The sequence below is a fragment of the Bacillus sp. SH5-2 genome (assembly GCF_008368905.1).
In the GTDB taxonomy this organism is placed as follows: Bacteria; Bacillota; Bacilli; order Bacillales; family Bacillaceae_G; genus Bacillus_A; species Bacillus_A luti.
The window spans coordinates 57672-115342 of record NZ_QOSD01000020.1; the positions used below are offsets into that span (position 1 = coordinate 57672).

Genomic DNA, 57671 nt, shown 5'->3' on the forward strand with positions numbered 1-57671 from the left:
AGGGATCAGGCTGGATTAATTCAATACAATGTACCATTACAGGAAACGGATGTATTAATCGCTAGCCCTACACTTAGAACTTTACAAACGGCGGCGATATGGAGTGAGAAAGTAGCTTGTCAAAAAATCGTCCATCCCTATGCATCCCCACGTATTTTTCCTTATCGAGAAGGAGCGAGAACATTACCATGTGATCACATAGTAGATCAGGGGGTAATAACAAATTTATTTCCGCATTTTTCGATAGAGAAAAGTACAAATAAACAGCTATGGACGGAAGGTATAAATACTATTTCAGAGAATCGTTTTCAGCAAATAGTAGATGAATTTCTTCTTTGGTGTTATAAGCTGGGGGCGGAAAAAATTTGCATTGTATCTCACGACGGGACAATTACAGCGTATCGGCAATATTTACAGAAAGCCGTTTTAACTAGATCTGATTTTTTGAAAGAAACGGGTATATATGAAATGGATGTATCCCTTAAAAGTTTGATTGAGGAGATCTAATTATAGGATGGAGGGTGTATGTTGAATGTTGCACTAGTAGTTGGCTTTAATTCTGATTTAGAGGCGCAATCAATCCGAGCATCACTTGAATATTTGGGAGCGAAAGTTATAACATACTGGATTGGTAGACCGAAAGAATTCATCGATATTCTTTCTGGAAAGGGTTTATATAATGATATTAATTATGTTGTCTTTTGCTTTCATGGTGATGAAGGAAAGTTTGTCATGGAAGAGTTAGGTGAAGATGTATATGAACAAGATGAACCGCGGGGATACTTTGGTTCAGCAGAAATTTATAAATATGCAAAATTGCATAATACAAATATTGTAAATAGTGGGTGTACGTTAGGGGAGCAAAAACTAGCAGAATCTTTTTTACGTAGTGGAGCAAAATCGTATATTGGATCAATAGATTATGTAGATGGGAATGCAGCACTTATGTTTACAATACGCTTATTTTACGGGGTTATTAACCATAAAAAAACGTTAGAAGAAGCATTTCAAGAAGCGAGTTTAATTGATGAGGAGACACGTACATTTCGATTCTATAAGTAGTATGAAACACATTTATTCTATATTCGAATAAATGTGTTTCATATTTAACTCACACTTTTTTTACATTTTTTTCAATGAAAATGATTATCACTTATGGTATGATATGTTCAAGTTTTTACAGGTAATAAAAGTTACTATATAAACGTTAGATTGTAATATCTCATACGTATGTCACAAATTATTAATAATTAACGTTTATAAAATAAGTAACTAATGTTATTATATTAACTGTAACTAACTTAATTACAACTTTAGGAGGAAGATATGGTTATTCAATTTTTAAGAGAAAACAAAGCAGTTTCTTTTGTGCTAGCAGTAATCCGAGTGTATCTTGGTTACACATGGTTAATGGCTGGAATTGGTAAACTACAAGGAAAAGGATTCGATGCAACGGGTTATTTACAAGGTGCGATTGAAAAATCTAAAGGAGCACAACCGGCTGTTCAATCCTGGTGGGCATCATTTTTACAAGATTTCGCAATTCCAAATGTCGATCTATTTAATACACTTGTAATGTGGGGAGAAATTTTAGTCGGAATTGGTTTAATTGTGGGCTGTTTAACAAAAACAGCGGTCTTTTTTGGCCTTGTAATGAACTTTTCCTATATGTTTAGTGGGTCAATTGGTGTGAACCCTGAAATGGTTATCTTATCTATGTTCGTTATTGTTTCTGGTATGAATGCTGGAAAACTTGGACTTGACGGCTTTGTTATCCCAAAAGTTTTAGGATCAAAAACTCAAAAACGCCAAAAGCAAGCTGCTTAATATATGAAAGCGGGTATCTCAAAATGAGATACCCGCTTATGTTATTTTTCAGATTGAATTGGATTGTTTTTAAAGAAATCTTTCACATACCCTACAAACTCCTGTGGTTCTTGACGAAATGGTGCATGATAACCTTTTTCGATAATATGGAAAGTACTATTTTTTAAGAATTGATGATACGTTTCTCCTTCTTTCCAAGAAACGCTACTATCATTTCTTCCCCATATAATTAAGGTTGGTTGTTTCATTTCATTTGCATTGATTTGAAGACGTCTAGGCCATAATTTCATTTTATTGTAATGCTCTTCATCATTACGTTTAAATTTCACTTTGCTCTCATCATAGTCTGCAGCAGCAGAAACAGTATTTAAATCAGTTGATAATTGTGGCTTAGGAGAACCTTGTTTATTAACGAGTGTATGAGGCCCGCCTGTAGCATCAGTTAAAATAAGGTGGGTAACTGCTTCAGGATATAAATATGTTAAATTAAGAGAAATTTCTCCGCCCATTGAATGCCCCAGTATTGCGAATGAATCATAACCTAGTTTTTTCATTAACTTATAATACAAATTTGCATGATTGGGGAAAGAATAATAAAAATCCATCGGCTTTGATGAGCGTCCGAAGCCTAAAGCATCTACAGAAATAATTGTATGATCTTTTGCTAAGTCTGAGTAAATCTTTTGAAAACCATCTGAGGATCCTCCAAATCCATGGATCATAAGTAAAGGTGGTTTTTCATTACCGATCTTTTTAAAGTAAATGGTTTGACCATCTATTTCTACCATTTTTTCCTCGGTAGCTAGTTTTGCTGTAAGTGTATTTTTAACTTGTTTTACTTGTTCTACTGGCTTTTCTGCTGCACTACATCCTACTAATAGTGTAAGAGTAAGACAACCTACCATAAAATAGCTAAATCGCTTCAATTAGGTGTCCCCTTTCTAACATAACGCTGTATCTATCATAGCAAATAGCATCTTACGATTTCCAGGAAGTTGGCTACCATTTTTTATCATAAGAGGTGAAAGGAGCGTTTCTTGGAAATTTTCTGTTTGAAGAAATTTGCGGAATGAAAATTGTGAATGTGGGACATCAATCCTTACTGTGCCATTCCAACATTCACATATGTTTTGTAGTAATTGAATAGCATCTTCTTCTCGTTTGGCGATAAGTGGATTGATACATAATATATTACCTTTTTGTATGCATAAGGAAAAAGCTTCTATACAGTTATGTCTCTCAATTTTAAAAGAGTGGCTGGTTCTTGGTAATAGTAATGAATAAAGTAAAGAACGATCGGTACCAGTTGTAATTTGATCGAGAGAAATAAGCGATATAAGGTCTTTTTCTTTTACTTGTTGTGTATGAGTGATATGTGTCTTAGTAGTTTGTTTTTCAAAACGATGAATCGTCGTTACTGTTTGAAATCCGCATGATGTATAAAGAGGCTCGCCAGCTTTTGTTGCAATAAGTGCAATTGGTTGTTTTGCGTGAGTATGTTCTAAGCAGTGATTAAGCAAAATACGCCCGATGCCTCGGCCTTGAAAATTAGGATGGACGATTAACATGCCAATAGTAGAAAAACTATTTTTAAAAGGAAATACTCCTCCAGCTGCAATCAGTTTATTTTCATGTATATAACCGATAAGTGTGCCGAGAGAAAGATACATTTCGAATTGTTTTTTCATAAATGCTTTATCTTGTAACCATCCAATAGCTTTACAAAGGTCGAGTAAATCAAAAATAAAAGATTCATCTAGCTTTATTGTTTTCATAAATTTTCACCACATTTCTATTAATTTTCATAAAAGTAGATTGAAAATGTTAAATAAGAGATTTACGTTAAATGAAATCCAACTTGTTTATATTTGGATTGTAAAGGGGAGGATGGTTGATATGAATAGACAAACTTATACAAATTATAACTGATATTTACATAAGTTAACAAAAAATTTACATATAACTAATTTTCTCTTAATAGTCTTCTATTAAATTTGATAGTGGGAAATGAATAACCTAATTAGGGGGACAATACAGTGAAAAAGTTTGTAAAAAAGGCATGGCCATTTGCAGTTGTGGCATCATTAGCAGTTACTTCGGTAGCAACATGGAATTTTACTCGTTCTAGTGAGGTAAATGCGGATGAGAATGGAAGCAATGCAAAGATTAAGAATGTTATCGTATTAATTGGGGATGGTATGGGTCCTTCGTATATGACGGCTCATCGTTATATGAAAGATAATCCAAAAACATTCGAGATGGAATCTACAGAATTTGATAAGCATCTTGTAGGAACACAAAAAACATATCCAGAAGATGAACATGAAAATATTACGGACTCTGCATCAGCAGCAACAGCTATGTCTGCAGGGATTAAAACATATAACGCGGCAATTGCGGTTGATAACGATAAAGCGGAAGTGAAAACTGTTCTTGAGCAAGCGAAAGAAAAAGGAAAATCAACAGGATTAGTTGCAACTTCTGAAATTACACATGCAACACCAGCTGCTTTCGGTGCGCATGACATTAGTCGTAAAAATATGGACGCAATTGCAAATGATTATTTTGATGAAAAAATTAAAGGGAAGCATAAAGTAGATGTTATGCTTGGCGGCGGCGTAAATAACTTTGTTAGAAAAGATCGTAATCTTACAGAAGAATTTAAGAAATCTGGTTATAGCTATGTAACAGATCGAAATCAATTGTTAAATGATAAAAATGATCAAATTCTTGGTTTATTCGCACCAGGCGGATTAGATAAAATGATTGACCGTAATGAGAAAACACCTTCATTAGAAGAAATGACAAATGCAGCAATTGAGCGTTTGAACAAAAATAAAAATGGTTTCTTCTTAATGGTTGAAGGAAGTCAAATTGACTGGGCTGGACACGATAATGATATTGTTGGTGCAATGAGTGAAATGGAAGACTTCGAAAAAGCTTTCAAAGCAGCGATTGAGTTTGCGAAAAAGGATAAAAATACATTAGTTGTTGCAACTGCAGACCACGCTACAGGTGGATTATCTCTAGGTGCCAATGGCGAGTATAACTTTAAAGTAGATCCAATTAAAGCTGCAAAACGCACACCAGACTTTATGGCAAATGAGATTGCAAAAGGTGCAAATGTAGAAGAAACATTGAAAAAATATATTGATTTACAATTAACACCAGAAGAAATTAAAGCTGTAAATGATATAGCTCCATCAAAAGATGTAACAAAGATTGATAATGCGATTGAAGATATTTTCAATAAGCGCTCGGTTACAGGCTGGACAACTGGTGGACATACAGGGGAAGATGTAAACGTGTATGCATTTGGCCCTGGTAAATACTTGTTCTCTGGCGTTCAAGAGAATACCAATATCGCTAAACGTGTCTTTGATATTGTTGGCGGCGGTGATCCAAATAAAGGAAGACGCTAATTATAAATGAAAGTGAGGCGAAATGCCTCACTTTTCTTTTTAGGAGATGGGAAGATGAGAGCTTTTTTCAAAGGGATAGGATTCCTTCTAATAGGTGTATTATTGCTAGTTGGATGTCAATCCAAAGAGAATCAGATAGAACAAAAATCTACTACTACAAAAGCTGAGGAAAAGGTACAAATAACGAAAGAAGAAGAGAAATCAATTCAAGATGTTATGGAGAAATTTGTACGGACGACAAATGAAAAAAATCTTGCTGAACATATGGAGTTATTTTCAAAGAAGATGCCTAGTACTGAAGACTTAAAAACGCAAAAAGAAGCAGCTTTTCAAAAGGGAAATAAGAAAATTGAATTGGAACATATAGACATAAAAGCTAGTAAAGCAGGGTATGTTGTTGTTGAAACAAAAGAAAAGGAAATAGATGGGGAGGTCACTCTTCAGAAGAAAGTACAGTATGCACTTGGAAAAGAAGAGGATGGATGGAAAATTGAAGAGGTTCGTACGATAGAGAAGAAATAAAGTGAAAATCCCTGTAAATAGTGCAAAAAAGGTTCTCATTGGCGAGAACCTTTTTTTATAGTGGTAACATAATTTGATTTGAGCATGCTTCGATATCATCAATATCTTGGCGAATGGTTGCCATTTTATTATCAAGATCTTCAGCTTTCATTGCGGCATCATGTAGTTCATCTTTTAAATACTCAGGTATTTTCCCTTCATATTTATAATAAAGTTTATGCTCTAAGCTTGCCCAAAAGTCCATTGCAAGCGTACGTAACTGAATTTCTGCAAAGACTTCTTTTGTACCAGAATTTAGTGATAAAGGATATTTAATAATCATGTGTAAACTTTTATATCCATTTTGTTTTGGGTTAGCGATATAATCTTTTACTTCTATGATTTCCATATCTTCACGTTTTTGAATGACATTTTTCAAATGATAGATATCTTCTACGAAGCAACATGTAATACGAATGCCGATGATGTCTTGTAAATGCGTTTGCGCATTTTCAACTGTCGGTAATAAATTTTTACGCTCAAGTTTTTTAATAATACTTTCAGGTTGTTTCAGTCTTGTTTTTATATGTTCAAACGGGTTGTAATCCTCTAGAAATTGAGCTTCCCGGTTCATAATTTCAAATTTAGTTTTTAACTCTTCTAAAGCAAATGTATACGGTAATACAAAAGCTTTCCAATAGTTAACTGTTGATTGATTATATTCCATTTATATACACACCTTTTCCTATTTACAAGTGAGGTTACTATACTAAATACCAAATCATATAAGCGCAAGCAGCAAATGATGAAATCATAAAACGATATTTAGTTTTCATACTTTCAACTCCTTTCGAATGAGATTCTATATGAATAAACGTGATTGTTAATAAGTTCACTATGTACAAGTTCTATAGTAATAGATTCGTGTGAATTTCGTATGAACTAATTGTTTCAGCTTTTTGTCTTTTGCTTGCAATTGACAAATTAAGTGAAATTGTATAATATTTAAATCGTAATCATTACGTTTTAGTTGCAATCTTTGCATGAAAGGAGAATGACATATGCGTGTAAATATTACATTAGCTTGTACGGAGTGTGGTGATCGTAATTATATTTCTAAAAAGAATAAACGAAACAATCCAGAGCGCATCGAACTAAAAAAATATTGTCCACGATTAAAGCGAGTAACGTTACATCGTGAAACGAAGTAAAAGACTAGAGATATCTCTAGTCTTTTTTGCTTATAATCATTTGGTTTTGTTTGTTATAATTACCTTAAATTGTAATGTAAGGAGAGGTATGATGAATCAAAAAGATAAAGAAAGAAAAGAGCGAGTGGCTCATATTATTGACATTCCAGATGAATATAGACTTGTTGTAGATGATCGAGAAGGTGTGAATGACCCGTATCATTTATTATGGTGGGAGCATAAAGAGGATGCGGAGAGAACGATACAAATTACGTTGAATAGACATACTGGTAATTTAATTGAATTTAGGATAGAGGATGAAAATTCTTTTTCAAGTGGTAAGGAAGTGATAGAGGAGAATGAAGCAAGAGAGATTGCAAATACATTCTTAAAAAAATATACAAAAGAAGGATATGAATTTTATACATATGTAACTGTTAAGGACGGCAGGCGCGGTTGCAAAGAAGTAAATTATATGCAAGAAGTGAATAGCTATCCATTGCCGAATACAGGGTGTGTTGTACGAGTGCATCCTTCAGGTAATGTTGTGAATTTCCATCATAATGGACAAAAAGCGATAGAGAAAAAACCGTTATGGCCAAGTGAAATTGTTGAGGAGAACGTCGTGTTAGAAAATTTGAAAGCTAGACAAGATATGAGACTTGTATTTGTAGATTTAACACACTCTTCATGTAAATATGAAAAAGGGGAAGAAGTAAAAGGATACCGTCTCGTATATGAACCAGAGCCTGGTCATGCGTTTATTGATGCAAGTACAGGTAAAGATTTATATGGGCCGGAACACTATAAATTACCTTCTACAGTACTTGTTGATAAACCGTTAAAGAATGGTCACAAAAAAGATCTGTTTGATTTATTTGATTGGGACAAGGGGAAATTTGTCGAATTAGATAAACAAGTAGATGAGGATGAAGTCCGGATAAAATTTGTATTAAAAGAAGAATTACAAAAAGAAGTAGAAGAGAAGGATTCATATTCAATGGATGAGTTCTATAAAAAACATTTTCCGATGTTAAAGCATGATGAATTCGTTGTAATTACTTTAGATAAAGAACAAAATCAATTGCTTTCTTTTTTTATGTGGAAGGACGAGAAAAAAAGGAAAACAATCTTATCAAGAGAGCAATGTTTAGAAAAAGCACTTCAATTTTTGGAGCATAGTATCCCGAATGCAACAAAGTATGTTCGGCTTTGGGATACTTATGAAGAGGAAGAGGGGATTGAGAGATTTTCCTTTTCAATATATGTAAATGACATTCATGTAGAGGGAAAATATATTATGATTAACATTAATACAGAGAATGGTGCAGTGATGCACTACTCTGGAGAGTCTAGCAAATTTATAAAAGAGTTACTTACATATGAAACAACACCAAAAGTAACAAAAGAAGAAGCGTTAGAAGTATATAGAGAGGCCATGAGAGTTAATTTAGAATGGTTTTTAGAAAATGAGGTAGAGGAAACGAATTACGAACTACTGTATAAACAAACAACGAATGAAAATCATAAAGAATTCTTTGAATGTAGTCGAGAAATTCGTTATATTGATGCGCATACTGGGGAGAAAATTTGGAGTGAATATTAGTAAAAGCCAATCGATACGTTTCGATTGGCTTTTACTATGTTCGTAGAATAATTTGTTAATTGCTATTAAGTGGTTGAAGAACACCATCTTGAGCTTTCGACCAGTTATATAGATTTCCATCAGATCCTACTGCAAAATTTAGAGCACGAGAGTTCTCAGGAGATTCGCGTACGTATAAGACGTCGTATAGTTTAATGCCATTTATTGTGCCAATTAGTTTGTCTTCCCCAGACCCATAACGAATTTCCTCTGAGCGAGCTCCCATTCTTTTCTCGAGAACTCTCACAGCGTCTTCACTTGTGAATTTAATAGTATCGGCTTGTTTATTTGGTTGTTTAGCTGGTTGTTGATCTTTCTGCGTGTTTTTAGATGCTGCTTCAGTTTTTCCGCTATTTGTAGCTGCTGTATTGTTCTCAGTCTTTGTGTTGTTATTGTTTTTAGTTGTTGTGTTGTTTTCAGTTTTTGCGTTGTTCTCGCGTTTTGTTCTCTGTTTTTGCGTTGTTCTCAGTTTTCGCGTTGTTCTCAGTTTTTGCGTTGTTCTCAGTTTTTGCGTTGTTCTCAGTTTTTGTGTTGTTCTCAGTTTTTGCGTTGTTCTCAGTTTTTGCGTTGTTCTCAGTTTTTACGTTGTTCTCAGTTTTTGCGTTGTTCTCAGCTTTTACGTTGTTCTCGTTTTTTGCATTGTCTTCAGTTTTTTGGCTATCTTCCGTTTTTGTACTGTCTTTTGATGCGGCAGTATCCTGTTTAGTAGCCTCAGTTTTTGTAGGAGACGTTTGTTGTCCACAAGCTGAAAGTAAGAAAAATGATAATGTGAGTACTACAAGGTTTCTGATTTGTGACGTAGCGTATCGCATGAAAACACCTCTTTCAAAATTTTGGAACTTAACATATTGTAATACATTGGAAAAAATATGCAAGGTATGAAAGACTTATTTCGTTCGACAAAAAGCTAAGGATTCCATATTTATATCGTACAGACACAAATAACCTCACGCCCACATACACTTAGTAAAGACCACTATTTTGGCGGAGGTGAAAGGTTTGAGTCTATTCGCCGCAATTGGATATATGGTTCGAGAAGTATTTGTATTTGTTTCTTATGTGAAGAATAATGCTTTTCCGCAGCCGTTATCATCAGATGATGAGAGAAAGTACTTAGAGTTAATGGAGCAAGGTGATGCTCAAGCGAGAAATCTTTTAATTGAACATAATTTACGGCTTGTAGCTCATATCGTTAAAAAATTTGAAAACACGGGTGAAGATGCAGAAGATTTAATTTCAATTGGTACAATTGGGCTTATTAAAGCGATTGAGAGTTATTCAGCAGGAAAAGGAACAAAGCTCGCAACGTATGCAGCACGCTGTATTGAAAATGAAATTTTGATGCATTTACGTGTGCTGAAAAAAACGAAAAAAGACGTTTCACTTCATGATCCGATCGGGCAAGATAAAGAGGGGAATGAAATATCGCTTATTGATATATTAAAATCAGAGTCTGAAGATGTAATTGATATGATTCAGCTTAGTATGGAGTTAGAAAAGATTAAAGAGTATATCGATATTTTAGATGAACGAGAGAAAGAAGTAATCGTGAAGCGTTTTGGGCTTGGACTGGATAAAGAAAAAACGCAGCGGGAAATTGCTAAGGCACTTGGTATTTCAAGAAGCTACGTATCAAGAATTGAAAAGCGCGCCTTAATGAAAATGTTCCATGAATTTGTGCGAGCTGAGAAAGAGAAGAAAGCGAAAGAATAATATATATTACAAGCAGCCATATTTTAAAATTGGCTGCTTTTCTTTGTAAATAAGGAAAGAAAACGAGTTGTCATAAGAAGAAATGCATGTTCACTGTTGAAAATGAAGGATTCTATCTGTAATATTAGAAGGTGCTAAACAATTTAAGGATAATACCATACTTAGTTTTCTATATGTATAATGAGACAGCTCTATATGATATGTGGGAATAAGAACCAATTTTACATATGATATAGAAAGAAAAGAAGGGGAAACTAAAGTTATAGACTGATTAGGAGGTTTCGCAATTTGCGACGTACATTATATCGACTTATGATCGAACTTACAAATGGTCGCTTTACTTCTTATATATTACGTAAATTTGCACAATCTCGTTTGAGCTCTATCATTATTCCGTCATATGCGAAGGTTTTTCAACTTAATCAAGATGAGATGGAAAAGGGTTTGAAGGAATATAGAACATTGCATGAATTATTTACACGTAAGCTAAAAGAAGGAAAGCGTAGTATTGATACAGATGAACTGAGTATCGTTAGCCCTGTTGATGGTGTTTTTGCTGATCACGGTCCGATTGAGGACACAAAAACATTTAATATTAAAGGTAAGCGTTATTCAATTGTGGATATGCTAGGTAATGAAGAACGTGCAAAGCGATATGCAGGCGGTACATATATGGTTATTTATTTGAGCCCAAGTCATTATCATCGCATTCATAGCCCGCTTTCTGGTTCTGTGACTGAAAGATTTGTACTCGGTAGAAAATCGTATCCGGTAAATGCTGCGGGTATGGAATACGGGAAAGAACCACTGTCAAAAAATTATCGTTCTGTTACAGAAGTGAATAGCGATGGCGAGCATATGGCGCTTGTGAAAGTAGGTGCTATGTTTGTGAATAGTATTGAGCTTTTGCATGAAAGAAGTACTGTTCAAAAAGGTGAAGAAATGGCATACTTTACATTTGGTTCAACAGTTGTGTTATTGTTTGAAAAAGATATGATAGAAGTAGTGCAGGAATTGAAAAGTGGACAAGAACTTCGTCTTGGTGAAAAAATTGCTACTCGATTAGCTCATAAGTAAACATGTTATTACCATAAGTAAGCGTTATGGATGAAGGTGCTTAATGATGAAAACCCCCTAGATGGGAGTACTTGTTTATTCGAGAGCCATCGCAGGATGGCTCTTTTTACAGGTGCGGACTGATAATCAGTGAGGAATGGACAAAATCCCCACTGATTAAAGTTATCACTTTATATGTAATCAAGACGTTTTGACAAGCTTGTCCTCTAATGAGCGTCTAATAATTTCTTGTTTTATAAGTAAAATGAAGTCGGGATTTAATTTTAGTTCTTTTGCTTTATAATAAGACTCAGTGAGTAACTCAGTAGATAACTGTTCCATATGTTTTGTTTTCAAGGTGAGTCACCTCCTAATAATATAAGGATTGATTCGTTGTTGCATTTAATGTACCAAAAAAATATGACAGTCACAAATAAGGGGTTATCCACATACCTAGGTGGATAAAGTGTGTATAGATTGTTAGTAAATTCCAAATTGACTGAAAAATTAACGTGGAAAATGTGTACAATTTTATCCACAGGTTCTATATCGAAAAATGTTGTCGAAAAATTTTATGAAAACTCCTCAAAGAGGTGAAAGAAATTGAAGTTATTTTTACCAAATGAATATGTGAAAAATGTATATCATGTTCAACCAGAAGATTTGAAAAAACGTGGAATTAAAGGCGTTATTACAGATTTAGATAACACTTTAATTGAGTGGGATCGTCCAAATGCAACGCCACAACTTGAAGAGTGGTTTTTGAAAATGAAAGAGCAAGGCATTCAAGTAACGGTCGTTTCAAATAATAATGAACAACGTGTGAAAGACTTTGCTGATCCATTAGGTATTCCATTTATTCATAGCGCTCGTAAACCATTTGTTCGCGCATTTAAGCGTGCGATGCAAGAGATGAGTTTACAACCAGATGAAGTTGTAGTGATTGGGGATCAATTACTAACGGATGTGCTTGGTGGAAATCGAGTGGGACTTCATACAATTTTAGTTGTACCGGTAGCACAAACGGACGGGTTAGTGACGCGCTTTAATCGAAAAATTGAACGACGAATTATGAGAAATATGAAGAAAAAAGGTTTAATCAACTGGGAGGAATAAAGTTTGACTGAAACAATTAAATGTATTGGTTGCGGAGTAGAAATTCAAACAGAAAATAAAAATGAAGTGGGATATGCTCCTACTTCATCTTTAGAGAAAGAACAAGTGATTTGTCAACGTTGTTTTCGCTTGAAGCATTACAATGAAATTCAAGACGTATCATTAACGGACGATGACTTCCTACGTATTCTAAATGGAATTGGAAAATCGGATGCACTAGTAGTTAAGATTGTAGACATTTTTGATTTTAATGGTAGCTGGTTACCTGGTTTACATCGTTTCGTAGGAAATAATAAAGTATTACTTGTTGGAAATAAAGCGGATTTAATTCCTAAATCAGTAAAACATGATAAAGTAAAGCATTGGATGCGATATAGTGCAAAGCAGCTAGGATTAAAGCCAGAAGATGTCTTTTTAATTAGTGCAGCGAAGGGACAAGGGATTGCTGAGCTTGCGGATGCTATTGAGTATTATCGCGGTGGCAAAGATGTTTATGTTGTTGGATGTACAAATGTAGGGAAATCAACATTTATTAATCGTATGATTAAAGAATTCAGTGATGAGACTGAAAATGTAATTACAACATCTCATTTCCCAGGAACAACACTTGATTTAATTGATATTCCATTAGACGAAGAATCTTCTTTATATGATACACCAGGTATTATTAATCACCATCAAATGGCTCATTATGTGGGAAAACAAAGTTTAAAGCTTATTACACCAACAAAAGAAATTAAACCAATGGTGTTCCAATTAAATGAAGAACAAACGTTATTCTTTAGTGGGTTGGCACGTTTTGATTATGTAAGTGGTGGTCGTCGTGCGTTTACTTGTCACTTCTCAAATCGTTTAACAATTCATCGTACAAAGCTTGAGAAAGCAGACGAATTGTATAAAAATCATGCTGGGGATTTACTAAGCCCGCCAACACCAGAAGAATTAGCAAATATGCCAGAGCTAGTGAAATACGAGTTTAATATTCGTGAACCAAAAACGGATGTTGTATTTTCTGGATTAGGATGGGTTACTGTGAACGAACCAGGAGCAAAAATTGTTGCACACGTACCAAAAGGAGTAAGTGTTTCATTGCGTAAATCTTTAATTTAATATGGAGAGGGATTTATGAAACAATTATATGGTGTAATCGGAAATCCAATTGGACATTCATTATCACCCGTTATGCATAACGATGCATTTGAACACTTGAATATGGATGCCCATTATCATGCATTTCTTGTTGAAGAAGAAGTGCTAGGGGAAGCAGTAAGAGGTTTAAAAGCATTAGGTATTTCAGGATTTAATGTAACAACTCCGCACAAAGTTGCTATTATGGAATATTTGGATGAGATTGATCCATTAGCAATGCAAATCGGTGCAGTAAATACAGTGGTTCATAAAGACGGGAAATTAATTGGCTACAATACAGATGGAATTGGTTTTGTTCGAGCACTGCAATCCATTAGTAGTGAACCACTTCAAGGGAAACGTATTTTATTACTTGGCGCAGGTGGTGCTAGCCGAGCTATTTATTTTTCTCTTGCTGATATAGGTGTGAAAGAGATTGATGTAGCCAATCGTACAGTAGATAAGGCGGAAGAGCTTATTGCCGCATGTACGGCTCATGTTACCTCTGTTGCTTTATCGCTAGAAAAAGCAACAGAGGAATATGGGGATTATGATATTATCATTCAGACGACAACAATAGGTATGCATCCATACGTCGAACATACGCCATTACAAATTTGTTCGTTAAAAAAAGGAACGATTGTATCAGATATAATTTATAATCCATTTGAAACGAAAATTTTATGTGAGGCAAAAGCGCAAGGTGCAATTATTCAAAATGGCATTGATATGTTTGTTTATCAAGGGGCACTTGCATTTGAAATGTGGACAGGACGTGTACCAAATATTGAGAGAATGAAACAATTAGTTATAAAAAAGCTTGGAGGCTAACATATATGTTAACAGGAAAACAAAAAAGATTTTTACGTGCACAAGCACATCATTTAACACCAATTTTTCAAGTAGGAAAAGGCGGAGTAAATGAAAATATGATTAAACAAATCGCAGATACTTTAGAAGCTCGTGAGTTATTTAAAGTAAGTGTGCTACAAAACTGTGAATTCGATCGCCGTGAAGTTGCAGAAGAACTTGCAAAAGGTGCACGTGCTGAAATCGTTCAAGTAATTGGAAGCACAATTGTGTTATACAAAGAATCAAGAGAAAATAAACAAATTAAGCTTCCTCGATAAAAAAGGTTAGCATGCGCTATTTTATCGCTGGTGCGTAATGATGTAGAGAGCGAAACCAATTGAACTTTTATTAACAGTGAACTCTCTTCGGATAGGAATGAAGAGAGTTACTGTATGTAAAAGGAAGGGGCGTTTCTTTTGAGAAAAATTGGCATCATTGGCGGTACATTTGATCCGCCTCATTATGGGCATTTACTAATTGCGAATGAAGTGTATCACGCTTTGAATCTGGAGGAGGTATGGTTCTTACCAAACCAAATTCCACCGCATAAACAAGGGCGAAATATTACAAGTGTAGAAAGTCGCTTACATATGTTAGAGCTTGCGACTGAGGAAGAAACACACTTTTCTATTTGTTTAGAAGAGCTAAATAGGAAGGGCCCATCTTATACATATGACACTATGTTACAATTGACGAAGAAGTATCCGGATGTGCAGTTTCACTTTATTATTGGTGGAGATATGGTTGAGTATTTACCGAAATGGTATAACATTGAAGCGTTACTCGATCTAGTTACGTTTGTTGGTGTTGCAAGACCTGGTTATACATTGCATACGCCTTATAATATCACTACGGTGGAAATTCCGGAGTTTGCAGTTTCTTCATCTTTATTACGTGAGAGATATAAAGAGAAGAAAACATGTAAATATTTACTTCCTGAAAAAGTACAGGTATATATCGAGAGGAATGGGTTGTATGAATCGTGAGAATGCACTTCATATTGTCAAACAACAAATGCATGAAAAACGTTATATACACACAATTGGTGTAATGGAGACAGCGATTGAGCTCGCTAAATTATACGGTGTGGATGAGAAGAAAGCAGAAGTGGCAGCTATATTCCATGATTATGCGAAATGTAGAGCAATTTCAGAGATGGAAGAGATTATTAAACGTGAAGATTTGCCGAAAGATCTACTTTGTTATAACAAAGAGTTATGGCATGCACCTGTTGGGGCATACTTAGTAGAAAAAGAAGTAGGCATTACGGATCCTGAAATCCTGCAAGCTATTACATATCATACAAGTGGTCATGAGAAAATGACGATGTTAGATAAAGTGATTTATGTAGCTGATTACATTGAGCCTGGGCGAAAGTTTCCAGGGGTGGAAGAAGCTCGTAAACTCGCATATACAGATATAAATCAAGCTTTATTATTTGCGTTAAAGCGAACAATTCAATTTTTAATGGAAAAAGATCAAACGATTTATCCATTAACATTCCAAACATATAATGCAGTTATCAAGGAGGAAATTATTAAATGAAAGATAAAGATTTATTAGTATTAGCAGCGAAAGCAGCTGATGATAAGAGAGCAGAAGATATGGTTGTCCTAAATATGCAAGGTATTTCACCAATTGCAGATTATTTCATTATTTGTCACGGTAACTCAGATAAACAAGTGCAAGCAATTGCGCGTGAAATTAAATCAAAAGCACACGAGTTCCAAATCGACGTACAACGTATGGAAGGTTTTGACGAAGCGCGCTGGGTATTAGTTGATCTTGGAGATGTAGTTGCTCATGTATTCCATAAGGATGAGCGTAATCACTATAATTTAGAACGTCTATGGGGCGATGTGCCACGTGAAGATATTACAGACGAGCTAGACCAATGAAATACGAACAATTTGCATTGTTGTACGACGAACTAATGAATGATGTCCCTTATGAAAAGTGGGTAGAATTCACAGAGGAAAGCCTGCAGCAAGCGGATATGAAAGAGGCAAAGATTCTTGACGTAGCATGCGGTACTGGTAATGTAACCCTTCCGCTCGTACAAAAGGGTTACGATTTAATCGGTGTCGATCTTTCGGAAGAAATGTTAACAGTCGCTCAGCAAAAGTTAGGAGGAGAGGGATACTTTATTCCTTTTTACCAACAAGACATGCGAGAGCTTGATGTTCCAGGTGAATTCGATTGCGTAACCATCTTTTGTGATTCATTAAATTATGTATTGCAAGAAGAGGGAGTACAAGAAACGTTTAGAAGAGTGTTCCACCATTTACGTCAAGATGGTTTGTTTTTATTTGATGTACATTCTTTATATAAAATACATCATGTATTTCAAAATGAAACATACACAGTGAATGGAGAAGAAATATCTCTTATTTGGAATTGCTTCCCCGGTGAAGAATCAAATAGTGTAGAGCATGATTTAACATTCTTTGTTCAAGATCCAGAAGAAGATGTGTACCATCGTTTTGACGAATGTCACGTGCAACGTGCATATCAGGTTGAAGAGTTGACGAAATGGCTTGAAGAGGCTGGTTTCACAGTGCTTCGCGTGACGGGTGACTTTGAGAGACTTGAAGTTACAGAACAAACAGAGCGTATTTTCTTCATGGCGAAGAAAAACGGGTAAAACAAAAGCAACCGAGAAGGTTGCTTTTGTTTTATAAAGAAGATGTAATTTTTGATTTAGAATTATACGGAAATGATCTGTATAAAGTGTGAAAATACTTGTGTAAGTGGACGTGTAGTATAAAAAAGCAAGTATTTATAAAAAGGATTTGGAATGATAGTGACGTATTTATTATGTGTGTTTATTGAATTGCTGATCAACGCATTTTAAATCCTCATCAAATTTCTCGTGTGTCCGTTCGATTAATTTATGAAACATATCCCCAACATGTTCTTCTAAAACACGAATACCTTCTCCTGTAACGCCGCCTTTCACACATACCTTTTCTTGTAAAGTAGGTAGTGTGAAAATCTCTTTTTCAAGTAATTTCCCCATTCCAACGACCATTTCACTTACTAAAGTAGTGGCTTCTTCATGTGTAATATTTGTTTTATCTACAGCAGCGTTAATAAAACATTGTAATAAATAACTAAAAAATGCAGGGCCGCAGCTTGCTATATCAGATGAAACGCGCGTTATATCTTCTTCTATTACAAGGGGAGTGGAAATATTTTTGAATAGACGTAGTAGTTTTTGTTGCCACTCTTCAGAGCATTTACTTCCGAATGTAAATAGTGATGCACCAGATAAGGCGCGATTTGTAATGCTCGGAATAATACGTGCGACGTGGCATGGTACAAGTGTCTCTAATTGTGATGGAGATATCGGACTTGTGATAGAAACTAAGCACTTTTCATCAGAAAAATGTTCAGCATATTTTTGTAGGATAGGGTAAATATCTATCGGTTTTACACAAATAAAAATAAGATGTGACCGTTCAATTACTTCATCAATAGTTTTGGCTATATGAACAGAAGGGTATTTTTCTTTTATATGATATGCTTTGGCGGGCGTTCGATTAATGATTGTAAGGCACGAAGGTTTGACAGCACGGGTTTCTAAAAATGCATCGATTAGTATATTCCCCATGTTTCCTGTCCCTATAATTCCTATGTTCAATGTTTCATCCCTCCTTCGTAACAGCTTTCTCCTAAACAATATGAATGATGTTATAAATTTATGATTAGAGGTGTAAAATGATGTGGGATTTTCCGAAAAAGTGGTTGGGATTAGTAGCTATTATTGGTATTGTACCTTTTCTATTTTTCTGGAAAACGAACCAGCATACAGAGCAATCAGTCATTGCAACGGATGTTCAAACGAAAGATATAGAGAAAAAAAGTAAACCGAAAATATCGGATGCAAAGGAACAGAAAAAAATAATTGTAATTGATTTGAAAGGAGCGGTTAGTAAAGAAGGGGTATATGAAATGAAGGAAGGGGACCGGGTAAAGGATGTAGTTCAAAAGGCTGGTGGTTTTTTGCCAGAGGTAGATATGAAAAAAGTAAATTTGGCACAAATTGTACAAGATCAAATGATCCTTTATATACCGAGTAAAGATGAAACGGGGCAGGGAACTGCTATTCCTTCTAGGGAAGAAGGTAAGATTCAAATAAATTCAGCATCGAAAGAGCAACTTGAAAAAATCACGGGTATTGGCTCTCGAAAAGCAGAAAGTATTTTGAAATATCGAGAGGAACATGGTCCGTTTCAAAAGATAGAAGATTTATTAGAGATTGATGGGATTGGGGCGAAGTCTCTGGAGAAAATAAAAGATCAAATTATTATTCCGTAAAAGATTGACGAAGTTTTTCTTCATTCGCTACACTACAAGTAGACAAAAAAGTAGGTGAAGAATATGGAACGAATTTCATGGGATCAATATTTTATGACACAAAGCCATCTGTTATCTTTACGTAGTACATGTACAAGGTTGGCAGTAGGGGCGACAATCGTTCGTGATAAACGAATTATCGCTGGTGGATATAATGGTTCAATTAAAGGTGGCGTACATTGTATAGATGATGGATGCTACGTGATTGATAATCATTGTGTTCGCACAATTCATGCTGAAATGAATGCTTTGTTACAATGTGCAAAGTTTGGTGTGAAAACAGAGGAAGCGGAAATTTATGTTACGCATTTCCCTTGTTTACAATGCTGTAAGGCGATTATTCAAAGTGGTATTACAGCGGTTTATTATGCGCAGGATTATAAAAACCATCCGTATGCCGTAGAGTTATTTGAAAAAGCGAATGTCACAGTGAAGCACGTTCCGCTAGAATATGATATTGCAGCATTAGAAGAACAAAAACGTCATATGGAGTTAAAAGAACTATTTGCATCTTTAGAAAAAGAGAACTTATCAATGGAAGAATTACAACATGTATTCACACAAGCGAAAATGATGCTATAAGGAGTGAGTATGAGTTGCATGGACAATGGGGCTATGTTGCAATCTCATTTGTGATGGGGATTGCAACTACCTTTTCCACGTCGGCTTTGTTGATTATTTGTTGTCTAGCTTCCTACGTTTTATTCTGTTTATATCGAACTTCCCGTAAAACCTTCCTTTTATGCGTTATAGCGTGTTTTAGCGGCGCTATGCACACTTCCTATGTTCAAGAAGAAAACAGGCCTCTAGGAGAGTCCTACGATGTTACAAGAGGAGTGATACAAAACACACCTCTTATTAATGGTGATCGTCTATCATTTCAAGTTGAAGATCAAAATAAAAATATAGTGCAGTTAAGTTACAAAATTAAATCATCCTTGGAAAAGAAACAATTGCAACAATTATATGCAGGGGTATCATGTGTATTCAAAGGTGAGAGGAAAGAACCACAAACAGCCAGAAATTTTCACGGTTTTAATTACCGTGATTATTTATATGAGCAAAATATTCATTTCATATTTGATGCTACAAATATTTCTGAATGTCATAAAACATCATTATCACTGATGCAATGGATCCTGCTTTTGAGGCAGCAAGCAATTTCCAAAGTTACTGAAATGTTCCCAGAACAATCAGGTGCTTTTATGAATGCATTGTTATTTGGTGATAGACAACAAATGACGTTTGAAGTTGAAGAGCAATATCAACAATTTGGACTTGTACATTTATTGGCAATTTCAGGTTCGCATATTGTATTGTTAATGGTGATCGTGTACTTTATTTTGCTGAGGAGTGGTGTGACGAGAGAGGTAGCAACCGTATGTCTTATCGTATGCCTTCCTTTGTATATGATTTTAGCAGGGGCGTCACCTTCTGTTATAAGGGCTTCTATAACAGGGGTTTTATTGCTGATCGCTTTCATGTGCTCTATTCGTATATCTAGCTTAGATGCTTTAAGTGTAACGGCTATATGTATGCTTATATATGATCCGTATCTTGTTTTTAATATTGGATTTCAGTTTTCTTTTGTAGGCAGTTTTGCTTTACTTTTATCTGCTCCGTTATTACTAGGGAGTAGCAACGGAGTAATCCGAAACTCGATTTACATTTCTATTATTTCACAGCTCGTTAGTACGCCAATTTTGTTATATCATTTCGGTTATTTTTCTCCATATAGTATTCTCCTCAATCTCCTATACGTTCCGTTTTTATCTATAATTGTATTACCGTGTAGTATTATTATTCTGATTTGTATGCCGATTATCCCGTTTCTCGCAAAAGGACTTGCGAATGTACTTTCAGTAGGTTTAAGTATTTCTAATGATTTTCTAAGTTACTGTGAAAGTTTACCATTTACCCGGCTTGTTTTTGGACAAACATCTATACTTCTTGTAGCTGTATATTTTGTAATTATTGTTAGTATATTGATAGTTTTGGAAAGGGGAATGCCAAAAAGGATTGTGCCCATAGGTGTGGGTGTATTTCTTTGCGTTTGTACGTGTCATTATGCCTATCCATATTTTCGTGAAAGTGGCAGCGTTACATTTATTGATGTTGGACAAGGTGATGCAATCTTAATTCGCCTTCCGTATGATAAGGGTGTTTATCTTATTGACACAGGTGGAACACTTCAACTCAATAAAGAAGAATGGCAACGGAAAAAACATGAATTTTCGATTGGAAAAGATATTTTAATCCCTTTTTTACAAAAAGAAGGCATCAAAACAATTGATAAATTAATCGTAACGCATGGAGATGCGGATCATATAGGTGCTGCGCAAGATTTATTGTCATATGTAACTGTAAAGGAAGTTGTATTTGGCTGGAAAGAACAAGATGCAATATTAGAAAAAGTATTAAAGAAAAAGGCGTTAGAAAAGAATGTGAAAATAAGTGAAGTGGCGGAAGGGGAAAGCTGGAGTGTAAATGGAGCGGAGTTTTTTGTGCTAGCTCCAAATGGAAAGAAATCTAATGAAAATGATTCCTCAATTGTAATATGGGCGAAATTTGGAGGGGTAACGTGGTTGTTTACAGGAGATTTAGAAGAGGGTGGAGAGAATCGTTTAGTATCAAACTATCCTGCATTGCGAGCGGATGTATTAAAAGTTGCTCATCATGGGAGTAATACGTCATCTATATCCTCTTTTTTAAGCCTTATACAGCCTAGTGTAGCGATTATTTCTGTAGGAGAACGTAATAAATATGGGCACCCGCATAAGGAAGTTATAGAGCGTTTTGAGAAGATGGGTATTGAAATATGGCGCACAGATCAACAAGGTGCTATTTCTTATGTTTTTAAAGGGGGAAATGGAACCTTTAAAAGTAAAATCACATATGATGAAACACATACTAGATGAAAAAGAGAAGACTGCCATGAAGTGGCAGTCTTTAGGAACCAATAAATTTAATAACTGTGGCAATAATGAAAAGTGTTGCGAAAAAACCAAATGAGACGATAAATCCTACCCCTGAATCAATAGCGTCATTACGTTTGCTTTGAACATTTTGTTCAAAATTATTCATTTAGAATCCCTCCCCAACATTCCACTTTAGTATAAAATATTGTCAGAAAAAAATCTACAATTTCCATGTGAAGAGAAATAGAGTATTTTTACTACTTTTAGTTCGCTAAGTAACGTGAGTTTTTTATTTCCAAGCATGTTAACAGTTGGCACTTATACTCGGATTTTTATTGTGAACAATAAAGGGAAGGTGATTACCGCACACCAATAAGAAACCCGGGGCTTATTGCGTGGCGTTTAATATAAATAAAGGGACGGGTTATAAAGCCTGTTCCTTTGTACTTGTAAAACAAAAGCTAGGGCATTAGTATAAATATATATTGCCAAGTTAGGGAGTAGGAAAAAGTATGAGTGATATACATAAAAAAATTAAAAAGAAACAGTTTGCTCCGTTGTATTTACTGTATGGAACGGAAGCATTTTTTATAAATGAAACGATTAAGCTTATTACAACAGAAGCGCTTGAAGAGGAAGACCGGGAGTTTAATGTTGTGACATATGATTTGGAAGAGGCTTATTTAGAAGATGTGATTGAAGATGCGCGTACACTTCCCTTTTTCGGAGAACGTAAAGTGTTATTAATAAAATCACCATTATTTTTAACTTCGCAAAAGGAAAAGTTAGAACAAAATATAAAAATTTTAGAAGAATATATTGGGGAGCCTTCTCCATTTTCTATTCTTGTTTTTGTTGCGCCTTACGAAAAACTTGATGAACGAAAAAAAATTACAAAACTATTAAAGAAAACAGCAGATATAGTAGAAGCGAATGCGATGCAAGTGCAGGATGTTCAGAAATGGATTGTCGCTCGTGCAGATGAAGTGCATGTGCATATTGATAATGCAGCTGTTAGTTTGTTGTTAGAGCTTGTGGGAAGTAATGTAACGATGTTGGCGAAGGAAATGGACAAGTTAACGTTATACGTTGGTATGGGCGGAGAGATTACACCGAAGCTTGTTGCGGAACTTGTGCCAAAATCAGTAGAACAAAATGTGTTTGCTTTAACGGAAAAAGTGGTAAAAAAAGATATCGCGGGTGCGATGGAAATATTAGATGGGTTATTTACGCAACAGGAAGAACCGATTAAACTGCTTGCGTTGTTAGTGAGTCAATTCCGCTTGCTACATCAAGTGAAAGAGTTACAACAGCGCGGTTATGGACAAAATCAAATCGCGTCTCATATCGGTGTACATCCGTATCGTGTAAAGTTAGCGATGAATCAAACGAAGTTTTTCTCTTTTGAAGAATTAAAAAAAGTGATTATAGAATTAGCGGAAGCTGATTATAGTATGAAAACGGGGAAAATGGATAAGAAACTTGTGCTTGAGTTTTTCTTAATGCGGTTAAATCATATGTGATGAAACGAAAAGTTCACGTGCTTAGCACGTGAACTTTTTGTATATAAAAAAACGATCCAAATGGATCGTTTTTTAAACGCCTTACGCGTTTACTTGTTTCGCTAAGCGAGATTTTTGACGAGCTGCAGCGTTTTGGTGGATAAGACCTTTACGAGCTGCTTTGTCAAGTTTTTTAGAAGCAGTTTTGAAAGCTTCTTTAGCATTTTCAAGATCGTTATTAGTAACTAAAGCTTCTACAGTTTTAACAGCAGAACGCATGTCAGACTTGATAGAAGCGTTATGTGAACGACGCTCTTCGCTAAGTTTAGCGCGTTTGATAGCAGATTTGATGTTTGCCATACTTTTCACCTCCCTGGTGCAATCGAATGACTCGATTCTTAACATAGAACAAGTGATATTCTATCAAACGGTGAAGAGAATTGCAATAGTATATCAATGAAATTTCACGTAAAGGAAAGAATGACCTTATATAACTTTGGGAAATCTAACGATATTTACTATGAATTACGGAGGAGATACGATGAAAGAACCATTAGATTTAAGTAAATATAGCGTTAGAACTGACCTTGCTGTAGAGGCGCATCAAATGTTGCAAGAGCGCCAAGAAGAACAAAATGGAATACAAGGAGTTATTGTAAAAGAGAGGGAAGAAGAAGGTGTTACCATTACGAAGGTAACGATTGATGAAGTTGCCTCTGAATCGATGGGGAAAAAACCTGGAAATTATTTAACGCTTGAAGTGCAAGGTATACGTCAACAAGATACGGAACTGCAACAAAAAGTAGAGCGTATTTTTGCAAAAGAATTTTCTTATTTTTTAGAAGAAGTTGGCGTTACGAAAGAAGCGAGTTGTTTAATCGTCGGTCTTGGGAATTGGAATGTAACGCCAGATGCACTTGGGCCGATAGTTGTAGAAAATGTATTGGTAACGAGACATTTGTTTCAATTGCAGCCTGAAAGTGTGGAAGAAGGATTTAGGCCTGTTAGTGCAATCAGGCCGGGTGTAATGGGGATTACGGGGATTGAAACAAGCGATGTTATTTATGGAATCATTGAGAAGACAAAGCCGGACTTTGTCATTGCAATCGATGCATTAGCTGCTCGTTCTATTGAAAGGGTCAATAGTACGATACAAATTTCTGATACAGGAATTCATCCAGGGTCTGGTGTTGGGAATAAACGTAAGGAACTTAGTAAAGAAACGTTAGGTATTCCTGTTATTGCAATTGGTGTTCCAACTGTAGTTGATGCCGTTTCAATTACAAGCGATACAATTGATTTTATTTTGAAGCATTTTGGAAGAGAAATGAAAGAGGGGCATAAGCCGTCACGATCTTTATTACCTGCGGGATTTTCATTTGGAGAAAAGAAAAAACTAGCAGAAGAGGATATGCCGGATGAAAAGAGCCGGAATATGTTTTTAGGTGCTGTTGGTACGTTGGAAGATGAAGAGAAGAGGAAATTAATTTATGAGGTGCTATCTCCTCTTGGTCATAATTTAATGGTGACTCCAAAAGAGGTAGATGCCTTTATAGAGGATATGGCAAATGTAATAGCGAGTGGTTTAAATGCAGCGTTGCATCATCAAATTGACCAAGATAATACAGGGGCATATACACATTGATGGGAAGAGACGATAACAGTTTAAGTCGTTTTACACTTTTGTGTATATGTAGTACATCCTTATGCTTACTTATGATGATAGCGGGGGTGGCGCTTGCTAATCATGGTTTGAAAAGTATGAAAGGCTATCAGCAGCTGTCGTACGAACAAATAGCTCATATGACAGGGACGGAAGGTGAGGCTGCTGAATCAGAAATTTTGGGAAGTTCGTTTTCAACTGTTGAAAAACAAAAACAATTAGAAAGTTTAAGAAGTTTTAATGTCGTAGAAGGAATGGGTATGGCAATAGCGAGTGTTACTTATGAAATGACAAAGTTTGGGACAGATATAGTTGTCGGGAAAGTAAAAGAAATTTTTAGTTAAGAGTCAAACGGAGGACGGTTGTTTTACATATTTGTAAGACAGCCGTTTTTTAATTTGAAAAAGGTTTGTCTCTTATGGTTTGTTCGCATAAGATATAGATAGAATGATTTGTATTGTAAGCAGCACGAGTTTTCATTGAATCTTTGCTGCTCTATTGATATAATCAGTGCTAGTGTATATTGGCGAGACTATTAGGAGTTGAGAACATAGATGAACAAAGAAGAAAGAGCAAAAAGACAGTCCAAAATCCGTAATTTCTCTATCATTGCTCATATTGACCACGGAAAGTCAACGTTAGCAGACCGTATTTTAGAGAAAACAAACGCGTTAACACAACGTGAAATGAAAGCTCAATTGCTTGACTCTATGGATTTAGAGCGTGAGCGTGGTATTACAATTAAATTAAACGCAGTACAATTAAACTATACAGCAAAAGACGGTGAAGAGTATATTCTTCACTTAATTGATACACCAGGACACGTCGACTTTACGTACGAAGTATCTCGTAGTTTAGCGGCTTGTGAAGGCGCGATTCTTGTAGTAGATGCAGCGCAAGGTATTGAAGCACAAACGTTAGCAAACGTATACTTAGCGCTTGATAATAATTTAGAAATTTTACCAGTTATTAACAAAATAGACTTACCAAGTGCAGACCCAGAACGTGTGCGCCAAGAGGTAGAAGATGTAATTGGTTTAGATGCATCAGAAGCAGTACTTGCTTCAGCAAAAGCTGGAATCGGTATTGAAGAAATTTTAGAACAAATCGTTGAAAAAGTACCAGCTCCGGCGGGTAATTCGGAAGATCCGTTACAATGTATGATTTTCGACTCTTTATATGACCCATACCGCGGTGTAATTGCTTACATCCGTGTTGTAAATGGAACGGTAAAAGTTGGCGATAAAGTACGTATGATGGCAACGGGTAAAGAATTTGAAGTAACAGAAGTAGGTGTATTTACACCGAAAACAACGCAGCGTGAAGAATTAACGGTAGGAGATGTAGGTTTCTTAGCAGCGTCGATTAAAAACGTTGGAGACACACGCGTTGGTGATACGATTACACATGCGAAACGTCCAGCTGCAGAGCCGTTAGCAGGATATCGTAAATTAAACCCAATGGTATTCTGTGGTTTATATCCGATTGATTCTGCGCGTTATAACGACTTACGTGATGCGTTAGAAAAATTAGAGTTAAACGATTCTGCCCTTGAGTTTGAACCAGAAACATCTCAAGCGTTAGGATTTGGTTTCCGTTGTGGTTTCTTAGGACTTCTTCACATGGAAATCATTCAAGAACGTATTGAACGTGAATTTAAGATTGATTTAATTACAACAGCACCAAGTGTTATTTATAAAGTTTATTTAACAAACGGTGAAGATGTTATTGTTGATAACCCATCTAATATGCCAGATCCACAGTCTATCGATCGTGTAGAGGAGCCATTTGTTAAGGCTTCAATTATGGTTCCGAATGACTATGTTGGAGCTGTAATGGAAATTTGCCAAGGGAAACGTGGAACGTTCATTGATATGCAATATTTAGATGAAACACGTGTTACGTTAACGTATGAAATCCCATTATCGGAAATCGTATATGATTTCTTCGATCAGTTGAAATCAAATACGAAAGGGTATGCATCATTTGACTATGAGTTAATTGGTTATAAACCATCTAAACTTGTGAAAATGGATATTCTTTTAAATAATGAACAAGTTGATGCTTTATCATTTATCGTACACCGTGATTCAGCGTATGACCGTGGTAAAGTAATTGTAGAGAAATTAAAAGAATTAATTCCGAGACAACAGTTCGAAGTGCCAATTCAGGCGACTATCGGAAACAAAGTTGTAGCGCGTTCTACAATTAAGGCGATGCGTAAAAACGTACTTGCGAAATGTTACGGCGGTGACATTTCTCGTAAGCGTAAACTTCTTGATAAGCAAAAAGAAGGTAAAAAACGTATGAAGTCTGTTGGTTCTGTAGAAGTACCGCAAGAGGCATTCATGGCTGTACTGAAAATGGATGACAACTAATATTTGAAGTGAAAAAAGAAGTCGTTTATGCGGCTTCTTTTTTCTGTATAATTACTTTTTAGACATCTTAGCATCTCTCATTTACAATAGTGAGAGAGCTTTTAGTTCATACAGAGTTAGGAGATTGTTAATGTCCGAAAATATTCGAAAAGATATTCAAGAGAAAATACAAAATGGTAATTTTAATTGTGAAAAGGAATTGACGCTTTCTATTATTAGTGGAAAGTGGAAAGTTGTGATACTGTGGCATCTTGGTGTAGAAGGGCCTCATCGTTTCAGTGAATTGCAACGATTATTCCCAAGCATTTCTCATAAAGTTTTGTCGAATCAATTAAAAGAGTTAATGGAGGATGGGATTGTTGATCGAACAGTGTATCCTGAAATTCCTCCTCGCGTTGAGTATTATATGACGGAACTAGGCATGTCACTGTTACCAATCGTTGAAATGATGTATGATTGGGGAAAAATGCGAATGGAACAAATTCGTAATACGTTAGAGAAGTAAAGAATCCTCCGGAGTGCGGAGGTTTTCTTTTTAGAAAGGTAGGAGTTATATTTGGTGCAAGCTGCATATATTCATATTCCGTTTTGTCAGCACATTTGTCACTATTGTGATTTTAATAAAGTGTTTATTGAACGCCAACCGGTTGATCAATATTTAGAGTATTTAGAGAAGGAAATAATAAACACGGTTCAAAAAGTACCGTTTGATAGTATGAAAACGATTTTTGTTGGCGGGGGAACTCCGACAGCGTTAAATATGGAACAGACAAAAAAATTACTCGATATTATTAACCGTTGTTTACGTCCGTTTGCTCCGAATTGTGAACTAACATTTGAAGCGAATCCAGGTGATTTACCGAAAGAGAAGTTAAACGTATTGTTAGAAGGTGGAGTGAACAGAATTAGTTTTGGTGTACAAACGTTCCGTGATGAGCTGCTTGAGAAAATTGGGCGCAAGCATACGAGGGAAGATGCGTTTGTAGCAATTCGAGAAGCGCAGGAAGTGGGCTTCAAAAATATAAATGTAGATATTATCTATGCTTTGCCAGGACAGACGATAGAAGATGTAAAAGAAACATTAGACATTGCTTTTACGCTTGGTGTACAACATTTCTCGGCATATTCATTAATTGTGGAACCGAAAACTGTATTTTATAATTTAATGAATAAAGGGAAATTAAGACTTCCAGGTGAAGACCATGAAGCGAAAATGTACGAAATGGTAATGGATGAAATGGAGAAACATGGCTATATCCAGTATGAAATTAGTAATTTCTCAAAAGGTGATAATGAAAGTAGACATAACCTCACATACTGGAATAATGAAGAATATTATGGATTTGGAGCTGGAGCGCATAGTTATGTAAATGGAGAACGTATCCAAAATGTAGGGCCGCTCAAGCAATATTTCAATAAGATCGATGAAACCGGATTTCCATATTTAGATGTTCACGTGGTGACGGAGAAAGAAAAAATGGAAGAAGAGTTGTTCTTAGGGCTTCGAAAAACAAAAGGTGTATCTAAAATAGCATTTCAAAAGAAATTTAATATGGAGATGAATCAAGTTTTCGCGAAACAGTTGCAAAACAACCAAGAACAAGGATTGCTTGAAGAGAGCGATGGATATGTTCGTTTAACGCGAAAAGGAAAGTTATTAGGGAATGAAGTATTCCAATCATTTTTGATTGACTAATTAAATGCTCCATTAACGTGAAAAAGTTTCATTATTTCGTGACGTTTCCGTTGACAATTGAATGTCAATTTTGGTAAGTTATTAATAGATTTAGCACTCGAAGACAAAGAGTGCTAACAGAGGTGATGATGAGATGCTTACGGAACGTCAGCTCTTAATTTTACAAACAATTATTGATGACTTTATTGGATCAGCGCAACCTGTTGGGTCGAGGACGTTGGCTAAGAAAGATGAAATTACGTTTAGTTCAGCTACTATTCGAAATGAAATGGCTGATTTAGAGGAGCTAGGATTTATTGAGAAAACACACAGTTCTTCTGGACGTGTTCCTTCTGAGAAAGGATACCGATTTTATGTAGACCATCTTTTAGCGCCGCAAAACTTACCAAACGATGAAATTGTACAAATTAAAGATTTATTTGCTGAAAGAATTTTTGAAGCGGAAAAGATTGCACAGCAATCGGCTCAAATTTTATCAGAGCTTACAAATTATACGGCCATTGTTCTTGGACCGAAGTTAAGCACAAATAAACTTAAAAACGTACAAATTGTTCCGCTTGATCATCAAACTGCAGTCGCTATCATTGTAACGGATACAGGGCATGTACAAAGCAAAACGATTACCGTTCCGGAATCTGTTGATTTATCAGATTTAGAAAAAATGGTTAATATTTTAAATGAAAAGCTATCAGGCGTACCAATGTCAGAACTCCATAATAAAATCTTTAAGGAGATTGTTACGGTATTGCGTGGGTATGTTCATAATTACGATAGTGCAATAAAAATGTTAGATGGTACATTTCAAGTTCCTTTATCGGAAAAGATATACTTTGGAGGAAAAGCAAATATGCTTTCACAACCAGAGTTCCATGACATTCACAAAGTAAGATCCTTGCTGACGATGATTGATAACGAAGCTGAGTTTTATGATATTTTGCGTCATAAACAAGTAGGTATTCAAGTGAAAATTGGTAGGGAAAACTCTGCGACAGCCATGGAAGATTGTAGTTTAATTTCTGCAACATATTCGATTGGTGAAGAACAGCTTGGAACAATTGCTATTTTAGGTCCGACAAGAATGCAATACTCTCGGGTAATTAGTTTGTTACAGTTATTTACGAGACAATTTACAGATGGACTTAAAAAGTAAATGAGAGTAATACATTCGCTCAAGTGATGAACTTTTCATTGCTGTGTGTAATATATAATGCTTAGGTAATCATGCTATGCATGGTACCTAATACCTTTTAAGGAGGTGAATATTGTGGAAGAGCGTAACGAACAAGTGGTAGAAGAAGTAAAAGAAGCGCAAGTTGAAGAAGCTGTCACGCCAGAAAACAGTGAAGAAACTGTAGAAGCAAAAAGTGAGGCTGCTCTTTTACAAGAAAAAGTAGATGAGTTACAAGCGAAACTAACGGAAACGGAAGGTCGCACATTACGTCTACAAGCTGATTTTGAAAATTATAAGCGCCGTGTTCAAATGGATAAACAGGCTGCTGAAAAATATAGAGCACAAAGTCTAGTGTCAGATATTTTGCCAGCTCTTGATAATTTTGAAAGAGCAATGCAAGTGGAAGCAACTGATGAGCAAACGAAGTCCTTATTACAAGGTATGGAAATGGTGCATCGTCAATTGCTAGAAGCGCTGACTAAAGAAGGTGTTGAAGTGATTGAGGCTGTTGGAAAACAGTTTGATCCTAATGAGCACCAAGCTATTATGCAAGTGGAAGACAGTGAATTTGAATCAAACGCGGTTGTGGAGGAATTCCAAAAAGGTTATAAACTAAAAGATCGTGTGATTCGCCCATCAATGGTAAAAGTAAATCAATAATTTACATAAAAGTAGGAGGATTCGCCATGAGTAAAATTATCGGTATTGACTTAGGTACAACAAACTCTTGTGTAGCTGTTATGGAAGGTGGAGAACCAAAGGTTATCCCAAATCCAGAAGGAAACCGTACAACACCTTCTGTTGTAGCTTTCAAAAATGAAGAGCGTCAAGTTGGGGAAGTTGCAAAGCGTCAAGCAATTACAAACCCAAATACAATCATGTCTGTTAAACGTCATATGGGTACAGACTACAAAGTAGAAGTTGAAGGTAAAGATTATACACCTCAAGAAATTTCTGCAATCATTTTACAAAACCTAAAAGCTTCTGCTGAAGCATACTTAGGTGAAACAGTAACGAAAGCTGTTATTACAGTACCTGCATACTTCAACGATGCAGAACGTCAAGCAACAAAAGATGCTGGTCGTATCGCTGGTTTAGAAGTTGAGCGTATCATTAACGAACCAACAGCAGCAGCGCTTGCTTACGGTTTAGAAAAACAAGATGAAGAGCAAAAAATCTTAGTATATGACTTAGGTGGCGGTACATTTGACGTATCTATCCTTGAGTTAGCAGATGGAACATTCGAAGTTATTTCAACTGCTGGTGACAACCGTCTTGGTGGAGATGACTTTGACCAAGTTATTATTGACCACTTAGTGGCTGAGTTCAAAAAAGAAAATAACATTGATTTAAGCCAAGATAAAATGGCACTTCAACGTTTGAAAGATGCAGCTGAAAAAGCGAAAAAAGATCTTTCTGGCGTAACACAAACACAAATTTCATTACCATTCATTAGTGCTGGAGCTGCTGGTCCATTACACTTAGAATTAACATTAACAAGAGCGAAATTCGAAGAGCTTTCAGCAGGTCTTGTTGAAAGAACATTAGAGCCAACTCGTCGTGCATTAAAAGACGCTGGTTTTGCTCCAAGCGAATTAGATAAAGTTATCCTTGTTGGTGGATCTACTCGTATCCCAGCTGTACAAGAAGCTATTAAACGTGAAACTGGTAAAGAACCATATAAAGGTGTAAACCCTGATGAAGTTGTAGCATTAGGTGCTGCAGTTCAAGGTGGCGTACTTACTGGTGATGTAGAAGGCGTACTATTATTAGACGTAACTCCACTTTCTTTAGGTATTGAAACTATGGGTGGTGTGTTCACGAAATTAATCGAGCGTAACACTACAATTCCAACAAGTAAGTCACAAGTATTCTCTACAGCTGCTGACAACCAACCAGCTGTAGACATTCACGTATTACAAGGTGAGCGTCCAATGTCAGCTGACAACAAAACGCTAGGTCGTTTCCAATTAACAGACCTTCCACCAGCACCACGTGGTATTCCGCAAATCGAAGTAACATTCGATATTGATGCGAACGGTATCGTTAACGTACGTGCAAAAGATTTAGGAACAAGCAAAGAGCAAGCTATTACAATCCAATCTTCTTCAGGTCTTTCTGATGAAGAAGTAGATCGTATGGTACAAGAAGCAGAAGCAAATGCTGACGCTGACCAAAAACGTAAGGAAGAAGTTGAACTTCGTAACGAAGCTGATCAACTTGTATTCCAAACAGATAAAGTTGTAAAAGATTTAGAAGGTAAAGTAGATGCGGCTGAAGTAGCAAAAGCAACAGAAGCAAAAGAAGCATTACAAGCGGCAATCGAGAAAAACGAACTTGAAGAAATCCGTGCGAAAAAAGACGCTTTACAAGAAATCGTACAACAATTAAGTGTTAAATTATACGAGCAAGCTCAAGCAGCTGCAGGGCAAGCAGAAGGTGCACAAGACGCTGGTGCGAAGAAAGACAATGTAGTTGATGCTGAGTTTGAAGAAGTAAAAGAAGACAAGTAATTCAACTGTAAACATAATAAGTAAGATGACAAAAAGTCAAAGTCAAGCGTGCCTTGGCTTTGGCTTTTTTCATGAATGAGGAGAAATGTGTGAGGAGCTTAAGTTTTTTATTTTGCATACTGTAAGTGAGGAAACTTTGTTGCAAAGCACTTTCTTTCGGTGTTAAAATTACGTTTATGTGAAAGATTCGGGGGTTGCAAATTTATGAGTAAACGAGATTATTATGAGGTCCTTGGACTTAGCAAGGGCGCTTCAAAAGATGAAATTAAAAAAGCGTATCGTCGTTTGGCTAAAAAATACCATCCAGACGTAAGTAAAGAAGAGAATGCTATTGAAAAGTTTAAAGAAGTACAAGAAGCATATGAAGTATTAAGTGATGATCAAAAGCGTGCGCAGTACGATCAATTTGGTCATGCTGGTGCGAATCAAGGTTTCGGCGGCGGAGACTTCGGTGGTGGCTTCGGTTTTGAAGATATCTTTAGTTCGTTCTTTGGCGGAGGGGGCGGCAGACGTCGTGATCCAAATGCTCCGCGCCAAGGTGATGACTTACAATATCAAGTTACTTTAGAGTTTGAAGAAGCTATTTTTGGTAAAGAGCTAAATGTCGAGATTCCAGTAGAAGATCCATGTGATACTTGTAAAGGTAGTGGAGCAAAACCAGGAACTTCAAAAGAAACATGTAAACATTGTTCAGGATCAGGGCAAGTAAGTGTAGAACAAAATACACCGTTTGGTCGTATTGTGAACCGTCAGGCTTGTGGTCATTGTTCAGGAACTGGTCAAATGATTAAAGAAAAATGTACGACATGTCACGGTTCTGGTAAAGTGCGTAAACGTAAAAAAATTAACGTTAAAATTCCAGCGGGTATCGATAACGGTCAACAAATTCGTGTGACTGGAAAAGGTGAAGCGGGCGTAAATGGCGGACCAGCAGGAGATTTATATGTTGTTGTTCATGTAAGAAATCATGAATTCTTCGAGCGTGAAGGAGATCACATTATTTGCGAAATGCCATTAACATTTGCGCAAATGGCACTTGGTGCAGAAGTGGAAGTTCCTACTGTTCATGGTAAAGTGAAGCTGAAAATTCCAGCGGGAACACAAACAGGAACAGAATTCCGCTTAAAAGGAAAAGGAGCTCCGAACGTACGTGGTTACGGTCAAGGGGATCAATATGTAGTCGTTCGTGTTGTTGTACCAACGAAATTAACTTCACATCAAAAAGATTTATTACGTGAATTCGCAGGACAAGAAGAGCAGGATGATAGTTTATTCGGAAAGCTTAAACGTGCTTTCAAAGGGGAATAATGGAAATAAAAAATGGAGTTGGTAAATTGTGAAATGGTCAGAAATTAGTATTCATACAACAGAAGAAGCAGTAGAAGCTGTCTCTCATATTTTACATGAAGCTGGTGCTAGCGGAGTTGCGATTGAGGACCCAGCGGAATTGACGAAAGAACGCGAGCAACAATACGGTGAAATTTATGCATTGAATCCAGATGAGTATCCGGCAGAAGGTGTATTAATAAAAGCATACTTCCCGCAAACGGATTCTTTACATGAAACGATTGCAGGTGTAAAATCATCTATTGATGTGCTTCCATCTTACGACATCGAAATTGGTACTGGAAATATTACCGTAAACGAAGTCAATGAAGAAGATTGGGCTACTGCTTGGAAAAAATATTACCATCCAGTACAAATTTCTGATACATTCACAATTGTGCCAACGTGGGAAGAATATACACCGTCTTCTCCGGATGAAAAAATTATTGAATTAGATCCAGGTATGGCGTTTGGAACAGGAACGCATCCAACAACAACGATGTGTATTCGTGCTTTAGAAAAAACAGTTCAGCCAGGTGACACTATCATTGATGTAGGAACAGGTTCTGGTGTACTTAGTATTGCAGCAGCAAAATTAGGTGCGTCTGCTGTTCAAGCATATGATTTAGATCCAGTTGCAGTGGAAAGTGCAGAAATGAATGTGCGTTTAAACAAAACAGATGACATCGTGTCTGTTGGGCAAAATAGTCTTTTAGAGGGCATTGAAGGTCCTGTTGATTTAATCGTAGCTAATTTACTAGCAGAAATTATTCTTTTATTCCCTGAAGATGCAGCGCGAGTTGTGAAGTCAGGCGGATTATTTATTACATCGGGCATTATTGCTGCGAAAGAAAAAGTGATTTCTGAAGCATTAGAAAAAGCTGGATTTACAATTGAAGAAGTGTTACGAATGGAAGATTGGGTAGCAATTATTGCACGAAATGCGTAATATAGATTTTAGTTTATAATGAAAAGGGGAGTCTCTCACTATAAGGTGAGGGACTTGCCGTTTGTTATATGAAAAATGATAACGTTTCGTTCTTTTCGTAAGTGTTGGCTTACGAAAGGAACGAAACTCTACTAAGGTGATTATATGCAACGTTATTTTGTAGAAGAGAAATATGTAAATGAGACAAGTATTCGTATTGTAGGTGATGACGTCCATCATATCGCAAGAGTGATGCGTATGTCAGCTGGTGATCATATTTATTGCTGTGTAAACGGAAAAACAGCAGTATGTTCAATTGATGAAATTACCAGTGAATTTATTAATACAGCTATTGTAGAATGGGTAGAGGCGTCAAGTGAACTTCCTGTTTTCGTGACGATTGCAAGTGGACTGCCAAAAGGAGACAAGTTAGAGTTAATTTTTCAAAAAGGAACTGAGCTTGGGGCAGCTGCATTCTTACCATTTCAAGCATCTCGTTCTATCGTAAAATGGGATGCAAAAAAAGCTGATAAAAAAGTTGAGCGTTTGAAAAAAATTGTGAAAGAAGCTGCGGAACAGTCGCATAGAAGTGAAGTTCCAGAAGTACATGCTCCGGCATCGTTTAAGCAATTGCTTTCAATGAGTAATGAGTATGATGTTTGTCTTGTTGCCTATGAAGAGGAAGCAAAGCAAGGTGAGAAATCCAATTTTGCGAAAGCTTTAACGACGATGAAACCAGGCCAAAAACTATTAATTGTATTTGGACCAGAAGGTGGCTTAGCGGATGAAGAAATTGCTATGCTTCGTGAACATAAATTTGTACCATGTAGTTTAGGACCGAGAATTTTAAGAACAGAGACAGCGCCGCTATATGCGCTAAGTGCTGCTTCGTATCATTTTGAATTGATGGGGTGATGATCAATGTCAACTGTTGCGTTCCATACGTTAGGTTGTAAAGTAAACCACTATGAAACAGAAGCCATTTGGCAATTGTTTAAACAAGGTGGTTATGAAAGAACTGAATATGAAAAGAAAGCTGATGTATATGTTATTAACACATGTACAGTAACGAATACTGGAGACAAGAAAAGCCGTCAAGTAATTAGACGTGCTGTGCGTCAAAATCCGGATGCGGTTATTTGTGTAACAGGATGTTACGCACAAACATCTCCAGCGGAAATTATGGCGATTCCAGGTGTAGATATTGTAGTTGGTACACAAGATCGTGAAAAAATGTTAGGTTACATCGAAGAGTTCCGCCAAGAGCGTCAACCAATTAATGCTGTCCGCAACATTATGAAAACACGTGTATACGAAGAACTTGATGTACCTTATTTCACGGATCGTACACGTGCGTCTTTAAAAATACAAGAGGGTTGCAATAACTTCTGTACATTCTGTATCATTCCTTGGGCGCGTGGTTTAATGCGTTCTCGTGATGGAAAAGAAGTTATTAAACAAGCGCAGCAATTAGTAGATGCAGGCTATAAAGAAATCGTATTAACAGGTATTCATACAGGTGGATACGGTGAAGATATTAAAGATTATAATTTAGCTGGATTACTTCGTGATATGGAAGCGGAAGTAGGCGGATTAAAACGTCTTCGTATTTCTTCTATTGAAGCGAGTCAAATATCAGATGAAGTAATTGAAGTGTTAGATAAGTCTGAAGTAGTTGTACGCCATTTACACATTCCATTGCAATCAGGATCTAATACTGTATTAAAACGTATGCGTCGTAAGTATACGATGGAATTTTTCCAAGAGCGTTTAGATCGTTTGAAAGAAGCATTACCAGGTCTTGCGATTACATCAGACGTAATCGTTGGTTTCCCAGGTGAAACAGAAGAAGAGTTTATGGAAACATATAATTTCATTAAAGAGAATCGCTTCTCAGAGTTACACGTGTTCCCTTATTCAAAACGTACAGGAACACCTGCAGCACGTATGGAAGATCAAGTACCTGAAGATGTGAAGAACGATCGTGTCCATCGTTTAATTGAATTATCTAATCAATTAGCGAAAGAGTATGCGTCAGAATTTGAAGGTGAAGTGCTTGAAATTATTCCGGAAGAGCAATTTAAAGAGGGCGACCGTGAAGGTTTATATGTAGGCTATACAGATAACTACTTGAAAATTGTATTTGAAGGATCAGAAGACTTAATTGGTAAGCTAGTGAAAGTGAAAATTACGAAAGCTGGTTATCCATATAACGAAGCGCAATTTGTTCGTGTTCTTGAAGATGATGTCAAAAAAGAATCAGCAAGCGCATAAAGTGAAACTTTAATCAGTGGGCGGCGTACTGCCCGGAAAATAGTGGGATAAAAAGCATGCAAATGGAGACAGTTTGCATGCTTCTTTTTTTTTGAAAAAGTTAAATGTTTACAAGATGAGTTTGTTAAGTGAATAGTTTTTTAGTGAATTCTTGTATTAAAAACGATGTAATGATAAAAATATGGTTGTCTTCAAGGGAAAAGAATAACGGCTATTTTAAAAAGGAAGGGCATCTATTCTTCTTTTATTCTGTCAAATAGTTGACCTGAAGTGATAAAATGTATTATAATCGTAAAAGACATGCTGAAGAAGTGTTTCTTTTTGCATGCTGAAGTTAGTATGTAAGTGTGATGTTTCGGAGGGAGGGAAAGAGAATGTCAAAAACAGTCGTTCGTAAAAACGAGTCTTTGGAGGATGCACTTCGCCGTTTTAAAAGATCGGTTTCTAAAACTGGTACACTTGCTGAAGCAAGAAAGCGCGAGTTTTATGAAAAACCAAGTGTAAAACGTAAGAAGAAATCTGAAGCGGCAAGAAAGCGTAAATTCTAAGAGAGGGTGTAAGTTATGAGTCTTCTCGGTCGTTTAAACGATGATATGAAACAAGCGATGAAGAATAAACAAAAAGAAAAATTAACCGTTATTCGTATGGTTAAGGCTGCTTTACAAAATGAAAGCATTAAACTGCAACATACTCTTACTGATGAAGAGGAATTAACAGTTTTAGCTCGTGAAGTAAAACAGTATAAGGACTCCCTCCTTGAATTTAAAAAAGCTGGTCGTGAAGACCTTGTTGATAAACTGCAAAGTGAAATTCAGATTTTAAGCACATATTTGCCGGAGCAATTAACGGAAGAAGAATTAGCGAATGTAATTAAGCAAGTTATTTCTGAAGTTGGTGCTACATCTAAAGCAGATATGGGTAAAGTGATGACTGCTGTTATGCCGAAAGTAAAAGGTAAAACAGACGGATCACTAGTGAATAAGCTGGTTATCCAGCTATTAGCATAAAAAAACGTCTCATTTCGTATGAGACGTTTTTTTATGCTTTTTTTCAGTTTGGACGTGATATTGCAAGCTCTTTTTTCATACATATGGGATGAGAGGAGGTCTTTTGAGATGAAAAAATTAGAACAAATGAAGAATTGGTTAACGAAGCAAATAGACCTGCCAGTGGATGTGCTAATGGATCTACCTCGGATTACGCTTGTTGGGCAAGTGCATATCTATATAGAAAATCATCGAGGTTTATTAGTATTTTCAGATAAAGAAGTGAGATTGTTGTTAAAGCATGGTCAGTTATTAATTAAGGGAAAATCCTTTGTTATTAAAACAATCCTTCCAGAAGAACTTTTGCTTGAAGGGATAATTGAACAAGTGACTTTTTTAGAAAACGAAAAGAAAGAAGAGTGAGGGAAACTTCCGTATGTGAAGTTTTTCTTCTTATTCTTGTGAGTCGACTTTCCTATTCAGTTTATTGTTTTATGTAGGGGCGGTAAAATTCTTTATTTCATTTTCGTACGAGCTATTTTTTTAATTAACGTGAAAAGTAGTGTGTCTACTTTTGGAAAGGTAGTGAAGGTAGTAGATGAAAAACAAATGGTTTATAAAGTGGCTTGGATATGTGAAAGTACGAATTGAAGGTAGAGGAGCGGAACGGTTCGTTAACGAATGTGTGCGTAGAAAATTATTAGTTTGGGATGTTAGGAAGATTGCTGATGAAACGTTAGTCTTTTGTATGTTATTACGAGATGTGAAAAAAATAAAACCAATTTATAGAAAAAATGAATGTAAATTATACTTTATTGGACGTTACGGTTTTCCTTTTTGGAATAAGCGTTTAATTAAAAATAGTGGATTTTTAATTGGGTTTCTAATTTTCTTTTTTGGTATGATTGCATTATCAAATATGGTTTGGAAAATTGAAATTACAGGGGCGAAACCTGAAACAGAATATATATTGATGAAAGAATTGGACAAAATGGGTATTAAAAAAGGGAAATTACAGTTTCAAATGCCTAGTGTAGAAGATGTGCAACGTCATTTGACAGATAATATTAATGCAATTACATGGGCAGGGTTAGAAATAAGAGGAACGACATACCATTTTAAAATTGTTGAAAAAAATGAGCCGAAAAAAGAAAAAGAACAACAAGCACAAAATTTAGTGGCAAAAAAAGAAGCGATTGTTACAAAAACGTTTGTTGAAGTTGGAAAACCAGTCGTCCTGAAAAATGATCATGTAGAAAAGGGACAGCTTCTTGTATCGGGAATATATGGTAATGAAGAGAATCCGAAGATTGTTTCAGCGAAAGGTATTGTATATGGAGAAACGTGGTACACATCTCAGGTGAATGTCCCGTTAAAGACGCAATTTCAAGTATATACAGGTAATGCATATAATGAATATTTTCTTAAATTTGGGAGTGCGAAAATAAAAATATGGGGATTTCAACATGATAAGTATAAACGTTCTCGTACGGAAAATGTAAAACATGATGTGAAATTATTTGGTTTTACATTACCGATTGCATACGAAAAAGATGTAGTGCGAGAAGAGGAAGAGGCGAATCGAGAATATACAGAAAAACAAGCGATGAAAGTAGCGAAAGAGATGGCAGAAAAAGAACTAAAGAAAAAATTGGATGAACATGCTATGATTGTAAGTGATAAGATTTTGAGTAAAGAGGTTGAGGCGGATCAACTAAAAGTTACATTGCATTATACGGTAATCGAAAATATTGCAGAGCCACAACCAATATCTGAATCCGATATTCAAGGAGACTGAGTAATGGCAGAACAATTAGTAGAAATGAACCAACAACTGGAAAATTCTAACGAAGCAATCGCTCTTTTTGGAGTAAATGATGCTCATTTAAAAGTAATTGAAAGAGAACTTAATGTATCGATTGTAACTAGAGGAGAAACTGTTCATGTATCTGGAGCAGATGAAACTGTGACGCTCGTAGAAAAAATCTTACAGCAATTACTTGTTGTGATCCGTAAAGGAGTATCAATTACGGAAAGAGATGTCGCATATGCGATCCAGCTCGCGCAACAAGGGAAAATTGCTCAATTTGAAGAGTTATATGAAGAAGAAATCTTTAAAACTGCAAAAGGGAAATCGATTCGTGTAAAAACGATGGGGCAAAGACGATATATTCATGCAATGAAGAAGAATGATATTGTATTTGGGATAGGACCTGCTGGAACTGGTAAAACATACTTAGCTGTAGTAATGGCTGTTAGAGCTTTAAAGCAAGGGTATGTAAAGAAAATTATTTTAACGAGACCTGCTGTAGAAGCTGGGGAGAGCTTAGGTTTTTTACCAGGGGATTTAAAAGAGAAGGTAGATCCGTATTTACGTCCATTGTATGATGCACTACACGACATTCTTGGACAAGAATATACGCAACGTATGATGGAGCGTGGAGTAATTGAAATCGCACCTCTTGCTTATATGAGAGGGCGTACGCTCGATGATTCATTTGTTATTTTAGATGAAGCACAAAATACAACGGGTGCCCAAATAAAAATGTTTTTAACAAGATTAGGTTTTAGTTCTAAAATGGTTATTACGGGAGACCCTTCACAAGTAGACTTGCCAAAAGGGGTAAAATCAGGACTTTCTCTTGCTTCTAACATTTTATCTGGTGTATCAGGGCTTTCATTCATTACATTAGAACAAACGGACGTTGTAAGGCATCCACTGGTGCAACGTATTATTGAGGCATATGATAAAATGGAATGATCCTATTTGTCAGGATCATTTCTTTTTGTATGATAAGGTTGGCGAATGGCCAATTTTTTACTATCATGAAAGAAGAAGAAAATAAGCGATAGATGACGTGTTAGTTCGAAAGCGTCGTTGGCTACAAGAAATGAAAGCTATAAATAGTTTCACTTTATTTCTGGAGAGGAGAAGGTATTGAAATCATGTCAAGATCTCAAGAAATTTCTAAGTGGTTTCGTAATTTACAACATTCGAAAAAACTAAGTTGGATTTCTTACGTTGTATTAGGAGCGGTGCTGTTTTTTGCACTTATGAATAATGTAAAACCGGAGCAATTAGATGTTGAAATATATTCTATTGCGAAAAAGACAATCCATTCTCCTATAAAAATTGAAGATAAAGTTACAACAGACAAAAAGAAAAAAGAAGCGGCTACAAAAGTTGAAGATCAATATACATATAAAAGTGAGTACAAACAAAATAAAGTGGATATTGTGAATGACGTCTTTGCAAAAGTAGATGAAGTGGTGCAAGAGATAAAAGCTATTGGACCAGATGAACAAAAGAAGATAACTGATCCTGAGAAAGTGGACAAGCTGAAAAAGAAATTACCTGTTGAATTAACGAAGGAGTTATCTGATTCAAATTTACTGAACTTGATTAATGCGGATCCGAGCCAGTTAGTATTAGCGAAAGATGCAGCGGTTACAGCTATTAATAGTATTATGAGCGGGCATATTAAAATGGACGAATTGAAGGATGCGAAAGATCGATATGTAAGTGAGATGAATAGTGTTAATGTCGATAATGGTTTAAAGGAATCTATTAAGGCATTAGGGAAGTATGCGATCTCAGCGAACTATTTTTATGATCCGACTTTAACAAAAGAGAAGAGAAAAGCGGAGGAAGACTTAGTTCCGCCCGTTTATATTCTTCAAGGACAAGTTCTTGTTAGAGAAGGTGAAACGATTTCAAGTGATATGTATAATCAGTTGAAATTAGTTGGCTTGTTAGAGAAAGGTAATAGCTTTCAACCTTATGTTGGTTTAGTGGTACTAATCGGTGTGCTACTATACTTTATGCATAAGCAATTTGAAGTGTTTTTACAGAGGAAACGAGAAGATAGACCGTACATTTTAGCGTATATTACGATTTTGTCTATCACGATTGTTTTAATGAAGATCATTAGTTTATTTCAAAAGCTTGAATATGCAGGAATCGCATATGTTGTTCCAGTTGCGATGGGGACAATACTTGTAAAACTAATGATTGGTGATCGGTTTGTATTTTTAACAAGTATGATTTTTTCTGTGTGCGGAAGCATTATGTTTAATGAAGGAGTAACAAGTACACTGAATTATAGTGTAGGTATTTATGTGTTATTAAGTTCTTTATCAGTGAGTATTTTCTTGAGAGAGAAAAATCGTCGTACGATGATTTTGCAAGCTGGTATACTCGTTTCTGTATTAAATGTGGTCGTATTGGCGGCGCTATTATTATTACGTAATGGGAATTTTTCACCTCTTGAAATTGGTACGCAATTATTAATGGCATCCCTTTCAGGAATTATCTCTTCAGTTCTTGCGATGGGAATTTTACCATATTTAGAGAGTGGGCTTGGAATTGTATCAAGTATGAAGCTGATGGAGCTATCCAGTCCGAATCATCCACTTTTGCGTAAAATTTTGTTAGAAGCGCCAGGGACATATCACCATAGTGTAATGGTAGCGAACTTGTCTGAATCGGCTTGTGAAGCAGTTGGAGCAAATGGTGTATTAGCCCGCGTAGGGGCATATTATCATGATGTAGGGAAAACAGTGCAACCACGGTTCTTTATTGAAAATCAGATGGGAATTGAAAACCCGCATGATAAATTAGATCCTGTAACGAGTAAAGATATTATCATTGCTCATGTAACGGATGGGGTGAAGATGCTCGAAGAATACCATATTCCGCAAGAAATTATTGATATTGCGGGACAGCATCATGGTACAACGTTACTTAAATATTTTTATTATAAAGCGATTAAAGAAGATAAAGAAAAATATACAGAAGAGATGTTCCGTTATCCAGGATCAAAAGCAACTTCTAAAGAGTCGGCAATTGTTGGTATAGCTGATAGCGTAGAGGCTGCGGTACGTTCCATGAATCACCCTACGCCAGATCAAATTAATAATTTAGTGCAAAGTATTATTAAAGATCGTCTGCAAGATGGCCAATTTAGTGAATGTGATTTGACATTTAAGGAACTACAAATCGTTGGAAAAACGTTATGTGAAACGTTAAATGGTATTTTCCATTCGCGTATTACATATCCGGAACCACCGGAAGAAAAGGAGAAAGAATGAGTTTATTAATCGATTTTATTGATGAAACAGAAGAAGTGAAAGAGGAATATGTGAATTTAATTCGTCAGATATTAGAAAAAGCGGCTCAAATGGAAGAAATAGAGGATGGCACGGAGTTATCAGTGACATTTGTAGATAACGAACGCATTCGTGAGATTAATCGTGATTATCGAGATAAAGATCAGCCTACTGATGTCATTTCCTTTGCAATGGAAGAATTGGGAGAAGGAGAAATGGAAATTGTAGGTGCAGAAATGCCACGCATGCTAGGTGATCTTATTATTTCTATTCCGAGAGCGAAAGAACAAGCGGAAGAGTATGGACATTCTTTTGATCGTGAACTTGGCTTTTTAGCATTACATGGCTTTTTACATTTGCTTGGTTATGACCACATGACAGAAGAGGATGAAAAAGAAATGTTTGGAAGACAAAAAGAAATTTTAGAAGCATTTGGATTGGGACGATGAAAAAAGGAAAACTTATAGATAGTTTTGGATATGCTATAGCTGGTATATTCTTTTGTCTTCGTCAGGAACGAAATATGAAAATTCATTATTTAGCCGCAGTCATTGTTATATGCTGCGGCTTTTATTTCCATATTACGAAAATAGAATGGATAGTATTACTTATTGTAATAGGAATTGTAATGAGTTTAGAAATGGTAAATACGGCTGTGGAAAAAACAGTAGATTTAGCGACTACCGATATTCATCCGTTTGCAAAAATTGCAAAGGATGTTGCAGCGGGAGCGGTTTTATTGTTTGCAATAATAGCTGTTATAATTGGTGCTATTATCTTTTTACCGTATATGGTATAGTTGCATTCCAAAGCTTTTCTTAAGCCTTGGGAGCGCCATAAAGGCCTGTAATGAAAGAATGTATCTATTCACAGCTGTGAACAGGAAGGATGCGGGAATATGAATAGTAAACAATTAATTCAAGAAGCAATCGAAGCGCGTAAACAAGCGTACGTACCATATTCAAAATTTCAAGTAGGTGCAGCATTATTAACACACGATGGAAAAGTATATCGTGGATGTAATGTTGAGAATGCGTCATATGGCTTATGTAACTGTGCAGAAAGAACAGCTTTATTTAAGGCAGTTTCTGAAGGAGATAAAGAGTTTGTAGCTATTGCGATTGTAGCAGATACAAAGCGTCCAGTACCTCCTTGTGGAGCATGTCGACAAGTTATGGTAGAATTATGTAAACAGGATACGAAAGTATACCTATCAAATTTACATGGTGACGTTCAAGAGACGACAGTTGGAGAATTGTTACCAGGAGCATTTTTAGCGGAGGATTTACATGAATAGAAAAGGTTATAAATCAGGTTTTGTCTCTATTATTGGCAGACCGAATGTTGGAAAATCTACATTTTTAAACCGTATTATCGGCCAAAAAATTGCTATTATGAGTGACAAGCCACAAACGACTCGTAATAAAATTCAAGGCGTATATACAGAAAATGATTCACAAGTAATTTTCATTGATACACCAGGAATACATAAACCTAAACATAAACTAGGTGACTTCATGGTGAAGATGGCTCAAACGACATTAAAAGAAGTTGATATTGTTCTGTTTATGGTTAATGCAGTTGAAGGATTTGGTCGTGGTGAGGAATTCATCATTGAGAAATTAAAAGAAACGAAACAACCAGTATTTTTAGTAATTAATAAAATTGACCAACTTCATCCAGAGCAATTATTAGAGTTAATTGATCAATACCGTAAACTACATGAGTTTGCAGAGATTGTACCAATTTCTGCATTAGACGGTAATAATGTGGACGCTTTAATTGGAACAATTAAAAAGTATTTACCAGAAGGGCCACAATACTATCCAGATAATCAAGTAACGGATCATCCAGAGAGATTTATTATTGCAGAGCTTATTCGTGAGAAAGTACTACATTTAACACGTGAAGAAGTGCCGCATTCTGTGGCTGTTGTAATCGATGCGATTCAAAAGCGTGAGGGCGGTGCAGTTTATATAAATGCAACGATTGTTGTTGAACGTCCATCGCAAAAAGGAATCATCATCGGAAAACAAGGGAAGATGTTAAAAGAAGTCGGTAAGCGCGCTCGTTTCGATATTGAAGCGCTACTTGGTTCTAAAGTATTTTTAGAAGTATGGGTAAAAGTGCAAAAAGATTGGCGTAACAAGATGTCACAGCTTCGTGACCTTGGTTTCCGTGAAGACGAGTACTAAAATAGAGTGAGGCTATAATCAGTGGATGGTTTGTTCGTCCGCTGATTATTGGTTTTTATGAACTTTAATAAATTAGGAAAAATTTTTCTCACATGAAAATGGACAAAATGGGTCAATTTAATAACAACAAAGGAAATTGGTTTATAGGCTACGCTTATTGAGAAAGGTGGATTCTTATGCTAGATTTTACCTGGAAGTTTTTCTCCAAAACAGGAAGCATTGAAACGTACTTGCTTTTGAAAGAGATGGAAAAAGACGTAAACGATGAGATGGATCAACATGAAGAGGAGCTAGCGCATCTAGACTCTCCAATTTCTTGACCCGTTTTGTTCAAACCTTGGATGGTGACGAACATGTTTCAAAAAGTTGAGGGCATCGTTATCCGTACGACAGATTACGGAGAAACGAACAAGATTGTTACAATATTCTCAAGAGAATTGGGTAAGGTAAGTGCAATGGCAAGAGGGGCGAAAAAACCGAAAAGCCGGTTAGCATCTGTTTCGCAACTTATGACACATGGTCATTTTCTTATTCAAATGGGATCTGGACTTGGAACTTTGCAACAAGGCGAGATTATTTCAACTATGAAAGAAATTCGCGAGGATATATTTTTAACTGCTTATGCATCATTTATTGTTGAGTTAACTGATAAAGCAACAGAAGATAAAAAACATAATCCATATTTATTTGAAATGTTATATCAAACGTTGCATTATATGTGTGAGGGTGTTGATCCAGAAGTATTATCATTAATTTATCAAACGAAAATGCTTCCGGTATTAGGGATGCGCCCGTACTTTGATACATGTGCGATTTGTCATCAAGAAACAGATTTTGTCGCCTTCTCTGTTAGGGAGGGCGGTTTTCTGTGCTCACGTCATGCTGAGCAAGATCAGTATCGTATACCAGTGGGAGAAGCCGTTCATAAATTATTGCGCCTTTTCTACCACTTCGATTTACATAGACTTGGTAATGTATCAGTGAAGGATAGCACAAAAAAACAAATGCGTTTAGTATTGAATACATATTATGATGAATATTGCGGGATTTATTTGAAATCAAGACGTTTTTTAGAGCAACTTGATAAGTTTCAAATATAATTTTGGGCCGTATACGGTCCTTTTTACATACTTTCTTTTTCGAATAGCATATTTAGTATATAATATTTAAGAGATAGTATAACTTTTTTCGTTGTGCATTAAAGGTGGTGATTATCATAGAGCTGAATAAACGGCAAGAACATATCATTCAGATTGTAAAAGATCACGGTCCTATTACAGGGGAATCAATTGCAGCGCAATTGGGTTTAACACGTGCAACGCTAAGACCAGACTTAGCAATTTTAACGATGGCTGGTTATTTAGAAGCGCGTCCGCGCGTAGGCTATTTTTATACGGGTAAAACTGGGGGGCAGCTATTATCTGAAGCTGTTAAGAAAATTAAAGTACAAGATTACCAATCTAGACCGGTTGTAATTGATAAAAATGTTTCTGTATACGATGCAATTTGTACAATGTTTTTAGAGGATGTTGGTACATTATTCGTTGTAGATCAATCGACTCTATTAGTTGGTGTTGTATCTCGTAAAGATTTATTAAGAGCTAGCTTAGGGAAGCAGGATTTAACCTCTCTTCCGGTTAATATTATCATGACAAGGATGCCAAACATTGCGATGTGTCGCAGGGAGGATTCTTTATATGATATTGCGATGGAATTAATAGAAAGACAGATTGATGCGATGCCAGTTGTAAAAGATACGAAGCAAGGACTAGAAGTAATTGGACGAATTACAAAAACAAATATTACACGTGCGTTTGTAAACTTAGTAAATAACGAGTAAGTGTAATTTGTTTAAAGTGAGGTAATGTAATGGATAATAAAATCGTATATGTCGTATCTGACTCTGTGGGAGAAACGGCGGATTTAGTTGTTCGAGCAGCAATGGGGCAGTTCCCATTTGCTCCTGATATTAGACGTGTACCGTATGTAGAAGATACAGGGACATTAAAAGAAGTGATTTCAATTGCTAAGAGCAATCAAGCGATTATTTGTTTTACGTTAGTGAAGCCTGAAATGCGTCAGTATTTAGTAGCAGAGGCTGCAAAAGAAGGTGTAGAGGCGTACGATATTATCGGACCTCTAATCGATCAAATTGAAAAAATTACAGGGCAAGTGCCGAGATATGAGCCAGGTGTTGTTCGTAGATTAGATGAAGAATACTTTAAAAAGATTGAAGCAATTGAATTTGCCGTGAAGTACGATGATGGTAGAGATGCACGTGGTATTTTAAAAGCTGATATCGTATTAATTGGAATTTCACGTACGTCGAAAACGCCACTTTCACAATATTTAGCGCATAACAAACGTTTAAAAGTTGCCAATGTACCACTTGTACCGGAAGTGGATCCGCCTGAGGAATTATATCAAGTGGCAAAAGAAAAATGTTTCGGTTTGAAAATTACGCCAGATAAGTTGAATCATATTCGAAAAGAGCGATTAAAGTCACTTGGATTAAGTGACGGAGCGACATATGCAAACATTAATCGTATTAAAGAAGAAATTGATCACTTTGAGAATGTAGTTAGCAAAATAAATTGTCAAGTAATTGATGTATCGAATAAAGCGATTGAAGAAACAGCAAATATTATTGTGAATGCAGTGCAGAACCAAAAAATGTTTTAGCACATTTACCAAAGGTGAATGTGCTTTTTTCGCTCGCGAGAAATGTGATACTTGTTATCTTCGTAATAGATTATGGCAGAGTGGTTATACTTATATTCTTCTGCTTTTTTATTATGTTAAAGATAGGGTTTCGTTATCCTGAAATGTCAGATGAAAAAATAAAGGGATATGTAGCGTAGTTGAAGAAAATATATTATAATAAAAAATTGTGATAAAAACCTATATTTTACGTTTAGACTTTAATTTTTCAGAATAAACTAGGGATAGGATTTACGAAAAGACATGTAATTACGTTAAATCGACAAAATCTATACAAGAAAACGCACATTATGGAAGGATTCACAGAAGGGATGTAGAATACAGAAATATGCAAAACATCAATTAAGATATTAGTTGATGCAGATGCATGTCCCGTGAAGGCTGAAATTGTGTGAGTTGGAACGAAGTTTTATGTCGAGATTTTGTTTGTCACATCGTATGCTCATCACTCTGGAAAACAGCAAGGCGATTGGATCTATGTAGATTCTGAACAATATAAAGTTGATTTTTATATTGATCAACATGTAAAAGTAACAGATCTCGTGATCACACAGGATATGTGGCTTGCTAGTCTTCTTGTAAAAAAGGTGTATATTATTGTCTCCAAGAGGCACATTTGTAACAGATGAGCAAATGAATACAATTTTATATAGTAAGTATGTATCTGCGCAGTTACGCAGATAAGGGACTGATGTGAAAGGTCCAAAATCGTTTATGAAACATAATCGACAACACTTTCTAACAAATTTAGAAAAAATATTGTCGAATTATAAAGGAATTTTTTAATTTATATCGAATACAAAATACGACACGGAGATGGAGTTATGGGGAACAGAATTCCCGAAGAAGTTGTTGAACAGATTCGGACATCATCCGATATTGTTGAAGTAATTGGTGAATACGTTCAACTTAGAAAGCAGGGGCGTAACTATTTCGGCCTTTGTCCATTTCATGGTGAGAATTCTCCTTCGTTCTCTGTTTCATCTGATAAGCAGATTTTTCATTGCTTCGGGTGTGGAGAAGGTGGAAATGTATTTTCCTTTCTAATGAAAATGGAAGGACTGGCTTTTACTGAAGCTGTTCAAAAGCTTGGTGAAAGAAATGGAATTGCGGTTGCAGAATATACATCAGGGCAAGGACAACAAGAAGACATATCTGATGACACTGTCATCATGCAACAGGCTCATGAACTTTTGAAAAAGTATTATCATCATTTATTAGTAAATACAGAAGAGGGAAATGAAGCACTTTCGTATTTGTTAAGACGTGGTATTACGAAAGAGATGATTGAGAAGTTTGAAATTGGTTATGCGTCACCAGCTTGGGATGCGGCAACGAAAATTTTACAAAAAAGAGGTTTATCGCTATCTAGTATGGAACAAGCGGGTCTTCTCATAAGAAGTGAGAAGGATGGGAGTCATTACGATCGCTTCCGTGGAAGAGTTATGTTTCCAATCTATACGTTACAAGGCAAGGTGATAGCGTTTAGTGGAAGGGCGTTAGGAGATGATACTCCGAAATATTTAAATAGCCCTGAGACACCGATTTTTCACAAAAGTAAATTGTTGTATAACTTCCACCAAGCAAGGCCGTTTATTAGAAAACGTGGGCAAGTAGTTCTTTTTGAAGGGTATGCTGACGTACTAGCTGCGGTAAAAAGTGGTGTGGAAGAAGCTGTTGCGACAATGGGAACAGCTTTAACTGAAGAACAAGCAAAACTTCTGCGACGTAACGTTGAAACTGTTGTTCTTTGCTATGATGGTGATAAAGCAGGACGAGAAGCAACGATGAAAGCAGGGCAATTATTATTGCAAGTTGGTTGCCAAGTGAAAGTTACATCTTTGCCAGATAAGCTCGATCCTGATGAATATGTGCAACAATATGGGACTACAGCTTTTGAAAATCTTGTGAAATCAAGTATAAGTTTTGTTGGTTTTAAAATAAATTATTTGCGTTTAGGGAAAAATTTGCAAGATGAGTCTGGCAAAGAAGAATATGTAAAAAGTGTTTTAAAAGAGTTATCGTTGTTACAGGATGCGATGCAGGCGGAATCTTATTTGAAGTCATTATCGCAAGAATTTTCGTATTCAATGGAAACACTTTTGAATCAATTGCACCAATATCGCAAAGAACAAAAGGTACAGCAAAAACAAGTAAAGCAGGTTTCTAAGCCGTCTCAAATTGTTCAAACAAAACCGAAGTTAACAGGTTTTGAAAGGGCAGAAAGAGAAATTATTTATCATATGTTGCAAAGTGCAGAAGTAGCCGTTCGTATGGAACCTCATATAGAAGATTTTCATACAGAAGAACATAAAGGGATTTTATATGAACTATACGCATATTATGAAAAGGGTAATGAACCTTCAGTCGGAACATTTTTAAGTTGGCTCTCTGATGAAAAGTTGAAAAATATTATTACTGATATTTCGACGGATGAATTTATTAATCCAGAATACACAGAAGAAGTGTTACAAGGCCATTTGGAGACGCTCAGCCGTCATCAGGAAAAACTGGAGAAGATGGAAATCATCTTTAAAGTAAAGCAAATGGAAAAAACAGATCCTGTAGAGGCTGCTAAATATTATGTGGCATATTTACAAAATCAAAAAGCGAGAAAATAGCTTTTTTGATAAAGTTTTAGTATAATGAATGTTTGTATCTCGCGTAAGGAGGGGAACAGATGGCTGACAAACCAGCTCGTTCTAAACAAATTGAAACTGAAATGACCCTTGAGCAAGTGAAAGAACAACTCACTGAGCTCGGAAAAAAACGTGGCGTTCTTACATATGAAGAGATTGCAGAACGCATGAATGGATTTGAAATTGAATCCGATCAAATGGATGAATACTATGAATATTTAGGTGAACAAGGGATTGACTTAGTTGGCGACAATGACAACGACGAAGGTCCTAATAATCGCCAAATAGCAAAATCGGAAGAAGAATTCGACCTAAATGATTTAAGTGTACCACCTGGGGTTAAAATCAACGATCCTGTTCGTATGTACTTAAAAGAAATTGGTCGCGTAGACTTACTATCTGCAGAAGAAGAAATTCGACTTGCAACGCGTATTGAAGAAGGCGATGAAGAAGCGAAACGTCGTCTTGCAGAAGCAAACTTACGTCTTGTAGTAAGTATTGCAAAGCGCTACGTGGGTCGTGGTATGCTTTTCTTAGACTTAATCCAAGAAGGGAATATGGGTCTAATTAAAGCGGTTGAAAAGTTCGACTATCGTAAAGGTTTCAAATTTAGTACGTATGCAACTTGGTGGATTCGCCAAGCGATTACACGTGCGATTGCAGACCAAGCGCGAACAATTCGTATCCCAGTTCATATGGTTGAAACGATTAATAAGTTAATTCGTGTACAACGTCAATTATTACAAGATTTAGGACGCGAACCATCTCCAGAAGAGATTGGTGAAGAAATGGATCTTGCACCAGAAAAAGTACGTGAAATCTTAAAAATTGCACAGGAGCCAGTTTCTCTTGAAACACCAATCGGTGAAGAAGACGACTCCCATTTAGGTGACTTTATTGAAGACCAAGAAGCAACATCGCCTGCGGACCATGCAGCGTATGAATTGCTAAAAGAACAATTAGAAGATGTGTTAGATACACTAACAGATCGTGAAGAAAATGTTCTACGTCTTCGCTTTGGTTTAGATGATGGACGAACTCGTACGCTTGAAGAAGTTGGGAAAGTATTCGGCGTAACGAGAGAACGTATTCGTCAAATCGAAGCAAAAGCGCTTCGTAAATTAAGACATCCGAGCCGTAGTAAACGTCTTAAAGATTTCTTAGAATAGGTTCTTTTTAAGTTTACTTCACTTTTGTGAAGTAAACTTTTTTATTTTGTTAATTTTTGTTAAAATTTAGCTATCGGCAACGATTACAATTTCTTGTAATTTATTTTACAGAATTGTCTTTTGATTTGCAAATGCTCATTTTTCGATTTTTCGATTAATTTTGTTTATTCTATACAAAAATATATGTAGAAAAGTGAAAAATATGATGAGAAACGTTAATAATTATCGAAATAATAAGCGATATGACAATAAAAAACAATAAACTGAATTTATGGAATATTTTTAACAAGTGGTAGTTTACTCTTTTCTGATAGAGCGTTTTCAAGTACAATGGAAATGACTGAATCATCTAACTATTTAGGGGTATAGAGGGGGGAGAAGAGATATGAAACGTAATCCGCTGATTCCGTTCGCTCTTATTGCAGCATTGGGTATTATCGTTATGTTTGTATTTTCATTTCAGGGGCTAAATAAATCTAAAGAGTTAGCTGATGCAAAAAATGGCGGGAAGCCAGCACAAACAGCATCAAAACCAGAGGATATTGTGAAGCAAAGCTGTACGAGCTGTCATGGTGATCAGTTACAAGGGGCAGTAGGACCTAATTTACAAAAAGTTGGTGGAAAGCTTTCGAAAGAAGAGATTCAAGAAGTTATTTCGAAAGGAAAAGGAAATATGCCGCCAAATATAGTTCCAGCTGATCAAGCTGCTAAAGTAGCTGATTGGTTATCGAAGAAAAAATAAAGTTCCGTATGACAAGCCTTTTGCTTATGCAAAGGGCTTGTTTTTCTATATTTTCTAAAATACGATGAATGATAGAGAAGTGAATTGTTGTTATGGGCTTGCAACAACTACTATAAATTCATTATCATGGAGACAGACTGACAAGAGAAGGAGTAATGGAAATACATGAATGAAGTAAAGCTTTCAAAACGATTAGAAGAAGTTGTACGTGAAATACCAGTAGGATCTACAGTTGCTGATATTGGATCGGATCATGCGTATTTACCGTGTTATACAATTATAAATAATATTGCTACAAAAGCAGTTGCTGGAGAGGTTGTAGATGGACCATTTCGCTCTGCGCAAGCAACTGTAGCTGAAAGTGGCTTACAAGATAAAGTAGATGTACGTAAAGGGAATGGATTGGCAGTAATCACGCCAGGAGAAGTAGATGTAATTACGGTTGCCGGAATGGGCGGAGCGTTAATTCGTGACATTTTAGAAAGTGGTAAAGAAAAATTAGAAGGTGTAACGCGTTTAATTTTACAGCCGAATATTGCCGCACATCACATTCGTGAATGGTTTATTGAGAATGGTTGGGAGCTTATCCATGAAAAAATCGTAAAAGAAGATGGGAAAATTTACGAGATTTTAGTAGGGGAGCGAGGAAATGTTTCAGCGCCTTACTCTGAAAATAAACAAGCTGAATTGTTTATGGGACCATTTTTAATAACAGAAAAAAGTGAAGCTTTCGTTGAAAAATGGGAAGGAGAATTAAAAAACTTCCAAAATATTTTAAAACAGTTAGAACGTGCGGCTGATTCTGAAGAAACAAAAGCGAAGCGTGCGGAAGTAGAAGCGAAAATGAAAATGATAGGAGAGGTTTTATCATGAGTAAAATTCCAAATGGCCATGAAATTATTTCCTTATTTGAAAGCATGTATCCGAAGCATTTGGCGATGGAAGGAGATAAGATTGGCCTGCAGATTGGAGCGCTTAATAAACCTGTACAGCACGTATTAATTGCGTTAGATGTAACGGAAGAAGTTGTGGATGAAGCAATTCAATTAGGAGCGAATGTCATTATTGCTCATCACCCTTTAATTTTTAACCCGTTAAAAGCGATTCATACAGATAAGGCGTATGGGAAAATTATTGAAAAGTGTATTAAAAATGATATTGCAATCTATGCAGCGCACACAAATGTGGATGTTGCTAAAGGCGGGGTAAATGATTTACTTGCTGAGGCGTTAGGATTGCAAAATACAGAAGTTTTGGCACCGACATACGCAGAAGAAATGAAAAAAATTGTAGTGTTTGTACCTGAAACCCATGTAGAAGAAGTACGAAAAGCATTAGGAGACGCAGGTGCTGGTCATATCGGCAATTACAGCCACTGTACGTTTAGTAGCGAGGGTACAGGCACGTTTGTACCTCAAGAGGGGACAAATCCTTATATCGGGGAAACTGGGCAGTTAGAACGCGTAGAAGAAATGCGAATCGAAACGATCATTCCAGCTTCACTACAGCGAAAAGTGATTAAAGCAATATTAATGGCACATCCATATGAAGAAGTAGCATATGATGTGTATCCACTTGATAATAAAGGCGAAACATTAGGACTTGGAAAAATAGGATATTTACAAGAAGAAATGACACTTGGACAGTTTGCAGAGCATGTAAAGCAATCATTAGATGTAAAGGGTGCGCGCGTTGTTGGGAAATTAGATGATAAAGTGCGCAAAGTAGCTGTACTTGGTGGCGATGGTAACAAATACATCAATCAAGCTAAATTTAAAGGAGCGGATGTATATGTAACAGGGGACATGTATTATCATGTTGCTCATGATGCGATGATGCTCGGTTTAAATATAGTTGATCCAGGACATAACGTTGAAAAAGTAATGAAGCAAGGTGTACAAAAGCAATTACAAGAAAAAGTAGATGTAAAGAAACTTAATGTACACATTCATGCTTCGCAGTTACATACAGATCCATTTACATTTGTATAAAAAAATAAAAACCGTTGCTCATATAGGCAACGGTTTTTATTATTGTTCTTTTTTCACTTTCACGCGAGGTAATATTTTTTGTAACGGTACTTTTCGAACTCTCTCCCATGTTGCGGGATTCATTGGGTCATATTGCTCTAAGAAAGCGATAACCTCTTTTGTAATTGGTGTTGGAGTAGAAGCACCTGCTGTAACAGCTACGTTTTCTACACCTTGTAGCCACTCTAATTGAATCTCACTTACATCTGCCACACGATAAGCCTTTGTACCAGCGATTTCTTGTGATACTTGTGCTAAGCGATTTGAATTGTTACTTTTTGGGTCACCAACAACAATTGTTAAGTCTGCAACATCTGCTTGTTTAGCGACAGCTTCTTGGCGAACTTGAGTTGCTAAGCAAATTTCTTTATGGAATTCTGCTGTTGGGAATTTTTTCTGAATGTCCTCCATTAAATGTTGAACATCCCACTGGCTCATCGTTGTTTGATTCGTAACTAAAATTTTATCAGTTGGAATTTCTAACGTTTTTAAATCATCAGCTCTTTCGATAAGATGAACGATATCAGGTGCAATACCAACCGCGCCTTCTGGTTCGGGATGGTTCTTTTTGCCGATATAAATGACATGGTATCCTTCAGCTTTCTTTGCTTCAATAAGATCATGTGTTTTTGTAACGTCTGGACAAGTTGCATCGATTGTTGTTAAACCTTTTTCTTTTGCACGTTGCTTCACTTCTGGAGAAACACCATGTGCAGTGAAAATAACAGTACCAGAATCAATTTTATCTAAAATTTCTAATCGACTTGGACCATCTAATGTAATAATGCCATCTTCTTCGAACGCATCTGTTACATGTTTGTTGTGAACAATCATACCTAAAATATAAATAGGTCTCGGTAATGATGTATCTAATGCGGCGTTACGTGCAATAACCATCGCGTCAACAACACCGTAGCAATAACCACGAGGGGAAATTTTAACAATTTTCATGTGAGTAATCCTCTCCTTCTAAACAAGGGATACTTTTGTGCATAGTCTTTTACATTATAAAGGAGGAGTGGATAGAAAACAAAGGATTGTTACACATATAGTTTTGGTTTTGTTGCTATTTTTTGAACAGGCTCCTCTCGTACTTCTTTTTCTATGACTGGCTCAATCACCATTTTTTTTCTTTTTCTTTTTTTTTGTGGAGGAGGTGGAGTTGCTACCTCAACCTTTTCTGTTAGGTCTTCAGTTTGATCTTCGGTTGGATCTTCTTCCGTACTTTTTCCAGAGGTGAGGATTTTAACAATGCTTGGTAGGTTACGCATAATGGGACCGTACTGTTCGACGACAGGGCTTACAGATTGAACGACTTGTGATACTTTTTCGATATTATTTATCATATTAGTTGGATTCGAAATTAAATTCGAAAAAAAACTACCGATGCCGCTACTTGACGCAGCTGTAGTTGCTGCACCGCCGCGCGTTTCATTTGATTCATACATTTGAGGGGGAATCATTTGCTCGGGATGATGCTGCATGTATGGTTGATATTGCTGTGAGTATTGCTGCGGGTATTGCTGCGGGTATTGTTGTTGGTATTGCTGTTGATATTGCTGTCGATATTGAGGTGGTGGTTGTTGGTGCATCATTGGCGGCGGTCCTTCCATTTGTCGATAAGGCGGAACCATTTGCATGAAAGGTTCGGTTGGATCGTGTTTTTTAAAGAGTTTAGCAAGAAACCCTTTCTTTTTTTGTGCCATCGGTGGTAGTTGTGGAATTGGATATGGTGTATAAGGTTGCTGCCCTGGATTCGGATACATTTGCCTCATGGGGGATTTTGGAAACATGTGAGAAATCCTCCTTTCTTCAGTTAGGTATACACATACAATATGCAATAAGAGGAAAGAAGGTTAGTTTTTGAAGGAAAAACCTAAACTAAAGATGGATTTTACTTGTAGATTTCGATATAATGTAGACTTGACTGATTTGTGCGCGCAGTAGAAATTTAGAAAGAAGGTGTAACTTATGACACAACAAACTTTTACACAGTATGATTTTAAACCATTTTTAATAGATGCAGTTCGTGAACTACGCTTTACAGAGCCGACAGGAATTCAACAGAAAATTTTCCCGGTCGTGAAAAAAGGTGTAAGTGTAATTGGACAATCCCAAACAGGTTCTGGGAAAACACATGCATACTTACTTCCTACATTGAATAGAATTAACCCGAATCGTGAAGAAGTACAACTTGTTATTACAGCGCCTACTCGTGAGTTAGCACAACAAATTTACGAAGAAATCGTGAAATTAACAAAGTTCTGTGCGGAAGATCAAATGATTACAGCACGTTGTTTAATTGGTGGAACTGATAAACAACGATCAATTGAAAAGTTGAAAAAACAACCTCATATTGTAGTTGGAACACCAGGACGTATTAAAGATTTAGTAGAAGAACAAGCACTATTTGTTCATAAAGCAAATACGATTATTGTCGATGAAGCAGACTTAATGCTTGATATGGGATTCATCCACGATGTAGACAAAATTGCAGCACGCATGCCTAAAAACTTGCAAATGCTAGTTTTCTCTGCAACAATTCCTCAAAAACTAAAACCGTTTCTGAAGAAATACATGGAGAATCCAGAGCATATTCATATCAATCCAAAACAAGTCGCGGCTGGAAATATTGAACATTATTTAGTACCTTCTAAACATCGTAACAAAATCGATTTAGTGAACAGAATGTTGCTACAATTTAAGCCGTATTTAGCAGTTGTTTTTACGAATACGAAGAAGATGGCAGATCAGGTTGCTGACGGATTAATGGAACGTGGCTTAAAAGTTGGACGAATTCACGGAGATTTATCACCGCGTGATCGTAAAAAAATGATGAAACAAATTCGTGACCTTGAATTCCAATATATTGTTGCAACTGATTTAGCAGCACGTGGTATTG

The 57671-nt window shown here is 36.2% G+C and carries 65 protein-coding genes (2 of these 65 cut by a window edge); 54 read left to right on the forward strand and 11 right to left on the reverse strand.

Features of this window, described 5'->3' with window-relative positions; translation table 11 throughout:
* The 3 genes from DN410_RS15320 to DN410_RS15330 all read left to right on the forward strand — a co-directional run.
* On the forward strand, window positions 1–507 hold the 3' portion of the coding sequence (locus DN410_RS15320; protein ID WP_149177144.1) for a histidine phosphatase family protein. The gene continues 96 nt to the left of window position 1, outside the view; the window shows 507 of its 603 coding nt (coding positions 97–603); its start codon lies off the left edge, out of view; the stop codon is at window positions 505–507.
* Window positions 508–525: 18 nt separating this feature from the next.
* Window positions 526–1062, forward strand: a complete 537-nt coding sequence (locus DN410_RS15325) for a delta-aminolevulinic acid dehydratase (protein WP_149177145.1) — start codon at window positions 526–528, stop codon at window positions 1060–1062.
* A gap of 264 nt (window positions 1063–1326) precedes the next feature.
* Window positions 1327–1827, forward strand: a complete 501-nt coding sequence (locus tag DN410_RS15330; protein WP_149177146.1) for a DoxX family protein — start codon at window positions 1327–1329, stop codon at window positions 1825–1827.
* Window positions 1828–1868: 41 nt separating this feature from the next.
* On the opposite strand, the gene DN410_RS15335 is transcribed toward DN410_RS15330, so the two are convergent.
* Together DN410_RS15335 and DN410_RS15340 are read right to left on the reverse strand one after the other, a co-directional pair.
* The gene (locus DN410_RS15335) at window positions 1869–2753 is read right to left on the reverse strand and encodes an alpha/beta fold hydrolase (RefSeq protein WP_149177147.1); all 885 of its coding nucleotides are present in this window, start codon (window positions 2751–2753) and stop codon (window positions 1869–1871) included.
* Window positions 2754–2768: 15 nt separating this feature from the next.
* Complete coding sequence (locus tag DN410_RS15340) at window positions 2769–3602, reverse strand: GNAT family N-acetyltransferase (RefSeq protein ID WP_149177148.1); 834 nt, start codon at window positions 3600–3602, stop codon at window positions 2769–2771.
* Between the two features lie 261 nt (window positions 3603–3863).
* On the opposite strand from DN410_RS15340, the gene DN410_RS15345 reads away from it, so the two are divergent.
* Together DN410_RS15345 and DN410_RS15350 are read left to right on the forward strand one after the other, a co-directional pair.
* On the forward strand, window positions 3864–5249 hold the full coding sequence (locus DN410_RS15345; RefSeq protein WP_149177149.1) for an alkaline phosphatase: 1386 nt from the start codon (window positions 3864–3866) through the stop codon (window positions 5247–5249).
* A gap of 54 nt (window positions 5250–5303) precedes the next feature.
* The gene (locus DN410_RS15350; protein ID WP_149177150.1) at window positions 5304–5771 is read left to right on the forward strand and encodes a hypothetical protein; all 468 of its coding nucleotides are present in this window, start codon (window positions 5304–5306) and stop codon (window positions 5769–5771) included.
* Between the two features lie 55 nt (window positions 5772–5826).
* Here the strand turns inward: DN410_RS15350 and DN410_RS15355 are convergent, their stop codons facing one another.
* Window positions 5827–6477: a GTP pyrophosphokinase gene (locus DN410_RS15355; protein ID WP_000456225.1), complete on the reverse strand. Its 651-nt coding sequence runs from the start codon at window positions 6475–6477 to the stop codon at window positions 5827–5829.
* A 334-nt stretch (window positions 6478–6811) separates the two neighbouring features.
* Here DN410_RS15355 and rpmG point away from each other — a divergent pair, with 334 nt between their 5' ends.
* Window positions 6812–6961, forward strand: coding sequence for a 50S ribosomal protein L33 (gene rpmG / locus DN410_RS15360; protein ID WP_001265617.1), 150 nt, complete (start codon window positions 6812–6814; stop codon window positions 6959–6961).
* An 88-nt stretch (window positions 6962–7049) separates the two neighbouring features.
* On the forward strand, window positions 7050–8546 hold the full coding sequence (locus DN410_RS15365; RefSeq protein WP_149177151.1) for a YcdB/YcdC domain-containing protein: 1497 nt from the start codon (window positions 7050–7052) through the stop codon (window positions 8544–8546).
* 55 nt (window positions 8547–8601) lie between these two features.
* Here the strand turns inward: DN410_RS15365 and DN410_RS28780 are convergent, their stop codons facing one another.
* Both DN410_RS28780 and DN410_RS28785 read right to left on the reverse strand, forming a co-directional pair.
* Window positions 8602–8811, reverse strand: coding sequence for a hypothetical protein (locus DN410_RS28780; RefSeq protein WP_370456817.1), 210 nt, complete (start codon window positions 8809–8811; stop codon window positions 8602–8604).
* Between the two features lie 190 nt (window positions 8812–9001).
* Window positions 9002–9397, reverse strand: coding sequence for a hypothetical protein (locus tag DN410_RS28785; protein WP_370456818.1), 396 nt, complete (start codon window positions 9395–9397; stop codon window positions 9002–9004).
* A 187-nt stretch (window positions 9398–9584) separates the two neighbouring features.
* Between DN410_RS28785 and sigK the strand changes: the two genes are divergently transcribed.
* Window positions 9585–10298, forward strand: coding sequence for an RNA polymerase sporulation sigma factor SigK (sigK, locus tag DN410_RS15375; RefSeq protein ID WP_000051382.1), 714 nt, complete (start codon window positions 9585–9587; stop codon window positions 10296–10298).
* 288 nt (window positions 10299–10586) lie between these two features.
* On the forward strand, window positions 10587–11375 hold the full coding sequence (locus tag DN410_RS15380; RefSeq protein ID WP_149177152.1) for a phosphatidylserine decarboxylase: 789 nt from the start codon (window positions 10587–10589) through the stop codon (window positions 11373–11375).
* Window positions 11376–11555: 180 nt separating this feature from the next.
* On the opposite strand, the gene sda is transcribed toward DN410_RS15380, so the two are convergent.
* Window positions 11556–11711 carry a sporulation histidine kinase inhibitor Sda gene (sda, locus tag DN410_RS15385; protein ID WP_140417369.1) on the reverse strand — a complete coding sequence of 52 codons (156 nt, stop codon included), beginning with the start codon at window positions 11709–11711 and terminating at the stop codon, window positions 11556–11558.
* A 246-nt stretch (window positions 11712–11957) separates the two neighbouring features.
* On the opposite strand from sda, the gene DN410_RS15390 reads away from it, so the two are divergent.
* The 8 genes from DN410_RS15390 (at window position 11958) to DN410_RS15425 (ending at window position 17094) form a co-directional block, all read left to right on the forward strand.
* Window positions 11958–12470 carry a YqeG family HAD IIIA-type phosphatase gene (locus DN410_RS15390; RefSeq protein WP_149177153.1) on the forward strand — a complete coding sequence of 171 codons (513 nt, stop codon included), beginning with the start codon at window positions 11958–11960 and terminating at the stop codon, window positions 12468–12470.
* Between the two features lie 3 nt (window positions 12471–12473).
* Entirely contained in the window at window positions 12474–13580 is a 1107-nt protein-coding gene (gene yqeH, locus DN410_RS15395; protein WP_000140807.1) for a ribosome biogenesis GTPase YqeH, read from the forward strand.
* 15 nt (window positions 13581–13595) lie between these two features.
* Window positions 13596–14429: a shikimate dehydrogenase gene (gene aroE, locus DN410_RS15400; protein WP_149177154.1), complete on the forward strand. Its 834-nt coding sequence runs from the start codon at window positions 13596–13598 to the stop codon at window positions 14427–14429.
* Window positions 14430–14434: 5 nt separating this feature from the next.
* Complete coding sequence (gene yhbY / locus DN410_RS15405; protein WP_000955224.1) at window positions 14435–14728, forward strand: ribosome assembly RNA-binding protein YhbY; 294 nt, start codon at window positions 14435–14437, stop codon at window positions 14726–14728.
* Window positions 14729–14866: 138 nt separating this feature from the next.
* Window positions 14867–15436 (forward strand): nicotinate-nucleotide adenylyltransferase, encoded by a 570-nt coding sequence (gene nadD, locus DN410_RS15410; protein WP_001226051.1) that lies wholly within the window; start codon window positions 14867–14869, stop codon window positions 15434–15436.
* Entirely contained in the window at window positions 15426–15995 is a 570-nt protein-coding gene (gene yqeK / locus DN410_RS15415; RefSeq protein ID WP_149177155.1) for a bis(5'-nucleosyl)-tetraphosphatase (symmetrical) YqeK, read from the forward strand. The genes nadD and yqeK overlap by 11 nt, the downstream gene beginning before the upstream one ends.
* Window positions 15992–16348 carry a ribosome silencing factor gene (gene rsfS / locus DN410_RS15420; protein WP_000653203.1) on the forward strand — a complete coding sequence of 119 codons (357 nt, stop codon included), beginning with the start codon at window positions 15992–15994 and terminating at the stop codon, window positions 16346–16348. Before yqeK ends, rsfS begins: the two co-directional genes overlap by 4 nt.
* Window positions 16345–17094 carry a class I SAM-dependent methyltransferase gene (locus DN410_RS15425; protein ID WP_071712962.1) on the forward strand — a complete coding sequence of 250 codons (750 nt, stop codon included), beginning with the start codon at window positions 16345–16347 and terminating at the stop codon, window positions 17092–17094. Before rsfS ends, DN410_RS15425 begins: the two co-directional genes overlap by 4 nt.
* A gap of 171 nt (window positions 17095–17265) precedes the next feature.
* Here DN410_RS15425 and comER read toward each other — a convergent pair whose 3' ends face one another.
* Window positions 17266–18093 (reverse strand): late competence protein ComER, encoded by an 828-nt coding sequence (gene comER, locus DN410_RS15430; protein WP_149177156.1) that lies wholly within the window; start codon window positions 18091–18093, stop codon window positions 17266–17268.
* Between the two features lie 77 nt (window positions 18094–18170).
* On the opposite strand from comER, the gene DN410_RS15435 reads away from it, so the two are divergent.
* The 3 genes from DN410_RS15435 (at window position 18171) to DN410_RS15445 (ending at window position 21727) form a co-directional block, all read left to right on the forward strand.
* A complete protein-coding gene (locus DN410_RS15435; RefSeq protein WP_149177157.1) occupies window positions 18171–18770 on the forward strand; it encodes a helix-hairpin-helix domain-containing protein in 600 nt (199 codons plus the stop codon).
* Window positions 18771–18833: 63 nt separating this feature from the next.
* Window positions 18834–19391 carry a ComE operon protein 2 gene (locus DN410_RS15440; protein ID WP_149177158.1) on the forward strand — a complete coding sequence of 186 codons (558 nt, stop codon included), beginning with the start codon at window positions 18834–18836 and terminating at the stop codon, window positions 19389–19391.
* A 14-nt stretch (window positions 19392–19405) separates the two neighbouring features.
* Complete coding sequence (locus tag DN410_RS15445) at window positions 19406–21727, forward strand: DNA internalization-related competence protein ComEC/Rec2 (RefSeq protein ID WP_149177159.1); 2322 nt, start codon at window positions 19406–19408, stop codon at window positions 21725–21727.
* A gap of 31 nt (window positions 21728–21758) precedes the next feature.
* On the opposite strand, the gene DN410_RS15450 is transcribed toward DN410_RS15445, so the two are convergent.
* Complete coding sequence (locus DN410_RS15450; RefSeq protein WP_001058627.1) at window positions 21759–21893, reverse strand: YqzM family protein; 135 nt, start codon at window positions 21891–21893, stop codon at window positions 21759–21761.
* Window positions 21894–22239: 346 nt separating this feature from the next.
* On the opposite strand from DN410_RS15450, the gene holA reads away from it, so the two are divergent.
* Entirely contained in the window at window positions 22240–23250 is a 1011-nt protein-coding gene (holA, locus tag DN410_RS15455) for a DNA polymerase III subunit delta (RefSeq protein WP_149177160.1), read from the forward strand.
* 81 nt (window positions 23251–23331) lie between these two features.
* On the opposite strand, the gene rpsT is transcribed toward holA, so the two are convergent.
* Window positions 23332–23589 (reverse strand): 30S ribosomal protein S20, encoded by a 258-nt coding sequence (gene rpsT, locus DN410_RS15460; RefSeq protein WP_001274014.1) that lies wholly within the window; start codon window positions 23587–23589, stop codon window positions 23332–23334.
* Between the two features lie 181 nt (window positions 23590–23770).
* On the opposite strand from rpsT, the gene gpr reads away from it, so the two are divergent.
* From gpr to DN410_RS15620, 32 genes are all read left to right on the forward strand, one after another.
* Window positions 23771–24874, forward strand: a complete 1104-nt coding sequence (gene gpr, locus DN410_RS15465) for a GPR endopeptidase (RefSeq protein ID WP_149177161.1) — start codon at window positions 23771–23773, stop codon at window positions 24872–24874.
* The gene (locus DN410_RS15470; RefSeq protein WP_149177162.1) at window positions 24871–25236 is read left to right on the forward strand and encodes a YqxA family protein; all 366 of its coding nucleotides are present in this window, start codon (window positions 24871–24873) and stop codon (window positions 25234–25236) included. Before gpr ends, DN410_RS15470 begins: the two co-directional genes overlap by 4 nt.
* Before the next feature lie 210 nt (window positions 25237–25446).
* Window positions 25447–27270 carry an elongation factor 4 gene (gene lepA, locus DN410_RS15475; RefSeq protein WP_149177163.1) on the forward strand — a complete coding sequence of 608 codons (1824 nt, stop codon included), beginning with the start codon at window positions 25447–25449 and terminating at the stop codon, window positions 27268–27270.
* A 130-nt stretch (window positions 27271–27400) separates the two neighbouring features.
* Window positions 27401–27775 carry a winged helix-turn-helix transcriptional regulator gene (locus DN410_RS15480; RefSeq protein ID WP_001293546.1) on the forward strand — a complete coding sequence of 125 codons (375 nt, stop codon included), beginning with the start codon at window positions 27401–27403 and terminating at the stop codon, window positions 27773–27775.
* A 51-nt stretch (window positions 27776–27826) separates the two neighbouring features.
* Window positions 27827–28966 (forward strand): radical SAM family heme chaperone HemW, encoded by a 1140-nt coding sequence (hemW, locus tag DN410_RS15485; RefSeq protein WP_149177164.1) that lies wholly within the window; start codon window positions 27827–27829, stop codon window positions 28964–28966.
* A 133-nt stretch (window positions 28967–29099) separates the two neighbouring features.
* The gene (gene hrcA / locus DN410_RS15490) at window positions 29100–30116 is read left to right on the forward strand and encodes a heat-inducible transcriptional repressor HrcA (RefSeq protein ID WP_149177165.1); all 1017 of its coding nucleotides are present in this window, start codon (window positions 29100–29102) and stop codon (window positions 30114–30116) included.
* Between the two features lie 114 nt (window positions 30117–30230).
* Window positions 30231–30797 carry a nucleotide exchange factor GrpE gene (grpE, locus tag DN410_RS15495; protein WP_149177166.1) on the forward strand — a complete coding sequence of 189 codons (567 nt, stop codon included), beginning with the start codon at window positions 30231–30233 and terminating at the stop codon, window positions 30795–30797.
* Between the two features lie 26 nt (window positions 30798–30823).
* The gene (gene dnaK / locus DN410_RS15500) at window positions 30824–32650 is read left to right on the forward strand and encodes a chaperone protein DnaK (protein WP_149177167.1); all 1827 of its coding nucleotides are present in this window, start codon (window positions 30824–30826) and stop codon (window positions 32648–32650) included.
* A gap of 204 nt (window positions 32651–32854) precedes the next feature.
* A complete protein-coding gene (gene dnaJ, locus DN410_RS15505) occupies window positions 32855–33958 on the forward strand; it encodes a chaperone protein DnaJ (protein WP_149177168.1) in 1104 nt (367 codons plus the stop codon).
* A 28-nt stretch (window positions 33959–33986) separates the two neighbouring features.
* On the forward strand, window positions 33987–34925 hold the full coding sequence (prmA, locus tag DN410_RS15510; protein WP_088230881.1) for a 50S ribosomal protein L11 methyltransferase: 939 nt from the start codon (window positions 33987–33989) through the stop codon (window positions 34923–34925).
* A 144-nt stretch (window positions 34926–35069) separates the two neighbouring features.
* On the forward strand, window positions 35070–35819 hold the full coding sequence (locus DN410_RS15515) for a 16S rRNA (uracil(1498)-N(3))-methyltransferase (RefSeq protein WP_149177169.1): 750 nt from the start codon (window positions 35070–35072) through the stop codon (window positions 35817–35819).
* Window positions 35820–35825: 6 nt separating this feature from the next.
* Window positions 35826–37178 (forward strand): tRNA (N(6)-L-threonylcarbamoyladenosine(37)-C(2))-methylthiotransferase MtaB, encoded by a 1353-nt coding sequence (gene mtaB / locus DN410_RS15520; RefSeq protein WP_149177170.1) that lies wholly within the window; start codon window positions 35826–35828, stop codon window positions 37176–37178.
* A 374-nt stretch (window positions 37179–37552) separates the two neighbouring features.
* Window positions 37553–37726 carry a 30S ribosomal protein S21 gene (gene rpsU, locus DN410_RS15525; protein WP_000048061.1) on the forward strand — a complete coding sequence of 58 codons (174 nt, stop codon included), beginning with the start codon at window positions 37553–37555 and terminating at the stop codon, window positions 37724–37726.
* Between the two features lie 15 nt (window positions 37727–37741).
* Window positions 37742–38185 (forward strand): GatB/YqeY domain-containing protein, encoded by a 444-nt coding sequence (locus DN410_RS15530; RefSeq protein ID WP_149177171.1) that lies wholly within the window; start codon window positions 37742–37744, stop codon window positions 38183–38185.
* 108 nt (window positions 38186–38293) lie between these two features.
* Window positions 38294–38587 (forward strand): sporulation protein YqfC, encoded by a 294-nt coding sequence (yqfC, locus tag DN410_RS15535; RefSeq protein WP_000732263.1) that lies wholly within the window; start codon window positions 38294–38296, stop codon window positions 38585–38587.
* 175 nt (window positions 38588–38762) lie between these two features.
* Window positions 38763–39962: a sporulation protein YqfD gene (gene yqfD / locus DN410_RS15540; RefSeq protein WP_149177172.1), complete on the forward strand. Its 1200-nt coding sequence runs from the start codon at window positions 38763–38765 to the stop codon at window positions 39960–39962.
* A gap of 3 nt (window positions 39963–39965) precedes the next feature.
* Complete coding sequence (locus DN410_RS15545; protein WP_149177173.1) at window positions 39966–40925, forward strand: PhoH family protein; 960 nt, start codon at window positions 39966–39968, stop codon at window positions 40923–40925.
* Window positions 40926–41110: 185 nt separating this feature from the next.
* A complete protein-coding gene (locus tag DN410_RS15550) occupies window positions 41111–43255 on the forward strand; it encodes an HD family phosphohydrolase (protein ID WP_149177174.1) in 2145 nt (714 codons plus the stop codon).
* On the forward strand, window positions 43252–43722 hold the full coding sequence (ybeY, locus tag DN410_RS15555; protein WP_149177175.1) for an rRNA maturation RNase YbeY: 471 nt from the start codon (window positions 43252–43254) through the stop codon (window positions 43720–43722). The genes DN410_RS15550 and ybeY overlap by 4 nt, the downstream gene beginning before the upstream one ends.
* Entirely contained in the window at window positions 43719–44072 is a 354-nt protein-coding gene (locus DN410_RS15560; RefSeq protein ID WP_149177176.1) for a diacylglycerol kinase family protein, read from the forward strand. Before ybeY ends, DN410_RS15560 begins: the two co-directional genes overlap by 4 nt.
* Before the next feature lie 99 nt (window positions 44073–44171).
* Window positions 44172–44570: a cytidine deaminase gene (locus DN410_RS15565; RefSeq protein ID WP_001086290.1), complete on the forward strand. Its 399-nt coding sequence runs from the start codon at window positions 44172–44174 to the stop codon at window positions 44568–44570.
* Window positions 44563–45468, forward strand: a complete 906-nt coding sequence (era, locus tag DN410_RS15570; protein ID WP_048531222.1) for a GTPase Era — start codon at window positions 44563–44565, stop codon at window positions 45466–45468. Before DN410_RS15565 ends, era begins: the two co-directional genes overlap by 8 nt.
* Window positions 45469–45644: 176 nt before the next feature.
* Window positions 45645–45788 carry a YqzL family protein gene (locus tag DN410_RS15575; protein WP_000883924.1) on the forward strand — a complete coding sequence of 48 codons (144 nt, stop codon included), beginning with the start codon at window positions 45645–45647 and terminating at the stop codon, window positions 45786–45788.
* A gap of 33 nt (window positions 45789–45821) precedes the next feature.
* Complete coding sequence (recO, locus tag DN410_RS15580) at window positions 45822–46568, forward strand: DNA repair protein RecO (protein WP_000487010.1); 747 nt, start codon at window positions 45822–45824, stop codon at window positions 46566–46568.
* A gap of 107 nt (window positions 46569–46675) precedes the next feature.
* The gene (locus tag DN410_RS15585) at window positions 46676–47308 is read left to right on the forward strand and encodes a transcriptional regulator CcpN (protein WP_000583758.1); all 633 of its coding nucleotides are present in this window, start codon (window positions 46676–46678) and stop codon (window positions 47306–47308) included.
* 29 nt (window positions 47309–47337) lie between these two features.
* Window positions 47338–48150, forward strand: a complete 813-nt coding sequence (locus DN410_RS15590; protein WP_149177177.1) for a pyruvate, water dikinase regulatory protein — start codon at window positions 47338–47340, stop codon at window positions 48148–48150.
* A gap of 461 nt (window positions 48151–48611) precedes the next feature.
* Entirely contained in the window at window positions 48612–48818 is a 207-nt protein-coding gene (locus tag DN410_RS15595; protein WP_255446744.1) for a DUF188 domain-containing protein, read from the forward strand.
* A gap of 195 nt (window positions 48819–49013) precedes the next feature.
* Window positions 49014–50810, forward strand: coding sequence for a DNA primase (gene dnaG, locus DN410_RS15600; RefSeq protein ID WP_149177178.1), 1797 nt, complete (start codon window positions 49014–49016; stop codon window positions 50808–50810).
* 59 nt (window positions 50811–50869) lie between these two features.
* Window positions 50870–51997 carry an RNA polymerase sigma factor RpoD gene (gene rpoD, locus DN410_RS15605; protein ID WP_000764060.1) on the forward strand — a complete coding sequence of 376 codons (1128 nt, stop codon included), beginning with the start codon at window positions 50870–50872 and terminating at the stop codon, window positions 51995–51997.
* A gap of 385 nt (window positions 51998–52382) precedes the next feature.
* Window positions 52383–52739 carry a cytochrome c550 gene (gene cccA / locus DN410_RS15610; RefSeq protein WP_097843969.1) on the forward strand — a complete coding sequence of 119 codons (357 nt, stop codon included), beginning with the start codon at window positions 52383–52385 and terminating at the stop codon, window positions 52737–52739.
* Between the two features lie 165 nt (window positions 52740–52904).
* The gene (locus tag DN410_RS15615; protein WP_149177179.1) at window positions 52905–53612 is read left to right on the forward strand and encodes a tRNA (adenine(22)-N(1))-methyltransferase; all 708 of its coding nucleotides are present in this window, start codon (window positions 52905–52907) and stop codon (window positions 53610–53612) included.
* On the forward strand, window positions 53609–54730 hold the full coding sequence (locus tag DN410_RS15620; RefSeq protein WP_149177180.1) for a Nif3-like dinuclear metal center hexameric protein: 1122 nt from the start codon (window positions 53609–53611) through the stop codon (window positions 54728–54730). Before DN410_RS15615 ends, DN410_RS15620 begins: the two co-directional genes overlap by 4 nt.
* Window positions 54731–54769: 39 nt before the next feature.
* On the opposite strand, the gene DN410_RS15625 is transcribed toward DN410_RS15620, so the two are convergent.
* Together DN410_RS15625 and vrrA are read right to left on the reverse strand one after the other, a co-directional pair.
* Complete coding sequence (locus DN410_RS15625) at window positions 54770–55720, reverse strand: 4-hydroxy-3-methylbut-2-enyl diphosphate reductase (RefSeq protein ID WP_149177181.1); 951 nt, start codon at window positions 55718–55720, stop codon at window positions 54770–54772.
* Between the two features lie 89 nt (window positions 55721–55809).
* Window positions 55810–56562, reverse strand: coding sequence for a VrrA/YqfQ family protein (gene vrrA / locus DN410_RS15630; protein ID WP_149177182.1), 753 nt, complete (start codon window positions 56560–56562; stop codon window positions 55810–55812).
* A 178-nt stretch (window positions 56563–56740) separates the two neighbouring features.
* On the opposite strand from vrrA, the gene DN410_RS15635 reads away from it, so the two are divergent.
* On the forward strand, window positions 56741–57671 hold the 5' portion of the coding sequence (locus DN410_RS15635; RefSeq protein WP_149177183.1) for a DEAD/DEAH box helicase. The gene runs 380 nt beyond the window's last position; the window shows 931 of its 1311 coding nt (coding positions 1–931); the start codon lies at window positions 56741–56743; its stop codon lies beyond the right edge, outside the window.

What these genes read in the sequence shown, in the direction of transcription:
- DN410_RS15325 (WP_149177145.1), top strand. Translation starts at nt 526, where the DNA reads ATGTTGAATGTTGCACTAGTAGTTGGCTTTAATTCTGATTTAGAGGCG.
- DN410_RS15330 (WP_149177146.1), top strand. Translation starts at nt 1,327, where the DNA reads ATGGTTATTCAATTTTTAAGAGAAAACAAAGCAGTTTCTTTTGTGCTA.
- DN410_RS15340 (WP_149177148.1), bottom strand. Translation starts at nt 3,602, where the DNA reads ATGAAAACAATAAAGCTAGATGAATCTTTTATTTTTGATTTACTCGAC.
- DN410_RS15350 (WP_149177150.1), top strand. Translation starts at nt 5,304, where the DNA reads ATGAGAGCTTTTTTCAAAGGGATAGGATTCCTTCTAATAGGTGTATTA.
- DN410_RS15355 (WP_000456225.1), bottom strand. Translation starts at nt 6,477, where the DNA reads ATGGAATATAATCAATCAACAGTTAACTATTGGAAAGCTTTTGTATTA.
- rpmG (WP_001265617.1), top strand. Translation starts at nt 6,812, where the DNA reads ATGCGTGTAAATATTACATTAGCTTGTACGGAGTGTGGTGATCGTAAT.
- DN410_RS15365 (WP_149177151.1), top strand. Translation starts at nt 7,050, where the DNA reads ATGATGAATCAAAAAGATAAAGAAAGAAAAGAGCGAGTGGCTCATATT.
- DN410_RS28780 (WP_370456817.1), bottom strand. Translation starts at nt 8,811, where the DNA reads ATGGGAGCTCGCTCAGAGGAAATTCGTTATGGGTCTGGGGAAGACAAA.
- DN410_RS28785 (WP_370456818.1), bottom strand. Translation starts at nt 9,397, where the DNA reads ATGCGATACGCTACGTCACAAATCAGAAACCTTGTAGTACTCACATTA.
- aroE (WP_149177154.1), top strand. Translation starts at nt 13,596, where the DNA reads ATGAAACAATTATATGGTGTAATCGGAAATCCAATTGGACATTCATTA.
- yhbY (WP_000955224.1), top strand. Translation starts at nt 14,435, where the DNA reads ATGTTAACAGGAAAACAAAAAAGATTTTTACGTGCACAAGCACATCAT.
- yqeK (WP_149177155.1), top strand. Translation starts at nt 15,426, where the DNA reads ATGAATCGTGAGAATGCACTTCATATTGTCAAACAACAAATGCATGAA.
- rsfS (WP_000653203.1), top strand. Translation starts at nt 15,992, where the DNA reads ATGAAAGATAAAGATTTATTAGTATTAGCAGCGAAAGCAGCTGATGAT.
- DN410_RS15425 (WP_071712962.1), top strand. Translation starts at nt 16,345, where the DNA reads ATGAAATACGAACAATTTGCATTGTTGTACGACGAACTAATGAATGAT.
- DN410_RS15435 (WP_149177157.1), top strand. Translation starts at nt 18,171, where the DNA reads ATGATGTGGGATTTTCCGAAAAAGTGGTTGGGATTAGTAGCTATTATT.
- DN410_RS15440 (WP_149177158.1), top strand. Translation starts at nt 18,834, where the DNA reads ATGGAACGAATTTCATGGGATCAATATTTTATGACACAAAGCCATCTG.
- DN410_RS15450 (WP_001058627.1), bottom strand. Translation starts at nt 21,893, where the DNA reads ATGAATAATTTTGAACAAAATGTTCAAAGCAAACGTAATGACGCTATT.
- holA (WP_149177160.1), top strand. Translation starts at nt 22,240, where the DNA reads ATGAGTGATATACATAAAAAAATTAAAAAGAAACAGTTTGCTCCGTTG.
- rpsT (WP_001274014.1), bottom strand. Translation starts at nt 23,589, where the DNA reads ATGGCAAACATCAAATCTGCTATCAAACGCGCTAAACTTAGCGAAGAG.
- gpr (WP_149177161.1), top strand. Translation starts at nt 23,771, where the DNA reads ATGAAAGAACCATTAGATTTAAGTAAATATAGCGTTAGAACTGACCTT.
- lepA (WP_149177163.1), top strand. Translation starts at nt 25,447, where the DNA reads ATGAACAAAGAAGAAAGAGCAAAAAGACAGTCCAAAATCCGTAATTTC.
- DN410_RS15480 (WP_001293546.1), top strand. Translation starts at nt 27,401, where the DNA reads ATGTCCGAAAATATTCGAAAAGATATTCAAGAGAAAATACAAAATGGT.
- hrcA (WP_149177165.1), top strand. Translation starts at nt 29,100, where the DNA reads ATGCTTACGGAACGTCAGCTCTTAATTTTACAAACAATTATTGATGAC.
- dnaK (WP_149177167.1), top strand. Translation starts at nt 30,824, where the DNA reads ATGAGTAAAATTATCGGTATTGACTTAGGTACAACAAACTCTTGTGTA.
- dnaJ (WP_149177168.1), top strand. Translation starts at nt 32,855, where the DNA reads ATGAGTAAACGAGATTATTATGAGGTCCTTGGACTTAGCAAGGGCGCT.
- DN410_RS15515 (WP_149177169.1), top strand. Translation starts at nt 35,070, where the DNA reads ATGCAACGTTATTTTGTAGAAGAGAAATATGTAAATGAGACAAGTATT.
- mtaB (WP_149177170.1), top strand. Translation starts at nt 35,826, where the DNA reads ATGTCAACTGTTGCGTTCCATACGTTAGGTTGTAAAGTAAACCACTAT.
- rpsU (WP_000048061.1), top strand. Translation starts at nt 37,553, where the DNA reads ATGTCAAAAACAGTCGTTCGTAAAAACGAGTCTTTGGAGGATGCACTT.
- DN410_RS15530 (WP_149177171.1), top strand. Translation starts at nt 37,742, where the DNA reads ATGAGTCTTCTCGGTCGTTTAAACGATGATATGAAACAAGCGATGAAG.
- yqfC (WP_000732263.1), top strand. Translation starts at nt 38,294, where the DNA reads ATGAAAAAATTAGAACAAATGAAGAATTGGTTAACGAAGCAAATAGAC.
- yqfD (WP_149177172.1), top strand. Translation starts at nt 38,763, where the DNA reads ATGAAAAACAAATGGTTTATAAAGTGGCTTGGATATGTGAAAGTACGA.
- DN410_RS15545 (WP_149177173.1), top strand. Translation starts at nt 39,966, where the DNA reads ATGGCAGAACAATTAGTAGAAATGAACCAACAACTGGAAAATTCTAAC.
- DN410_RS15550 (WP_149177174.1), top strand. Translation starts at nt 41,111, where the DNA reads ATGTCAAGATCTCAAGAAATTTCTAAGTGGTTTCGTAATTTACAACAT.
- ybeY (WP_149177175.1), top strand. Translation starts at nt 43,252, where the DNA reads ATGAGTTTATTAATCGATTTTATTGATGAAACAGAAGAAGTGAAAGAG.
- DN410_RS15560 (WP_149177176.1), top strand. Translation starts at nt 43,719, where the DNA reads ATGAAAAAAGGAAAACTTATAGATAGTTTTGGATATGCTATAGCTGGT.
- DN410_RS15565 (WP_001086290.1), top strand. Translation starts at nt 44,172, where the DNA reads ATGAATAGTAAACAATTAATTCAAGAAGCAATCGAAGCGCGTAAACAA.
- era (WP_048531222.1), top strand. Translation starts at nt 44,563, where the DNA reads ATGAATAGAAAAGGTTATAAATCAGGTTTTGTCTCTATTATTGGCAGA.
- DN410_RS15575 (WP_000883924.1), top strand. Translation starts at nt 45,645, where the DNA reads ATGCTAGATTTTACCTGGAAGTTTTTCTCCAAAACAGGAAGCATTGAA.
- recO (WP_000487010.1), top strand. Translation starts at nt 45,822, where the DNA reads ATGTTTCAAAAAGTTGAGGGCATCGTTATCCGTACGACAGATTACGGA.
- DN410_RS15590 (WP_149177177.1), top strand. Translation starts at nt 47,338, where the DNA reads ATGGATAATAAAATCGTATATGTCGTATCTGACTCTGTGGGAGAAACG.
- dnaG (WP_149177178.1), top strand. Translation starts at nt 49,014, where the DNA reads ATGGGGAACAGAATTCCCGAAGAAGTTGTTGAACAGATTCGGACATCA.
- rpoD (WP_000764060.1), top strand. Translation starts at nt 50,870, where the DNA reads ATGGCTGACAAACCAGCTCGTTCTAAACAAATTGAAACTGAAATGACC.
- cccA (WP_097843969.1), top strand. Translation starts at nt 52,383, where the DNA reads ATGAAACGTAATCCGCTGATTCCGTTCGCTCTTATTGCAGCATTGGGT.
- DN410_RS15615 (WP_149177179.1), top strand. Translation starts at nt 52,905, where the DNA reads ATGAATGAAGTAAAGCTTTCAAAACGATTAGAAGAAGTTGTACGTGAA.
- DN410_RS15620 (WP_149177180.1), top strand. Translation starts at nt 53,609, where the DNA reads ATGAGTAAAATTCCAAATGGCCATGAAATTATTTCCTTATTTGAAAGC.
- DN410_RS15625 (WP_149177181.1), bottom strand. Translation starts at nt 55,720, where the DNA reads ATGAAAATTGTTAAAATTTCCCCTCGTGGTTATTGCTACGGTGTTGTT.
- vrrA (WP_149177182.1), bottom strand. Translation starts at nt 56,562, where the DNA reads ATGTTTCCAAAATCCCCCATGAGGCAAATGTATCCGAATCCAGGGCAG.